Origin of the sequence: Mycobacterium sp. E3305, assembly GCF_001666785.1 — a bacterium.
Lineage (GTDB): Bacteria > Actinomycetota > Actinomycetes > Mycobacteriales > Mycobacteriaceae > Mycobacterium.
Window position 1 is genome coordinate 1 of sequence record NZ_LZJA01000004.1, and the last position, 44,516, is coordinate 44,516.

General features: G+C 69.9%; 46 protein-coding genes and 1 riboswitch. Of the genes, 34 read left to right on the forward strand and 12 right to left on the reverse strand.

Going from position 1 to position 44,516, the window contains the following annotated elements; all coding sequences use genetic code 11:
• Both A5701_RS00360 and A5701_RS00365 read left to right on the forward strand, forming a co-directional pair.
• Positions 1 to 259: acyl-CoA dehydrogenase family protein (locus tag A5701_RS00360; RefSeq protein WP_197504903.1), on the forward strand; the 259-nt coding region annotated here is incomplete at its 5' end.
• Between the two features lie 198 nt (positions 260 to 457).
• Complete coding sequence (locus A5701_RS00365) at positions 458 to 1,672, forward strand: glycosyltransferase (protein WP_067747266.1); 1,215 nt, start codon at positions 458 to 460, stop codon at positions 1,670 to 1,672.
• Here A5701_RS00365 and A5701_RS00370 read toward each other — a convergent pair.
• Positions 1,661 to 2,401: a dienelactone hydrolase family protein gene (locus A5701_RS00370; RefSeq protein ID WP_067747273.1), complete on the reverse strand. Its 741-nt coding sequence runs from the start codon at positions 2,399 to 2,401 to the stop codon at positions 1,661 to 1,663. The two genes, A5701_RS00365 and A5701_RS00370, sit on opposite strands and share 12 nt — an antisense overlap.
• Positions 2,402 to 2,443: 42 nt before the next feature.
• Between A5701_RS00370 and A5701_RS00375 the strand changes: the two genes are divergently transcribed.
• The 9 genes from A5701_RS00375 (at position 2,444) to A5701_RS00415 (ending at position 11,810) form a co-directional block, all read left to right on the forward strand.
• Complete coding sequence (locus A5701_RS00375; protein WP_067747276.1) at positions 2,444 to 3,244, forward strand: thymidylate synthase; 801 nt, start codon at positions 2,444 to 2,446, stop codon at positions 3,242 to 3,244.
• The gene (locus A5701_RS00380) at positions 3,241 to 3,738 is read left to right on the forward strand and encodes a dihydrofolate reductase (RefSeq protein ID WP_067747278.1); all 498 of its coding nucleotides are present in this window, start codon (positions 3,241 to 3,243) and stop codon (positions 3,736 to 3,738) included. The genes A5701_RS00375 and A5701_RS00380 overlap by 4 nt, the downstream gene beginning before the upstream one ends.
• A gap of 86 nt (positions 3,739 to 3,824) precedes the next feature.
• Entirely contained in the window at positions 3,825 to 4,526 is a 702-nt protein-coding gene (locus A5701_RS00385) for a cell division protein DivIVA (RefSeq protein WP_067747280.1), read from the forward strand.
• Between the two features lie 50 nt (positions 4,527 to 4,576).
• Positions 4,577 to 5,821, forward strand: a complete 1,245-nt coding sequence (locus A5701_RS00390) for a winged helix-turn-helix domain-containing protein (RefSeq protein WP_197499043.1) — start codon at positions 4,577 to 4,579, stop codon at positions 5,819 to 5,821.
• Positions 5,821 to 7,194, forward strand: a complete 1,374-nt coding sequence (locus A5701_RS00395; RefSeq protein WP_067747282.1) for an N-6 DNA methylase — start codon at positions 5,821 to 5,823, stop codon at positions 7,192 to 7,194. The genes A5701_RS00390 and A5701_RS00395 overlap by 1 nt, the downstream gene beginning before the upstream one ends.
• Complete coding sequence (locus tag A5701_RS00400) at positions 7,191 to 8,252, forward strand: restriction endonuclease subunit S (protein WP_067747284.1); 1,062 nt, start codon at positions 7,191 to 7,193, stop codon at positions 8,250 to 8,252. Before A5701_RS00395 ends, A5701_RS00400 begins: the two co-directional genes overlap by 4 nt.
• Before the next feature lie 10 nt (positions 8,253 to 8,262).
• A complete protein-coding gene (gene thyX / locus A5701_RS00405; protein WP_067747381.1) occupies positions 8,263 to 9,015 on the forward strand; it encodes an FAD-dependent thymidylate synthase in 753 nt (250 codons plus the stop codon).
• Positions 9,016 to 9,211: 196 nt separating this feature from the next.
• Positions 9,212 to 10,114 (forward strand): 4-hydroxy-tetrahydrodipicolinate synthase, encoded by a 903-nt coding sequence (gene dapA, locus A5701_RS00410; RefSeq protein WP_067747286.1) that lies wholly within the window; start codon positions 9,212 to 9,214, stop codon positions 10,112 to 10,114.
• Positions 10,115 to 10,133: 19 nt separating this feature from the next.
• Complete coding sequence (locus A5701_RS00415; RefSeq protein ID WP_067747289.1) at positions 10,134 to 11,810, forward strand: ribonuclease J; 1,677 nt, start codon at positions 10,134 to 10,136, stop codon at positions 11,808 to 11,810.
• An 87-nt stretch (positions 11,811 to 11,897) separates the two neighbouring features.
• Here the strand turns inward: A5701_RS00415 and A5701_RS00420 are convergent, their stop codons facing one another.
• From A5701_RS00420 to A5701_RS00430, 3 genes are read right to left on the reverse strand one after another with little or no spacing between them, the layout of a single operon-like run.
• Positions 11,898 to 12,761 carry an SAM-dependent methyltransferase gene (locus A5701_RS00420; RefSeq protein ID WP_067747291.1) on the reverse strand — a complete coding sequence of 288 codons (864 nt, stop codon included), beginning with the start codon at positions 12,759 to 12,761 and terminating at the stop codon, positions 11,898 to 11,900.
• Positions 12,762 to 12,765: 4 nt separating this feature from the next.
• Positions 12,766 to 13,587: a mycofactocin-coupled SDR family oxidoreductase gene (locus A5701_RS00425; protein ID WP_067269159.1), complete on the reverse strand. Its 822-nt coding sequence runs from the start codon at positions 13,585 to 13,587 to the stop codon at positions 12,766 to 12,768.
• A complete protein-coding gene (locus A5701_RS00430; protein ID WP_067747293.1) occupies positions 13,584 to 13,898 on the reverse strand; it encodes a putative quinol monooxygenase in 315 nt (104 codons plus the stop codon). Before A5701_RS00430 ends, A5701_RS00425 begins: the two co-directional genes overlap by 4 nt.
• Positions 13,899 to 14,076: 178 nt before the next feature.
• Between A5701_RS00430 and A5701_RS00435 the strand changes: the two genes are divergently transcribed.
• On the forward strand, positions 14,077 to 16,554 hold the full coding sequence (locus A5701_RS00435; protein WP_082954985.1) for a DNA translocase FtsK: 2,478 nt from the start codon (positions 14,077 to 14,079) through the stop codon (positions 16,552 to 16,554).
• Positions 16,555 to 16,624: 70 nt separating this feature from the next.
• On the opposite strand, the gene A5701_RS00440 is transcribed toward A5701_RS00435, so the two are convergent.
• Positions 16,625 to 17,152 carry an amino-acid N-acetyltransferase gene (locus A5701_RS00440; protein WP_067747296.1) on the reverse strand — a complete coding sequence of 176 codons (528 nt, stop codon included), beginning with the start codon at positions 17,150 to 17,152 and terminating at the stop codon, positions 16,625 to 16,627.
• Between the two features lie 38 nt (positions 17,153 to 17,190).
• Here A5701_RS00440 and pgsA point away from each other — a divergent pair, with 38 nt between their 5' ends.
• The 4 genes from pgsA to A5701_RS00460 all read left to right on the forward strand — a co-directional run bounded on the left by pgsA (position 17,191) and on the right by A5701_RS00460 (position 20,033).
• Entirely contained in the window at positions 17,191 to 17,790 is a 600-nt protein-coding gene (pgsA, locus tag A5701_RS00445; RefSeq protein ID WP_067747298.1) for a CDP-diacylglycerol--glycerol-3-phosphate 3-phosphatidyltransferase, read from the forward strand.
• Positions 17,791 to 17,904: 114 nt separating this feature from the next.
• Positions 17,905 to 18,255, forward strand: a complete 351-nt coding sequence (gene clgR / locus A5701_RS00450) for a transcriptional regulator ClgR (protein WP_067747301.1) — start codon at positions 17,905 to 17,907, stop codon at positions 18,253 to 18,255.
• 127 nt (positions 18,256 to 18,382) lie between these two features.
• Positions 18,383 to 19,213, forward strand: a complete 831-nt coding sequence (pspA, locus tag A5701_RS00455) for a phage shock protein PspA (RefSeq protein ID WP_067747303.1) — start codon at positions 18,383 to 18,385, stop codon at positions 19,211 to 19,213.
• A gap of 16 nt (positions 19,214 to 19,229) precedes the next feature.
• A complete protein-coding gene (locus A5701_RS00460) occupies positions 19,230 to 20,033 on the forward strand; it encodes a hypothetical protein (RefSeq protein ID WP_156669849.1) in 804 nt (267 codons plus the stop codon).
• Here A5701_RS00460 and A5701_RS00465 read toward each other — a convergent pair.
• On the reverse strand, positions 20,030 to 20,461 hold the full coding sequence (locus A5701_RS00465) for a limonene-1,2-epoxide hydrolase family protein (RefSeq protein WP_067747309.1): 432 nt from the start codon (positions 20,459 to 20,461) through the stop codon (positions 20,030 to 20,032). The genes A5701_RS00460 and A5701_RS00465 overlap by 4 nt on opposite strands.
• A gap of 53 nt (positions 20,462 to 20,514) precedes the next feature.
• Between A5701_RS00465 and A5701_RS00470 the strand changes: the two genes are divergently transcribed.
• The 3 genes from A5701_RS00470 to A5701_RS00480 are packed head-to-tail and all read left to right on the forward strand — an operon-like array spanning position 20,515 to position 22,215.
• On the forward strand, positions 20,515 to 21,681 hold the full coding sequence (locus A5701_RS00470; RefSeq protein ID WP_067747311.1) for a glycosyltransferase: 1,167 nt from the start codon (positions 20,515 to 20,517) through the stop codon (positions 21,679 to 21,681).
• A gap of 32 nt (positions 21,682 to 21,713) precedes the next feature.
• Positions 21,714 to 21,977: a hypothetical protein gene (locus A5701_RS00475; RefSeq protein WP_067747313.1), complete on the forward strand. Its 264-nt coding sequence runs from the start codon at positions 21,714 to 21,716 to the stop codon at positions 21,975 to 21,977.
• Positions 21,978 to 22,020: 43 nt separating this feature from the next.
• The gene (locus A5701_RS00480; protein WP_067747316.1) at positions 22,021 to 22,215 is read left to right on the forward strand and encodes a DUF3046 domain-containing protein; all 195 of its coding nucleotides are present in this window, start codon (positions 22,021 to 22,023) and stop codon (positions 22,213 to 22,215) included.
• A gap of 108 nt (positions 22,216 to 22,323) precedes the next feature.
• Here the strand turns inward: A5701_RS00480 and A5701_RS00485 are convergent, their stop codons facing one another.
• Positions 22,324 to 23,031, reverse strand: a complete 708-nt coding sequence (locus A5701_RS00485) for a (2Fe-2S)-binding protein (RefSeq protein ID WP_082954986.1) — start codon at positions 23,029 to 23,031, stop codon at positions 22,324 to 22,326.
• A 42-nt stretch (positions 23,032 to 23,073) separates the two neighbouring features.
• Positions 23,074 to 23,199, reverse strand: a riboswitch (cobalamin riboswitch).
• A gap of 167 nt (positions 23,200 to 23,366) precedes the next feature.
• Here A5701_RS00485 and recA point away from each other — a divergent pair.
• Genes recA through A5701_RS00505 form a run of 4 tightly spaced genes read left to right on the forward strand, consistent with a single transcriptional unit; the run spans position 23,367 to position 27,093 of the window.
• Positions 23,367 to 24,419 (forward strand): recombinase RecA, encoded by a 1,053-nt coding sequence (gene recA / locus A5701_RS00490; protein ID WP_067747318.1) that lies wholly within the window; start codon positions 23,367 to 23,369, stop codon positions 24,417 to 24,419.
• Positions 24,385 to 24,906, forward strand: a complete 522-nt coding sequence (gene recX, locus A5701_RS00495; protein WP_067747320.1) for a recombination regulator RecX — start codon at positions 24,385 to 24,387, stop codon at positions 24,904 to 24,906. Before recA ends, recX begins: the two co-directional genes overlap by 35 nt.
• Before the next feature lie 52 nt (positions 24,907 to 24,958).
• Positions 24,959 to 26,491: a tRNA (N6-isopentenyl adenosine(37)-C2)-methylthiotransferase MiaB gene (gene miaB, locus A5701_RS00500; RefSeq protein WP_067747322.1), complete on the forward strand. Its 1,533-nt coding sequence runs from the start codon at positions 24,959 to 24,961 to the stop codon at positions 26,489 to 26,491.
• Complete coding sequence (locus A5701_RS00505) at positions 26,479 to 27,093, forward strand: hypothetical protein (protein ID WP_156669850.1); 615 nt, start codon at positions 26,479 to 26,481, stop codon at positions 27,091 to 27,093. Before miaB ends, A5701_RS00505 begins: the two co-directional genes overlap by 13 nt.
• On the opposite strand, the gene A5701_RS00510 is transcribed toward A5701_RS00505, so the two are convergent.
• The gene (locus tag A5701_RS00510; protein ID WP_067747324.1) at positions 27,090 to 28,451 is read right to left on the reverse strand and encodes a DUF349 domain-containing protein; all 1,362 of its coding nucleotides are present in this window, start codon (positions 28,449 to 28,451) and stop codon (positions 27,090 to 27,092) included. The two genes, A5701_RS00505 and A5701_RS00510, sit on opposite strands and share 4 nt — an antisense overlap.
• Positions 28,452 to 28,685: 234 nt before the next feature.
• On the opposite strand from A5701_RS00510, the gene A5701_RS00515 reads away from it, so the two are divergent.
• The 8 genes from A5701_RS00515 to A5701_RS00550 all read left to right on the forward strand — a co-directional run bounded on the left by A5701_RS00515 (position 28,686) and on the right by A5701_RS00550 (position 38,919).
• Positions 28,686 to 29,588 (forward strand): DMT family transporter, encoded by a 903-nt coding sequence (locus A5701_RS00515; RefSeq protein WP_067747326.1) that lies wholly within the window; start codon positions 28,686 to 28,688, stop codon positions 29,586 to 29,588.
• Between the two features lie 202 nt (positions 29,589 to 29,790).
• Positions 29,791 to 30,759, forward strand: coding sequence for a DMT family transporter (locus A5701_RS00520; RefSeq protein WP_067747329.1), 969 nt, complete (start codon positions 29,791 to 29,793; stop codon positions 30,757 to 30,759).
• Positions 30,760 to 30,792: 33 nt separating this feature from the next.
• The gene (locus A5701_RS00525; protein WP_067747331.1) at positions 30,793 to 31,482 is read left to right on the forward strand and encodes a hypothetical protein; all 690 of its coding nucleotides are present in this window, start codon (positions 30,793 to 30,795) and stop codon (positions 31,480 to 31,482) included.
• Between the two features lies 1 nt (position 31,483).
• Positions 31,484 to 32,422, forward strand: a complete 939-nt coding sequence (gene miaA / locus A5701_RS00530; RefSeq protein ID WP_067747337.1) for a tRNA (adenosine(37)-N6)-dimethylallyltransferase MiaA — start codon at positions 31,484 to 31,486, stop codon at positions 32,420 to 32,422.
• Positions 32,423 to 32,482: 60 nt separating this feature from the next.
• Positions 32,483 to 33,355, forward strand: a complete 873-nt coding sequence (gene dapF, locus A5701_RS00535) for a diaminopimelate epimerase (RefSeq protein ID WP_067747392.1) — start codon at positions 32,483 to 32,485, stop codon at positions 33,353 to 33,355.
• Positions 33,356 to 33,401: 46 nt separating this feature from the next.
• Entirely contained in the window at positions 33,402 to 34,823 is a 1,422-nt protein-coding gene (hflX, locus tag A5701_RS00540) for a GTPase HflX (protein WP_067747339.1), read from the forward strand.
• A gap of 97 nt (positions 34,824 to 34,920) precedes the next feature.
• Entirely contained in the window at positions 34,921 to 36,081 is a 1,161-nt protein-coding gene (locus tag A5701_RS00545) for an acyl-CoA dehydrogenase family protein (protein ID WP_067747341.1), read from the forward strand.
• Positions 36,082 to 36,627: 546 nt separating this feature from the next.
• A complete protein-coding gene (locus tag A5701_RS00550; protein ID WP_067747343.1) occupies positions 36,628 to 38,919 on the forward strand; it encodes an LGFP repeat-containing protein in 2,292 nt (763 codons plus the stop codon).
• Positions 38,920 to 38,929: 10 nt separating this feature from the next.
• Here A5701_RS00550 and lexA read toward each other — a convergent pair whose 3' ends face one another.
• Positions 38,930 to 39,628: a transcriptional repressor LexA gene (gene lexA / locus A5701_RS00555; protein WP_067747345.1), complete on the reverse strand. Its 699-nt coding sequence runs from the start codon at positions 39,626 to 39,628 to the stop codon at positions 38,930 to 38,932.
• Positions 39,629 to 39,917: 289 nt separating this feature from the next.
• Here lexA and A5701_RS00560 point away from each other — a divergent pair, with 289 nt between their 5' ends.
• From A5701_RS00560 to A5701_RS00570, 3 genes are all read left to right on the forward strand, one after another.
• Complete coding sequence (locus A5701_RS00560) at positions 39,918 to 40,412, forward strand: LysM peptidoglycan-binding domain-containing protein (protein ID WP_067747348.1); 495 nt, start codon at positions 39,918 to 39,920, stop codon at positions 40,410 to 40,412.
• Between the two features lie 127 nt (positions 40,413 to 40,539).
• Positions 40,540 to 41,004 carry a transcriptional regulator NrdR gene (nrdR, locus tag A5701_RS00565; protein ID WP_046184812.1) on the forward strand — a complete coding sequence of 155 codons (465 nt, stop codon included), beginning with the start codon at positions 40,540 to 40,542 and terminating at the stop codon, positions 41,002 to 41,004.
• Positions 41,005 to 41,035: 31 nt separating this feature from the next.
• Positions 41,036 to 41,521, forward strand: coding sequence for a peroxynitrite isomerase (locus tag A5701_RS00570; protein ID WP_067747350.1), 486 nt, complete (start codon positions 41,036 to 41,038; stop codon positions 41,519 to 41,521).
• 15 nt (positions 41,522 to 41,536) lie between these two features.
• On the opposite strand, the gene A5701_RS00575 is transcribed toward A5701_RS00570, so the two are convergent.
• The 3 genes from A5701_RS00575 to A5701_RS00585 are packed head-to-tail and all read right to left on the reverse strand — an operon-like array spanning position 41,537 to position 44,314.
• The gene (locus A5701_RS00575) at positions 41,537 to 42,223 is read right to left on the reverse strand and encodes a PhzF family phenazine biosynthesis protein (protein ID WP_067747352.1); all 687 of its coding nucleotides are present in this window, start codon (positions 42,221 to 42,223) and stop codon (positions 41,537 to 41,539) included.
• Between the two features lie 46 nt (positions 42,224 to 42,269).
• Entirely contained in the window at positions 42,270 to 43,301 is a 1,032-nt protein-coding gene (locus A5701_RS00580; protein ID WP_067747377.1) for an alpha/beta fold hydrolase, read from the reverse strand.
• A gap of 41 nt (positions 43,302 to 43,342) precedes the next feature.
• The gene (locus tag A5701_RS00585; protein WP_067747394.1) at positions 43,343 to 44,314 is read right to left on the reverse strand and encodes a proteasome assembly chaperone family protein; all 972 of its coding nucleotides are present in this window, start codon (positions 44,312 to 44,314) and stop codon (positions 43,343 to 43,345) included.
• Between the last annotated feature and the right edge of the window lie 202 nt (positions 44,315 to 44,516).

The window sequence follows — 44,516 nt, forward strand, 5'->3', positions numbered from 1 at the left end:
GGCGTCTTCGTCGGCGCGGGCACACGTGTCGGCGGCGTGGCGGGCCGCCGTCGCCGCGGCGCTTGCCCAGGCGTATTGCAGCGGCGTCGCCGTGCACGCCGCCGAGGAATGCGTCCAGCTGCACGGCGGCATCGGCATGACGTGGGAGTATCCCGCGCACCTTTACCTCAAGCGGGCCAAGAGCGATCAGTTGATCTTCGGCACCGCCTACCGCCACCGCGCCCGGCTGGGCGAGTTGGTGGACCTGCCGCCGAAATAGTTGGGCTCGGATTGATTTTTTCCCCGCGGCCCGTCGGGGGAGCGTGTAATGCGTTTTCCCGCCGCTGTATTCGTGGGAGGGCGCGCTTCTCGTTGGAAGATGGGCGCGCACGGCGGGCCGCCGTTTTGTGAGACAGTGTCGGTCCGCGGTGGCCCGACGACGTGGCCGGCCGCGCCGTGCGGAGGTGAAAACATCGGAATGCGGGTGTTGCTGTCAACTCACGATTCGCGCGGGGCGGTCGAACCGTTGGCGGCACTCGGGGTTCAGTTGCGAGCGAACGGCGCGGAAGTTCGGGTATGCGCGCCGCCGGACCAGGAATTCGCGGACCTGCTGGCCGGAATCGGCTTGGAGCTGAGTCCATTCGGCGATTCATGGCGCGCCAGGGCGGCCGGGCTCACGCCGTCGGAGGACGACCTACGCCGGCACCTGGACGGGCTCGTCGCCGCGCAATTCGACACGGTTGCCGACGCGGCCGACGGCTGTGACCTCCTCGTCGCAACCGGCTTTCCACCGGTGGCGGCGGGAGCGCGGTCGGTGGCCGAGCGCCTGGGCATCCCTTACGTCTACGTGAGCTACCAGCCGACGATCCTGCCGTCACCGCACCACATGCCCCCGACGTACGCAGGCCAGATCCCGCCGGGCGCGATCGACAACCGGGTGTTGTGGCAGATGGACGCGCAGCACATGCACACGCTGTTCGGGACGACGCTCAACAACCACCGCGCGTCGCTGGGCCTGCCGCCGGTGGATGACATCCGCGACCACGCCCTGACCGACCGGCCGTGGCTGGCGGCGGATCCGACCCTGGGCCCGTGGCCGGAGGGCAGCGGGCTGGACGTGGTCCAGACGGGGGCGTGGCTGCTCTGCGATGAACGCCCGTTGCCTGCGGACGTGGCGGCGTTCCTGGACGACGGGCCGCCGCCGGTGTACGTCGGCTTCGGCAGCATGCCCATGCGCGCCGCGAGCGACGTCTCCCGCGCGGTCGTCGAGGCCGTCCGCGCCCTGGGCCACCGGGCGATTCTCTACCGCGGCTGGTCCGGCCTGACCCCGATAGACGACCGGGACGATTGCCTGGCCGTCGGTGAGCTCAACCACCGGGCGCTCTTCGCCCGGGTCGCGGCCGTCGTGCACCACGGCGGTGCGGGCACCACGACCACCGCCGCGCTGGCCGGCGCGCCGCAGGTGTTGGTGCCGCAGGGGGCCGACCAGCCGTACTGGGCCGGCCGGGTGGCGGAGCTGGGCATCGGCATCGCGCACGGCGGCCCGGCCCCCACCGCCCGGTCGCTGACGGCCGCCCTGAAGACCGTCCTGGCGCCGGAGACCGGTGCGCGGGCGGGCGTCGTGGCCACCAAGATCCGTACCGACGGGGCGATGGCGGCGGCGTCGTTGCTGCTCGACGGGTTAGCGCGGTAGCGCGGAACCGAAGACCTCGGTCATGGCCTGCCAGTGCCGCTCGGCCGCGACGGGGTCGTACGGCGCGTTGTCCGGGACCGCGAACCCGTGGCCGGCCGGATACCACTCGATGGTGTGCTGCACGCCGGCTGCGGTCAGCGCCTTGTCCAGCTGTTCGGCGTCGTCATGTGTGAAGGAGGCGTCGTCCTTGGCGCCGCCCACGTACACCGTCGCGCTCATCCGGTCGGCCAGCAGGTGGGGGCTGTCCGCGGCGTCGCTCACCAGGCCACCGCCGTGGAACGACGCCGCGGCGGCGACGCGCTCGGGTACCCGGCCGGCGACGATCAGCGACGCCCGCCCGCCCATGCAGTAGCCGCACACGCCGAAGCGTTCCCCGGACACCTCCGGGCGGGCCGCCAGGTAGTCGAAGAACGCGACGGCGTCGCCGGCGATCTTGTCGGGGGTGAGGCTGCCGATCATGCCGAACAGCCGCCTGCGCTCCCGCTCGTCGCCGAACACGGTGCCCATGTCGAACGGGGCCCAGTCGCCGCTGCGGTAATACACGTCGGGGAGCAGCACGGCGTAACCGAAGCCGGCCAGCTTGGCGGCCATCTCGTCGAAGGTGTCACGCACCCCGCCGGCATCGCAGTACATGATTACGCCCGGCCAGGGACCCGGACCCGCTGGCGTGAACAGGCCGACGGGGCAGCTGCCGTCGGCGGTGGTGATGGAGTCGGTGAATTGCGGCATGGCCTCCGTTTTACTCCCGGCCGCCGCGGCTAAGCTGGCCGCGTGCCGATCCCGACGCCCTATGAGGACCTGCTGCGCCTGGTGCTCGAACGGGGCACGGCCAAATCCGACCGCACCGGCACCGGGACCCGCAGCCTGTTCGGCCAGCAATTGCGCTACGACCTGTCGGCCGGCTTCCCGCTGCTGACCACCAAGAAGGTGCATCTCAAGTCGGTCATCTACGAGTTGCTGTGGTTCTTGCGCGGCGACTCCAACGTCGCCTGGCTGCACGAGCACGGAGTCACCATCTGGGACGAATGGGCAAGCGAGACGGGCGATCTCGGGCCGATATACGGCGTGCAGTGGCGATCCTGGCCCACGCCGACCGGTGAGCACGTCGACCAGATCAGCGCGGCGCTTCAGTTGCTGCGCACGGACCCGAACTCGCGGCGCATCATCGTGTCGGCCTGGAACGTCGGGGAGATCCCGCAGATGGCGCTGCCGCCGTGCCACGCCTTCTTCCAGTTCTACGTGGCGGACGGTCGGCTCAGTTGCCAGCTGTATCAGCGCAGCGCCGACCTGTTTCTCGGTGTGCCGTTCAACATCGCCAGCTACGCGCTGCTCACCCACATGATGGCCGCCCAGGCCGGCCTGGCGGTCGGCGAGTTCGTCTGGACGGGCGGCGACTGCCACATCTACGACAACCACGTCGAGCAGGTGCGCACCCAGCTGAGTCGCGAGCCCCGCCCCTACCCGGAACTGGTACTGGCGCAGCGTGATTCGATCTTCGACTACACCTACGAGGACGTGGTCGTCAAGAATTACGACCCGCATCCGGCGATCAAAGCGCCGGTCGCGGTATGACCGAACTCGGGCTGATCTGGGCTCAGTCGACATCCGGCATCATCGGTCGCGGCGGCGACATCCCCTGGCGGGTGCCTGAGGACTTGATCCGGTTCAAAGAGCTGACCGTGGGGCATACGGTCGTGATGGGCCGGCGCACATGGGAGTCCTTGCCGAGCAAGGTCCGGCCGCTGCCGGGCCGCAAAAATGTCGTACTCTCGCGAAGGAGCGATTTCGTTGCCGACGGCGCGCAGATCGCCGGATCGCTCGAGGCGGCTCTCGCCGAATGCGAGGGTGAGCCGCAGACCTGGGTGATCGGCGGCGAGCAGGTGTATCTGCTCGCGCTGCCGCGCGCCACGCGGTGCGAGGTCACCGAGGTCGAAGTCGACCTGCGGCGCGACGACGACGACGCGCTGGCGCCGGTGCTCGACGACAGCTGGCTGGGTGAGACGGGGGAGTGGCAGGTCAGCCGCACGGGGTTGCGGTACCGCCTGCACAGCTACCGTCGGGCATGAGTGTCGGTCTCCGCGACCGTGACACACTCGGACGCGGGGGTCGGTCTCACCAGGTCACCACACGTTGCCAGAAGGGGGAATTGGCAGTGATAACCGAACCCACGAGAGCGTTCACGCGCATTTTCAGGGGCTACGATCCGTCCGCGGTCGACGCCCACATCGAGATGCTGACCACCAAGCAGCAGTTGTTGCTCGACGATGTCGAGAACCTGAGGAGCCGGCTGAAGGCGGCCGGCGACGAGACGGCCGCGCTGCGCAAGGAGGTCGCCGTCCTCGCCGACACCTCGCCTTCCCCCCACGCGGTGCAGCGCCGCATGGCGCAGATGCTGCGCCGCGCGGTCGACGAGGTCGCCGAGATGCAGGCCGAGGCGCGCAGCGAGGCGGACGCGATGATCGCCGCGGCCGAGGCCGAGGTCCAGGCCGCGCAGCGAAAGCACGAAGAGGAGTTGGCGGAGATGGCCGAGCAACGAAAAGCCATGGAAACCGATTACGAAGAAGCCAAGAAGCAGCTCGACGCCGAATTGGCCGAGATGCGCGCCGAAACGGAAGCGGCGATCGACAAGTCGTGGCGGGACGCGCAACGGGAGGCCGATCACTATCGTGAGCAGGCCCAGCGCGCGGCGGACGAGGCGATCCGGCAACGGATCCATGTCCTCGAGCAGCTGATGGGCGTGTTCCGCGACCTCGAAGCGGTTCCGGCCGCGCTCGAGTCGGCCTACCAGGAGCAGAAGAACGCCCCGGAGCCCAGCGTCGTCGTGCCGTTGGACGGCAAAGTCAGCACGGGTTAGCCCGCCTCGAACGGGCGGACGGACGGGCGGCGCCGCGTCGCCGCCGAGGGTTGTCGCACCCGGCCGGTATTCTCGGCGCCGTGTCGATCCCGACCCGCAGGCTGTCGGCCGCGCAAGCCCGGCGAATCGCCGTTGCCGCCCAAGGTTTTACCGAGCCGCCGCCCGCCGGTCCGATCACTCGCGCTCACCTGAAGCGGTTGATATCCAGAATTCAAGTCCTGCAACTTGATTCGGTCTCGGTCGCGGTGCGCGCCCACTACGCGCCGGTGTTCAGCCGGCTCGGACCCTACGACCGCGACGTGTTGGATCGCGCCGCCTGGGGCCCGCGCCCGGCGCGGCTGCTGGCCGAATACTGGGCGCACGAGGCCGCGCTGGTGGCCGTCGACGACTGGCCGCTGCTGCGCTGGCGAATGCGCCAATACCGCCACGGTCGCTGGGGCACCCACATCGTCAAGGCCAACCCCCAACTCGCCGACGACATCGTCGCCGCCGTCGCCGAACTTGGCCCCAGCACCGCCGGACAGATCGAGGCGCACCTCGCCGCCGAGCCGCGCCGCAAGAAGGGCACCTGGTGGAACCGCAGCGACACCAAATGGGTCGCCGAGGCGCTGTTCGCCGCCGGTGTGCTCACCACGGCCACGCGGGTGGGCTTCGCCCGCCATTATGACCTGGTCGAACGCGTGCTGCCGGCGGCCGTGCTGGCGCGGGAGGTCGACGACGAGGAAGCCGTCCGCGAACTCACGTTGCGGGCCGCCACCGCGTTGGGCGTGGGGACCGAGGCCGACATCCGCGACTACTTCCGGCTATCGGCCCAGCAGGTCAAGCCGGCCGTCGCCGACCTGCTGGCCGCGGGGGAGATCGAGCGGGTCGAGGTCGACGGCTGGCCCGCGCCGGCCTACCTGCGCGCCGGCCGGGCGGTGCCCCGCGCCGACCGCGGCACGGCGCTGTTGTGTCCGTTCGACCCGCTGATCTTCTTTCGGCCTCGGGTGGAGCGGCTGTTCGGGTTTCATTACCGCATCGAGATCTACACGCCGGCCGCCCAGCGCCAGTACGGCTACTACGTGTGGCCGCTGCTGATGGACGGGCAACTGGTCGCCCGGGTCGACCTCAAGGCCGACCGGACCGCCGACACGCTGCGCGTCATGGGCGCCTTCGGCGAACCCGACGCGCCGCGGTCCCGCGCGGTCGAGGCGCTGGCCGGCGAACTGCGGTCGATGGCTTCGTGGCTGAGCCTGAGCGGATTCAGCGTCGCGACCCGGGGGGACCTGGCCGCCGACCTGCGGGCGGTCAGCTGATGCGGGCGACGGACAAACAGCTCAAGGACACGCTTTGGAATGCGGCCAACAAGCTGCGCGGCTCCCTGTCGGCCGGCCAGTACAAGGACGTCATCCTCGGGCTGGTCTACCTCAAGCACGCCGCGGCGGACCAGTGGAAGTTGTTGGTGGCCAACGCGGAATCGCCGAACATCGGGCGGCTCGTCGATGACGCGATGGCGGCGGCGGCGCTGCCGCGGTTTTACGAGGACCTCGACCGGCGCCGGCTCGGGGAGCTGCTGCGCCTGCTCGACGCCGCCCGATTCGGCGAGCCGGGCCGCGCGCGGGACCTGATGGGCGAGGTGTACGAGTACTTTCTGGCCAATTTCGCGCGCGCAGAGGGGCGGCGGGGCGGCGAATTCTTCACCCCGCCCAGCGTGGTCCGGGTGCTCGTCGAGGCGCTGGAACCGTCGGGCGGGCGGGTGTATGACCCGTGCTGCGGTTCGGGCGGCATGTTCGTGCAGACCGAGCGGTTCATCGCCGAACACGACGGCGATCCCGCGCGAGTGAGGATCTGCGGGCAGGAAAGCGTCGAGCAGACCTGGCGGATCGCGAAGATGAACCTCGCCGTGCACGGCGTCGACAACACGGGGCTGGGCGCGCGGTGGGCCGACACGTTCGTCGACGATCTGCACGCGGGCGTGCAAATGGACTACGTGATGGCCAATCCGCCCTTCAACATAAAAGATTGGGCCCGCGACGAGCGCGACCCCCGCTGGCGGTTCGGCGTCCCACCCGCCGGCAACGCCAACTACGCCTGGATTCAGCACATCCTGTCCAAACTGGCCCCCGGCGGCAAGGCCGGCGTGGTGATGGCCAATGGCTCGATGTCCTCGAACACATTGGGAGAGGGCGCCATTCGCGCACGGATCGTCGATGCCGACCTGGTGTCGTGCATGGTCGCCCTGCCCGCGCAACTGTTCCGCAGCACCTCGATACCGGTTTGCCTGTGGTTCTTCGACACGGACAAGGGCGAGCGGTCCGGTCAGGTGTTGTTCATCGACGCGCGCGGCTTCGGCCACCTGGTCGAGCGCGCCGAAAGGGTGTTGACGGACCAGGAGATCGTCCGCATCGGCGACACCTATCACGCGTGGCGTGGGTCGGAATCCGCCGCCGCGAAAGGCGTTACCTATCAGGATGTTCCGGGATTCTGCGCGTCCGTGTCGCTCGACGACATCGCGGCCGCCGGCTATCCGCTCACGCCCGGTCGCTATGTCGGTGCGCCGGCGGCCGAGGACGACGGCGAGCCCGTCGAGGAGAGGATCGCCGGGCTGACGGGTGACCTGCTGGCGGCGCTGGACGAATCGGCACGGCTGGACGGCGTCGTGCGCCAACAACTGGAGCGCCTGCGGTGAAGACCACGCTGGGCGACCACCTGGACTTCGGCACCGGCAGCAGGGCGCCTCGGTCGGCGCCGGGCGGACGCGTTCGCGTCTACGGCGCCAACGGGACCATCGGTTATGCCGCCGAGCACAACGCGGCCGGCCCGCTGATCGTCCTCGGGCGCGTCGGGTCGCAGTGCGGCAGCCTGCGGTACTGCGACTCCGACGCCTGGGTCACCGAGAACGCACTGGTGTGCCGGGCGAAGGACCCACGCGAGACGCGGTACTGGTACTACGCGATGCAAACCTGCCGCCTGGGCGACCACCGGGCCGGATCGGGACAGCCGCTGCTGAGCAAGAGAATCCTGCGCGACGTCGCGGTGCACAGCGTGGCGGCGCCGCAGCGCGGGGCGATCGCCGAAATGCTCGGCGCCCTTGACGACAAGATCTCGGCCAATCACCGGGTGATCGGGGCCGCCGAGAACCTGATGGTGGCCATGGCCGGGTCGGTCCGCGAGCGCGTGCCAGTGTCCAGCCTGGCGAGCCGGTCGACGGCATTCCTCGACGTGGCCGACTTCGACGACGTGGTCGCGCATTTCAGCCTTCCGGCGTTCGACGACGGGGCGAAACCCCGCGTCGTGACCGCCGACTCCGTCAGGAGCGGCAAATTCCTGCTGCCCGGGCCGTGCGTGTTGTTCGCGAAGCTCAATCCGCGGATCCCGCGAATCTGGAACGTGTCCCGCCTGCCGTCGGAAATGGCCTTGGCCAGCAGCGAGTTCGTCGTCCTGCTGCCGGTGGGGGTGGACGCGTCGACCCTGTGGTCGGCCGTGCGGCAACCGGAGGTCTCCGCATGGTTGCAACGCCGGGTCGCCGGCACGTCGGGCAGCCATCAGCGGATCCAACCGCGCGATCTGCTGGAGGTGCGGGTCCCCGACGTCCGGCACCTGCCCGCCGCGCGATTGGAGGCGATCACCGGCCTGGGCGCGCTGTGCCACGCGCGCCGCGCCGAAAGCGCGCGGTTGTCCGAGTTCCGCGACGCGCTGCTGCCGCTGCTGATATCGGGTGAGCTCCCGATTCGGTCACCACGTTAAGGTGAGCGCCGTGGCCGAGACCGCGCCGCTACGCGTGCAACTGATCGCCAAGACCGAGTTCCTGGCGCCGCCGGACGTGCCGTGGACCACCGACGCCGACGGGGGGCCGGCGCTGGTCGAATTCGCCGGCCGGGCCTGCTATCAGAGCTGGTCGAAGCCCAACCCCAAGACCGCGACCAACGCCGGCTACATCAAGCACATCATCGACGTCGGGCATTTCTCCGTGCTCGAGCACGCGAACGTCTCGTTCTACATCACCGGCGTCTCCCGCTCGCTCACACACGAGCTGATCCGGCACCGGCATTTCTCCTTCTCCCAGCTGTCGCAGCGCTACGTCCCCGAGGGTGAGTCGCAAGTCGTGGTGCCCCCGGGCATGGAAGACGACCCCGAACTCCAGCGCATCCTGACCGAGGCCGCCGACGCCAGCCGGGCCACCTACGCCGACCTGCTGGCCAGGCTGGAGGCCAAGTTCGCCGACCAGCCGAACGCCATCCTGCGGCGCAAGCAGGCGCGGCAGGCCGCTCGGGCCGTGCTGCCGAACGCGACCGAAACCCGCATCGTCGTGACCGGCAACTACCGGACCTGGCGCCACTTCATCGCCATGCGCGCCAGCGAGCACGCCGACGTGGAAATCCGGCGGCTGGCGATCGAATGCCTGCGCCAGCTCGCGGACGCCGCGCCCGCGGTGTTCGCCGACTTCGAGATCTCGACCCTGGCCGACGGGACCCAGGTGGCCACCAGCCCGCTGGCGACCGAAGCCTGAGCCTCAGCCGTCACTGCGGCCTCGGGCCGCGGCCACCGCTCCCGTGCCGTTGTCGCTCGGAGGCGGGCACTTCGGCGATACCCGGACCTGCGGGGGAGGGTGGGGCTGGTGAGGCTGCCCGTGCGCCCGCGACCGACCGGAGCGCCGGCCCGCGCCGTTGCTAAAGAGCTTGCCGCCGCCAGGTAACCTAAAGACCGTGAGCACCGTCGGATTCGACGCCCCGGCCCGGTTGGGAACCGTGCTGACGGCGATGGCGACACCGTTCGCTCCCGACGGTTCGCTGGACACCGCCGCCGCCGCCCAATTGGCGAACCACCTGGTAGACGCCGGATGTGACGGCCTGGTGGTCTCCGGAACCACCGGCGAGTCGCCTACCACCACCGACGACGAGAAGCGCGAGCTGTTGCGCGTCGTGCTGGACGCCGTGGGCGACCGCGCCCGGGTCATCGCCGGCGCGGGCACGTATGACACCGCGCACAGCGTCCGGCTGGCCAAGGCCTGCGCGGCCGAGGGCGCCCACGGGCTGCTGGTGGTCACGCCCTACTACTCGAGGCCGCCGCAGAGCGGGTTGATCGCGCACTTCACCGCCGTCGCCGACGCGACCGAGCTGCCGGTGCTGCTCTACGACATTCCGCCGCGGTCGGTGGTGCCGATCGAGGCGGACACGCTCCGCGCGTTGGCATTGCACCCCAACATCGTCGGCGTCAAGGACGCCAAGGCCGATCTGCACGGCGGCGGCCAGATCATGGCCGAGACGGGACTGGCCTACTACTCGGGCGACGACGCGCTGAACCTGCCGTGGCTGGCCATGGGCGCCACCGGATTCATCAGCGTGATCTCGCATCTGGCCGCGGGCCAGCTCCGAGAGATGTTGTCCGCGTTCGCATCCGGCGACATCGCCACCGCCCGCAAGATCAACAGCACCCTCGCCCCGTTGTGTGACGCGATGGGCCGGCTGGGCGGCGTGACGCTGTCCAAGGCGGGTCTGCGCCTGCAGGGCATCGAGGTCGGCGATCCCCGGTTGCCGCAGATGCCGGCCACACCCGAGCAGATCGATGCCCTGGCCGCCGATATGCGCGCGGCCTCGGTGCTGCGGTGAGGCAGAGGGTGGCCGGTAAGTGGATGTAGACCTCGCCCCCCCTGGTCCCTTGACCACTGGTGGGTTGCGGGTCACCGCGCTGGGCGGCATCAGCGAAATCGGCCGCAACATGACGGTTTTCGAGCACCTGGGTCGGCTGCTGATCATCGACTGCGGGGTGATGTTCCCCACCCACGACGAGCCCGGGGTGGACCTGATACTGCCGGACTTGCGCCTGATCGAAGATCGGCTCGACGACATCGAGGCGCTGGTGCTGACCCACGCGCACGAGGATCACATCGGCGGCATCCCGTTCCTGTTGAAGCTGCGCCCCGATATCCCCGTGGTCGGGTCGAAGTTCACCCTCGCGCTGGTGGCGGCGAAATGCCGTGAGCACCGGCTCAAGCCGGTGTTCGTCGAGGTGACCGAGGGGCAGCGCAGCACGCACGGCGTCTTCGAGTGCGAGTACTTCGCCGTCAACCACTCCATCCCCGACGCGCTGGCCATCGCCGTGCACACCGGCGCGGGAACCGTCTTGCACACCGGCGACATCAAGCTCGATCAGCTGCCCCTCGACGGGCGGCCCACCGATCTGCCCGGGATGTCCCGGCTCGGTGACGCCGGAGTGGACCTGTTCCTGTGCGACTCGACCAACTCCGAGATCCCGGGCGTCGGGCCGTCGGAGAGCGAGGTGGGGCCGACGCTGCACCGCCTGATCCGCGGCGCCGAGGGCCGCGTCATCGTGGCGTGCTTCGCCTCCAATGTGGACCGGGTGCAGCAGATCATCGATGCCGCGGTCGCGTTGGGCCGCCGCGTGTCCTTCGTCGGGCGCTCGATGGTGCGCAACATGGGCATCGCCCGCGAGCTCGGGTTCCTGCGGGTGGCCGATTCCGACGTGATCGACATCGGCGCGGCCGAGATGATGCCGCCCGAGCGGGTGGTGCTGATCACCACCGGCACCCAGGGCGAACCCATGTCGGCGCTGTCGCGGATGTCGCGCGGCGAGCATCGCAGCATCACGCTGACGGCGGGCGATTTGATCGTGCTGGCCTCGTCGCTGATCCCCGGCAACGAGGAGGCGGTCTACGGCGTGATCGACGCGCTCGCCAAGATTGGGGCCCGCGTCGTCACCAATGCCCAAGCCCGGGTGCATGTTTCGGGTCACGCGTACGCCGGTGAGCTGCTGTTCCTCTACAACGGCGTGCGGCCGCGCAACGTCATGCCGGTGCACGGCACCTGGCGGATGCTGCGGGCCAACGCCAAGCTGGCGGCCAGCACCGGGGTGCCGGAGGAGTCGATCCTGTTGGCGGAGAACGGCGTCAGCGTCGACCTGGTCGCCGGCACGGCGTCGATCGCCGGGGCGGTGCCGGTGGGCAAGATGTTCGTCGACGGGCTGATCAGCGGCGACGTCGGCGACATCACGCTCGGCGAACGGCTCATCCTGTCGTCGGGTTTCGTCGCGGTGACGGTGGTCGTCCAGCGCGGCACCGGGCGTCCGGTGGCCGCGCCGCACCTGCATTCACGCGGGTTCTCCGAGGACCCCAAGGCGCTGGAACCCGCCGGGCGCCGGGTCGAGGCGGAGCTGGAACTGCTTGCCGCCGACAACATCACCGACCCGGGCCGCATCGCGCAGGCCGTGCGCCGCACCGTCGGCAAGTGGGTGGGCGAGACCTACCGGCGGCAACCGATGATCGTGCCGACGGTCATCGAGGTCTGAGCCCCGCGAAACATCAACCGCTGCGACGCTTAGCGGCGTGTCGTCGCGGACGATTATGTGTCGCGGCGCGGGAGGTGAGGCGGGGGGCTAAAGCTTCTCCGCGTAGGCCGACCATTCCAGTTGCGAGGCCTTGAGTTTGCGACCGGTCGGCTCCACGTAGCGCTGGACGAGTTCGTCGGGGCCGGCCTGCTCCAGCAGTCGCCAACCGTAATCCCCGACGAACGCGCCGACCTCTTCGGGCTGTAAACCGAAGCGCCACAACTGCCGGACGCTGCGATAGAGCGTACGAGTGCCGTACCGATTCTTGCCTTCGATGAAATCGCGCCGGACGTAGGTGAATACCAGACGACTGCCGGGCGCGGCCGCGCGCAACCCCTCCAGCGTCCGCCGGACGGTGGCTTCGGTCAGGTATTGGGTGACGCCCTCGCAGATGAAAAAGGCCCGGTAGTCGGTGCGATAGCCGTGCTCGGCCAGGGCCGTCAGCAGGTCGTCGCGCTCCAGGTCCAACGCCACCTGCCGGACCGACATCGGCGGGCCGCCCAGCACCCGTCGGACCGTCTTCACCTTCCGGGCGACGTTGACGGGCAGGTCGACCTCGAACACGGGGATGCGAATCTGCCGTGTCAGCAGGTAGGCGCGGGTGTCCAGTCCGGCGCCGAGGATGACGACGGCGTCGATGCCGTCGAGCGCCTCGGCCAGCTTGTCGCCGATAAATCGCTTGCGGCAGGCTAGGTTCGCCCACAGCCCGCGGCCCGACCACTCCGATCCGCGCATCATCAGGCGGCGCACCGGCCGGGCGCGTGTCGCCGCCACCAGCAACCGCAGCGGCGCCGGCAGGAACAGCTCCGCCAGGTCGTCGTCCACCAAGCGGCGGCCCGGCGGTTCGTTCTGTTCGACGGCCGCCAGCACCATCGGCCCAAAGGCGGTCTGCGCGGCGGAGTTTCGTGGCATTCGACTACTTGTTCAAGAAGCCGGCGTCGACCGGCAACGTCACGCCGGTGATGTAGCGCGCCTGGTCGCTCACCAGCCACGCCACCGCGTTGGCGACGTCCTCGACGTCCAGTACCTCCACCGGCATCGCGTTGCCCATGGCTCCGGGCGTGTCGGTCGCGGCGGCCATCTTGGCCAGCCATTCCCGGGTGAACTCGTTGTTGATCATCGGGGTCTCGACACCCGAGGGGTGTATCGAGTTGACCCGAATATACTGTGTTGCAAGCAGATTCGCGTATACCCGCATCAGCCCCACCACGCCGTGTTTGGCGGCCGCATAGCCGACGGAACCGGCGTCCGGGCTGCCCACCCCGGCCAGCCCGGCGCTGGAACTGATCAGCACGATCGACCCCCCGGTGCCCTGCTTGACCATGGTCGGGATGGCGGCCTTGATGGTGTTGTAGACGCCGGTGAGGTTGACGTCGATGACGTCGCGCCAGCCGTCGTCACCCGATTGCATCGGTGCGATGCCGGCGTTGGCGACGACGATGTCGAGCCGGCCGAACTCGTCCAGGCCGGCCTGCAGGGCGGCCGACAGCGACGCCCGGTCGCGCACGTCGCCACGAGCGGCCACGATGCGCGAGCCCGTGTCCTCGACCAGCTTGACGGTTTGCGCCAGGTCTTCCTCGGTGGCCAGCGGATAGGGGACGCTGGCGATCTGGTCGCACAGGTCGACCGCGATGATGTCCGCGCCGTCGGAGGCCAGCCGCACCGCGTGCGCGCGACCCTGGCCGCGCGCCGCGCCGGTGATGAAGGCGACCTTGCCCTCGAGTGGCCGGGTCATCAGGACCGCAGCTGACCCTTGTCCGGGTCACCCGCGGGCACGGGCTGCAGCATCTTGATGTCCGGCGCCCCGGCCAGGTGCTCGCCGGCGGCGCCGAACATCTTGCCGATGGCCGGGGCGGTGCTGTGGGTCTTGAGCGCCTCTTCGTCGGCCCACTGCTCGACGAAGACGAAGGTTTCGCCCGATTGGTGCAGTGAGTACAACTGGCAACCCGGTTCGTTGTGCACTTCCTCCACCGCCTGCGTGAGGATGTCGCGGACTGTGTCGACCGATTCCGGTTTGACGGTCATGGTGGCAACGACGACGACGGGCATGCTGAGGCCTCCTGGGGCGTACGGGGTGGGTGACGTGCATGGCTCTGTTACCTGGGTCACCGGTTGTCCACCCTACTCACGCGGCCCCTTGGACCACCCGTCAGATGGGTCACATGGCCAAACCGTTACCAGTGTGGCGGGTGGTGTAGATGATGTCGGTGCGACTACCCTTGCCGACATGGCTAATAAGACCGCGGCCCGCTCCAAAGCTCGAACGAGCAGGTCAAAGGCCACTTCGCGGAGTGGGTCGGGTCGCGCGCGGCCGGCGGCACCCCGCAAGCGGCCGAGCAGGCCCGCGAAACGGCGCAACCAGTCGCTGCTGGTGGCCGCCGGGCTGACCGGCGGGCGCGCCCTGCGCGCCACCTGGCTGATGGCCGCCCGCAGCACCGGCGGCGCGGCCCGGTCGATCGGGCGGGCCCGCGACATCGACCCGGGACACCGCCGCGACGGGATCGCGCTGATGCTGCTCGGCCTTTCCGTCGTGGTCGCCGCGAGCTCGTGGTTCAACGCCGCCCGACCGGTCGGTGCGTGGGTCGACACGCTGTTGCGGACCTTCATCGGTGCGGGCGTGCTGGCGCTCCCGGTCGTCACCGCCGCGGTGGCGGTGACGCTGATGCGCACCCAGCCCAATCCCGATGCGCGCCCCAGGCTCATCCTGGGCGGCACCCTGATCGCGCTGTCGGTGCTCGGACTGCGGCACCTGTGGTCCGGCTCGCCCGAAGACCCCGAGGCGCGCCGCCGCGCGGCGGGATTCATCGGCTTCGCCATCGGCGGCCCGCTGTCGGACGGGTTGACGGCCTTTATCGCCGCGCCCCTGTTGTTCATCGGCTTCATGTTCGGCCTGCTGTTGCTGACCGGAACCACGATTCGCGAGGTGCCCGACGCGGTCCGCGCCATGTTCGGCGCCCGGTTGCTCGGCGACGACGAATACGGCGAGTACGACGACTATGACGACTACGCGGATTCCGCTGTGGCCGAAGACTTTTACGACGAGAGCTCGCTTCCCGAAGACGAGCCGCAAGCCTGGCCGGCGGCCGACCCGGCCCCTGCCCTGCGGGACAACGAGGACGACATCCCCACCACACCGGAGCCGGCCATCGGGAAGAGCCGCCGTCGCGCCAAGAAGCCGCCCGAGATCGTCGACCGGGTCGTCGAGGGCCCCTACACGCTGCCCTCGCTGAACCTGCTGGTGGCGGGGGACCCGCCGAAGAAGCGCAGCGCCGCCAACACGGTCATGGCCGACGCCATCAGCGAGGTGCTCACCCAGTTCAAGGTCGACGCGGCCGTCACCGGCTGCACCCGCGGGCCGACCGTCACCCGGTACGAGGTCGAGCTGGGCCCGGGCGTGAAGGTGGAGAAGATCACCGCGCTGCAGAAGAACATCGCCTACGCGGTGGCCACCGAGAGCGTGCGCATGCTGGCCCCGATCCCCGGCAAATCCGCCGTCGGCATCGAGGTGCCCAACACCGACCGGGAGATGGTGCGGCTGGCCGACGTGCTCACCGCGCCGTCGACCCGCCGCGACCACCACCCGCTGGTGATCGGGCTTGGCAAGGACATCGAGGGCGACTTCATCTCGGCCAACCTGGCCAAGATGCCGCACCTGCTGGTCGCCGGCTCCACCGGTTCGGGTAAGTCGAGCTTCGTCAACTCCATGCTGGTCTCCTTGCTGACCCGGGCCACGCCCGAGGAGGTCAGGATGATCCTGATCGACCCGAAGATGGTGGAGCTGACCCCGTACGAGGGGATTCCGCACCTGATCACCCCGATCATCACGCAGCCGAAGAAGGCCGCGGCCGCCCTGGCCTGGCTGGTCGAGGAGATGGAGCAGCGCTACCAGGACATGCAGGCTTCCCGGGTGCGCCACATCGACGACTTCAACGCAAAGGTGCGGTCGGGGGCCATCACCGCGCCGCTGGGCAGCCAGCGCGAATACCGGCCCTACCCGTACGTCGTCGCGATCGTCGACGAGCTGGCCGACCTGATGATGACCGCGCCCCGCGACGTCGAGGACGCCATCGTGCGGATCACCCAGAAGGCCCGGGCGGCGGGCATCCACCTGGTGCTGGCCACCCAGCGCCCGTCGGTCGACGTGGTCACCGGCCTGATCAAGACCAACGTGCCGTCGCGGCTCGCGTTCGCGACGTCGTCGCTCACCGACAGCCGGGTGATCCTGGACCAGGCCGGCGCCGAGAAGCTGATCGGCATGGGCGACGGCCTGTTCCTGCCGATGGGCGCGAGCAAGCCGCTGCGCCTGCAGGGCGCCTACATCACCGACGAGGAGATCCACGCCGTCGTCACGGCCTGCAAGGACCAGGCCGAGCCCGAATACACCGAGGGCGTCACGACGGCCAAGCCCACCGGCGAGCGCACCGACGTCGACCCGGACATCGGCGACGACATGGACGTGTTCTTGCAGGCGGTCGAGCTCGTGGTGTCCAGCCAGTTCGGCTCCACCTCGATGCTGCAGCGCAAGCTGCGGGTCGGCTTCGCCAAGGCCGGCCGGCTGATGGACCTGATGGAGACGCGCGGCATCGTCGGGCCCAGCGAGGGATCCAAGGCGCGCGACGTGCTGGTCAAGCCCGACGAGCTGGCCGGAACGCTGGCGCTGATCCGGGGCGGCGCCGACGCCGACGGCGGCGACCCCGACGACTAGCCCCCGGCGCCGAACGTGCACCCACGGCGAGATTTCGGCCGATTTCCCGCCTCATGTCACGCTCGGCGAGTCAGAGCACCAGCAGCATGCGGGAGTTGCCCAGGATGTTGGGCTTGACGTAACTCAGGTCGAGGAACTCGGCGACACCGATGTCGTAGGAGCGGCACATCTCCTCGAACACCTCCGCGGTCACCGGCGTGCCCTCGATCTCGGTGAACCCGTGCTTGCCGAAGAACTCCGTCTCGAACGTGAGCACGAACAGCCGCTTGAGCTGCAGCTCGCGCGCGACCTCAAGCAGCCGGTCGACGATCGCGTGGCCGATGCCGTGGCCTGTCATCGCCGGGTCGACCGCGACGGTGCGGATCTCGCCCAGGTCGGACCACATCACGTGCAGCGCACCGCAGCCGACCACGGCGCCCTCGCGTTCGGCCACCCAGAATTCCTGGACGGCCTCGTACAGCGTCACCAGGTTCTTCTCGAGCAGGATCCTGCCGGCGTAGGTGTCGACGAGCTGCTTGATGGCGGGGACGTCGGAGGTTCGCGCGCGTCGCACCAGGCAGTCCTGCGAACTATCGGTCACGGCTAACAGTATCGGCATCGGGGACGGCTGCGCTGGTCAACAGTTATTCTGTTGCGGTGTCGGGGCAGCCGCAAACGGGTCCGTTGACCGGACCGCCGGGCCGCGTCCACATCGCAAACCTCGCCAACACGCTGACGTTGCTGCGGCTGGTGTTGGTCCCGATCTTCCTGCTCGCGCTGTTCGCCAAGGACGGTCACGAGTTCGCCTTTCGGATCGTGGCTTTCGTGATCTTCGCGATCGCCTGCATCACCGATCGGTTGGATGGCCTGCTGGCCCGCAATTACGGCATGGCAACGGAATTCGGGGCCTTCGTCGATCCGATCGCGGACAAGACGCTGGTCGGCTCGGCGCTGATCGGCCTGTCGATGCTGGGTGACCTGCCCTGGTGGGTCACCGTGGTGATCCTGGCCCGCGAGTTCGGGGTGACCGTGCTGCGGCTGGCCGTGATCCGCCGCGGGGTCATCCCGGCCAGCTGGGGCGGCAAGGTCAAGACCGTGGTGCAGGTGGTGGCGATCGGCCTGTTCATCCTGCCGCTGTCGGGGCCGCTGCGGGTGGCGGCGGCGGTGGTGATGGGGGTGGCGATCGTGCTCACGATCGTCACCGGCATCGACTACGTGGTGTCGACCGTGCGGGAAGTGCGCCGGACATCCGACTGATTCTGCGGTCGCCGAACGGGAACCAACGCCCCGCCGCCCGCGTTTCACCTTTTGAGCGCCTGCAGTCGCGGCCTATTCGCGCCGAGCGGGCTGACTGGACGAAGGAGGGCAGGAATGCCGCCATTAGTGCGCGAGGTCATCGGCGACGTGCTGCGTGAGGCCCGCATGACGCAGGGCCGGACGCTGCGCGAGGTCTCCGATTCGGCGCGAGTGAGCCTTGGGTATTTGTCCGAGGTGGAGCGTGGCCGCAAGGAGCCGTCCAGCGAGCTGCTCAACGCGATCTGCGAGGCGTTGCAGGTCCCGCTGTCGTCGGTGCTGACCGACGCCGGCGAGCGGATGGCCGGCCAGGAACGGGCCCGCGAACGCGTGGCCCACGGGGCGCCCGCCGACGGGCTGCGCGGCCCCAGCATCGACGCCGACACCAAGGTCGTCATCCCGCCGGTGGCATCCCTGGCGATCGCCTGAGCCGCACCGTCGGCAACGATGGACCGCTAGGGGTAGGGCGATCGGCGCCGACCCACTAAATTGAGCGACAAGCGTCGGCCCATCCCGGGACCATCCGGCCTATACGAAGCGAAGGTGGAGCTCACTCATGGCCAATCCGTTCGTCAAAGCGTGGAAGTACCTCATGGCGCTGTTCAACGCGAAGATCGACGAGCACGCCGACCCCAAGGTGCAGATCCAGCAGGCGATCGAGGAGGCGCAGCGCACGCACCAGGCGCTGACCCAGCAGGCCGCCCAGGTGATCGGCAACCAGCGCCAACTCGAGATGCGGCTGAACCGGCAACTCGCCGACATCGAAAAGCTGCAGGTCAACGTCCGCCAGGCGCTGACGCTGGCCGACCAGGCCACCGCCGCCGGAGACGCCGCCAAGGCCGCCGAGTACAACAACGCCGCCGAGGCGTTCGCGGCCCAGCTGGTGACCGCCGAGCAAAGCGTCGAGGACCTCAAGACCCTGCACGACCAGGCGCTGAGCGCGGCCGCCCAGGCCAAGAAGGCGGTCGAGCAGAACGCGATGGTGCTGCAGCAGAAGATCGCCGAGCGCACCAAGCTGCTCAGCCAGCTCGAGCAGGCGAAGATGCAGGAACAGGTCAGCGCCTCGCTGCGCTCGATGAGCGAGATCGCCGCGCCCGGCAACGTGCCCAGCCTCGACGAGGTGCGCGACAAGATCGAACGCCGCTACGCCAACGCGATCGGATCGGCCGAGCTCGCGCAGAGCTCCGTGCAGGGCCGCATGCTCGAGGTCGAGCAGGCCGGCGTGCAGATGGCCGGTCACTCCCGGCTGGAGCAGATCCGCGCCTCGATGCGCGGCGAAGCGTTGCCGACCGGTGGGACGCCTGCCCCCGGGGCCACCCCGCAGGCGGCGCCCGCGCCCGCGGAGACGACCGGGAGCGCGGCCACCGAGAAGCCCTTTGGCCAGTAGCCCGGGTGTCGGGGCGGTGAGCGAGACACGGGGCGGGCTCTGGCGCACGGTGCTGGGGCGGGGATTGGCCACCGCCGCCGACCTCTCCGACCTGGTGGCCCAAAAGCTCAGCGCCGCAGCGGATCCCCGCGCTCGGCTGTTGCGGCGGCGGCGCCGCGCGCTGCGGTGGGGCCTGATCTTCGCCGTCGGCTGTGTGTTCTGGGCGGTGGTGACGATGCTGCTCGCGGCGTGGGGCTGGTTCGCGCTGCTCTTGGAGATCACCGGCGCTGTCGCGGTCATCATGGCCGTCCCGGCGACGCTGCTGTTGCTGCGCTACCGGTGGCTGCGTTCCGAGCCGCTGCCCACACCCCGCCCGGCGAACGTGCGACGGCTGCCGCCGCCCGGCTCGGCGGCGCGGCCCGCGATGTACGCGCTGGGCGCCTCCGAGCGCGGATTCCTGTCGCTGCTGAACGTGATCGAGCGGGGATCGATGCTGCCGACCGCCGAAATACGCGACCTGTCCGCGGCGGCCAGCAAGAGTTCGGCGGCCATGGCGGCCACCGCCGCGGAGGTGGTGTCGATGGAGCGGGCGGCCGAGTCCAGCGAATCATCGCGAACGTATCTGGTGCCCACCATCAACGCGTTCACCGCGCAGCTCAGCGCCGGCGTTCGCCAGTACAACGAAATGGTCACCGCCGCAGCGCAATTGGTGTCCTCCGCCAACGGCGACCAGTTGGCGGCCTCGCAGCGCTACCGCGCCGAGCTGACCGGGGCCACCGACCGCCTGGTCGGCTGGGCGCAGGCGTTCGACGAACTCGGCGGTCTGCGCGGAGCGAGCTAGAACGTCGCCTTCAACGACGGCACCACCATCGCCGCCAGGCCGCGAAGGGTGGCCTTGACCATGTCGAAAAAGTCAAAGTAATCGCGCCACAACGTGATTCGTCCGTCGTGGACCTCGAACACGCCGCACACCCAGAACTGAAGCCGCAGCGGGCCGAAGATCAGGGCGTCGGTGCGCTCGGTGAGCACCGCGCCGCCGTCCGCGGCGATCCGGTGGATCTTCACCTCGAAGGCGGCGCGGCCGTCCATCTGGCGAAACAGCTTCATGGCCCTGGCGCGGCCACGAATCGTCGGCAGCCCGACATTTTCGTAGACGAGGTCGTCGTCCAGTGCCGCGTCGGCGGCGTCGTAATCGGCGTCCTGCAGGGCGTTCAGGAAGGTCTCGACCGTGCGGGTGTTCGCAACGGCTGTCCCGGTCGGCTCGGTCATGATCGCCAGCGTAGGCGAGCGTTGCGGCCGCGCGCTGTGGCAGGGTAAGGCCGATGCGTGTCGCCGTGGTCGCCGGGCCGGATCCCGGGCACTCGTTTCCCGCGATTGCGCTGTGCCGACGCTTCGCCCGGGCCGGTGACGAGCCCACGCTGTTCACCGGCGCCGAGTGGCTCGACACCGCCCGCGCCGCAGGCATCGGCGCCGCGCCGCTGGACGGGCTGGCGGCCACCGACGACGACGTCGACGCCGGCGCGCGGATCCATCGGCGCGCGGCGCGGATGGCCGTCCTGAACGTGCCGGCGCTGCGCGAGCTGTCGCCCGACCTGGTGGTCTCCGACGTCATCACCGCCGGCGGCGGCATGGCCGCCGAGCTGTTGGGCATCCCGTGGATCGAGCTGGACCCGCACCCGCTGTATTTGCCGTCGAAGGGGTTGCCGCCGATCGGCAGCGGGCTGGCGCCGGGCACGGGTATCCGCGGCCGGCTCCGCGATGCGACGATGCGGGCGCTCACCGCGCGGTCGTGGCGCGCGGGCCTGCGGCAACGCGCGGCCGTGCGGGTCGAGATCGGGCTGCCGGCCCACGACCCCGGCCCGCTGCGGCGGCTGATCGCCACCCTGCCCGCCCTCGAGGTGCCGCGGCCGGACTGGCCGTCCGAGGCCGTGGTGGTGGGCCCGCTGCACTTCGAACCGACCGATCGGGTGCTGGACATCCCGGCGGGTTCGGGGCCCGTGGTGGTGGTGGCGCCGTCGACCGCGTCGACCGGGACCGAGGGCATGGCCGAGGTCGCGCTGGCTCACCTGCGGCCCGGGGAGACGCTGCCCGCCGGATCGCGGCTGGTGGTCTCCCGGCTGGGCGGTACGGATCTGCAGGTGCCGCCGTGGGCGGTGGTCGGGCTGGGCAGCCAGGCCGAGTTGTTGACGCACGCCGACCTGGCCATCTGCGGCGGCGGGCACGGCATGGTGGCCAAGACGCTGCTGGCGGGGGTGCCGCTGGTGGTGGTGCCCGGCGGCGGCGACCAATGGGAGATCGCCAACCGGGTGGTCCGGCAGGGCAGCGGGCTGCTGGTGCGGCCGCTGACCGCCGGGGCGTTGGTGGCCGCGGTCAACGAGGTGCTGTCGTCGCCCCGATACCGCCAGGCGGCCCGGACCGCCGCCGCTAGCATCGCCGGCGTGGCCGATCCGGTGCGGGTGTGCCACGAGGCGCTCGCTCTGACGGGATGATGGCCAAGGTCGCGCAAAGGAGGGCAACGGCAATGAAATCGATCGCGGCCGGCGGCCTGCTTCTCGCCTTGATGTTCAGCTCGGGTGTCGCCCGCGCCGACAGCGGCGACGAGCAGCAGGCGTGCCAGTTGATGGACGATCCGGCGGCCGCCGAGCAGGGCTATGCGCCGGCCGAGTACGCCTTCATGCAGTTGCGCTCCCGGATGTCGGCGCAGCGCGCGCGGACCACCATGTCCGAGGCCGTTCAGGACTATTGCCCCAATCACCTCAACGACCTGCCGGCCAGCTGGCGCTGACGCGGCCGGTGTCCGATCCGCACCCGGTGGGTATCTTGCTGGCGTGCGGCTAACGGAATTCAACGAGCGGGTGGTCCTGCGATTCGGTGCGGCATACGGTTCTTCGGTCCTGGCCGACCACGTGCTGACCGGTTTCGGCGGCCGCACCGCCGCCCAGGCGATCGAGGACGGGGTCGAGCCCCGTGACGTGTGGCGGGCCCTGTGCGTGGACTTCGACGTGCCGCGCGACCAGTGGTGAGTGGGCAGCCCATTCGTAGGTCGGTTTTGGTGCTGCCGCAGTAGCCCCGCGAGGTGTACCGACAGGTCAACGCGAGGGCTCGCAGGGATGTCTCGGTGGGCGTGGTGCTCAGGTACCCCCGCGCGATGGGGGTAAACGACGCGGCGCCCGAGGCCGGTCCGGCGGCTGCGTCTCGAAGACGCAGTCGCCGCACACGGTTCCACCGGGCAGCCGATAGAAGAGGCAACAACTGCGGCGCCTGAAGGCCAGGCGCGGGCCGGTGACGACGCCCGATCCGGCCAGCACACCGGTGCTCAGCAGCGCACGGGTCGTTTCGGCGATCTGCAGGTCGAGGTCCGGTCGCGCCGCCAGGAGGGCCCGGGCGGCGCCGACCAGCGCCGACGCCAGGTTGCCCGCCAGCAGCGCGGGCGCCAGCTTGACCCGCAGGCCGGCGGCGAGCGGCTGCATGTGCTCGCGCACCACCGCCCGGTACAGGGTGTCCGGTGAGCGGGCGGGGAACCCGGCCGGCGCGGGCAGCCGCAATTGCGCCCCGTCGCCGGCGCGTTGCAGGTCGCCCAGGTCGGGGACGACGCCGTGGGCCAGCGCGCACGCGAGCACGGGCGACCACAGGCGGGTGGCGTGTCCGAGATGAACCAGCGAGGCGCCGATCCGCAGATCCGTCGTGCGATAGCGCCGGGCGGTGGCCTCGACCAAGTCGGCGAACCCGTCGGCGTAGGACCGCCGGACCGGGTGCCACCCGGCCGCGGTCCCGCCCACGGTCAACGCGAAAAACCCTTGATACGAGGCTATTTCGGCCAGCTCAGCGGAGATGTCCATCGATGCGCAACCAGACCCTTACGGGGAAATCCGCCCCAGTTGTCGTGAGGAAGCGCTGACGGCGAGTGTCTGGCTCTCGGGAGGGCATCCCGGTCACAGTGGCGGGACCGCACCGGATTCACACCGGTTTCCTCAGGCTCCATGGGCCCCGTCAGCGCGTTTCGGTAGCAAATGTTGCCACACGCGCGTGGCTTCGGCGTGTCCGCTTGAGTCGAACAGGTGTTCGGCTACTGTGGGGAACGTTCGGCGAGACAACTTGTCGGTGGCCTTCTCTAGTGTCACGGCCAACCGACCGATACCGGTCACCGAACACACCGAACCATAGGAGAGGCACCATGACGCAAGCCCCCGACCGCGAGAAGGCTCTCGAGCTGGCGATGGCCCAGATCGAAAAGAGCTACGGCAAAGGCTCGGTGATGCGTCTCGGCGACGAGATGCGTCAGCCGATCTCGGTCATCCCGACCGGATCCATCGCACTGGACGTGGCCCTGGGCATCGGCGGCCTGCCCCGCGGCCGGGTCGTGGAGATCTACGGCCCGGAATCCTCGGGTAAGACCACCGTCGCCCTGCACGCGGTGGCCAACGCCCAGGCCGCCGGTGGCGTCGCGGCGTTCATCGACGCCGAGCACGCCCTGGATCCGGACTACGCCAAGAAGCTCGGCGTCGACACCGATTCCCTGTTGGTCAGCCAGCCCGACACGGGGGAGCAGGCCCTCGAGATCGCCGACATGCTGATCCGCTCCGGCGCGCTGGACATCCTGGTCATCGACTCGGTGGCGGCCCTGGTGCCGCGCGCCGAACTCGAGGGCGAGATGGGTGACAGCCACGTCGGGCTGCAGGCCCGGCTGATGAGCCAGGCGCTGCGGAAAATGACTGGCGCGCTGAACAATTCGGGCACCACCGCCATCTTCATCAACCAGTTGCGCGAGAAGATCGGGGTGATGTTCGGCAGCCCCGAAACCACCACGGGTGGAAAGGCTTTGAAGTTCTACGCCTCGGTGCGCATGGACGTGCGCCGGATCGAGACCCTCAAGGACGGTACCAACGCGGTGGGCAACCGCACCCGGGTCAAGGTCGTCAAGAACAAGGTGTCACCGCCGTTCAAGCAGGCCGAGTTCGACATCCTCTACGGCAGGGGGATCAGCCGGGAGGGCTCGCTGATCGACATGGGGGTGGAGCAGGGCTTCATCCGCAAGTCGGGTTCCTGGTTCACCTACGAGGGTGAGCAGCTCGGCCAGGGCAAGGAGAATGCCCGCACCTTCTTGATGGAGAACGCCGACGTGGCCAACGAGATCGAGAAGAAGATCAAGGAAAAGCTTGGCATTGGTGCGGTTGTGACCGATGGCTTGTCCGATGACAGCGTCCTGCCCGCCCCCGTCGATTTCTGAGCCCTCTCGCGAGGAGCAGGCGCGGACCCTGTGCCTGCGCCTGCTCACCGTGAGGGCGCGCACCCGCGCCGAGCTGCACGGCCAACTCGCGAAGCGCGGCTATCCCGAGGACATCAGCGCCGCCGTGCTCGACCGACTCGCAACCGTCGGCTTGGTCGATGACGCCGGCTTCGCCGAACAGTGGGTGCGCTCGCGCCGGGCGAAGGCCGGCAAGAGCAAGCGCGCCCTGGCCGCCGAATTGCACACCAAGGGTGTCGACAAGGACGTGATCGCCTCGGCGCTGTCCGGAATCGACGCCGGCGCCGAACGGGACCGGGCCGAGGAGTTGGTGCGGGCCAAGTTGCGTCGCGAGACGCTGGACGGCGACGACGCGCGGGTGACCCGCCGGCTGGTCGGAATGCTGGCGCGCCGGGGCTACAGCCAGAACCTGGCGTGCGAGGTCGTCCTCGCCGAGCTGGCCGCCGAACGGGACCGCCGCCGGGTCTAGTTGCGGTTTCTCGGGTACCGCCGGGTCGCCGTACCATGGCCCCGTGACTTCGATGGTGGTGCAGGACGCCGCGGGCTCGCCCGACGGCGCCGGTGCGCGCACCTATCAGGTCCGCACCTACGGCTGCCAGATGAACGTCCACGATTCGGAGCGGCTGGCGGGCCTGCTGGAAACGGCCGGTTACCGGCGCGCCCCCGACGGCTCGGATTTTGGGGACGCCGACGTCGTGGTCTTCAACACCTGCGCCGTCCGCGAGAACGCCGACAACAAGCTGTACGGCAACCTCAGCCACCTGGCTCCGCGCAAGCGCGGCAACCCCGAGATGCAGATCGCGGTCGGGGGCTGCCTGGCCCAGAAGGACCGGGACGCGTTGCTGCGCAAGGCGCCCTGGGTCGACGTCGTCTTCGGCACGCACAACATCGGGTCGCTGCCCACGCTGCTCGAACGGGCCCGACACAACAAGACCGCCCAGGTGGAAATCGCCGAGTCGCTGCGGGAGTTTCCCTCCTCGCTGCCAAGCGCACGCGAATCGGCTTACGCCGCTTGGGTTTCCGTCTCGGTCGGATGCAACAACAGCTGCACCTTCTGCATCGTGCCCGCGCTGCGGGGCAAGGAGGTCGACCGCAGCCCGGCCGACATCCTGGCCGAGGTGAGAGCCCTGGTGGACGACGGCGTACTCGAAGTCACGCTGCTGGGTCAGAACGTCAACGCCTACGGGGTGTCCTTCGCCGACGCGGCGCTGCCCCGCGATCGCGGCGCCTTCGCGCGGCTGCTGCGGGCCTGCGGCGACATCGACGGGCTGGAACGCGTGCGGTTCACCTCCCCGCATCCGGCCGAGTTCACCGACGACGTCATCGAGGCCATGGCGCAGACGCCGAATGTCTGCCCCGCCCTGCACATGCCGCTGCAGTCCGGCTCCGACCGGGTGCTGCGCGCCATGCGGCGCTCGTACCGCGCCGAGCGCTACCTCGGCATCATCGACCGCGTCCGCGCGGCCATGCCGCACGCCGCCATCACCACCGACCTGATCGTCGGGTTCCCCGGCGAGACCGAAGAGGACTTCGCCGCCACGCTGGACGTGGTGCGGCAGGCCCGGTTCGCGGCCGCGTTCACCTTCCAGTACTCCAAGCGGCCCGGCACCCTGGCCGCCGAACTCGACGGGCAACTCCCGAAAGCCGTTGTGCAGGAACGCTACGAGCGGCTGGTCGAGCTGCAGGAGCAGATCTCGCTGGAGGGCAATCGCGCGCTGATCGGCCAGACGGTGGAGTTGCTGGTCGCCGCCGGGGAGGGGCGCAAGGACACCCGCACGGCGCGGATGACCGGCCGCGCCCGCGACGGCCGCCTGGTGCACTTCGGCTTGGACAGCTCCGGGGCCGACCGGGTGCGTCCCGGGGACGTCGTCACCGCGGTCCTCACCCAGGCCGCGCCGCACCACCTCATCGCCGACGGCGGCATCCTCAGCCATCGCCGAACCCGCGCGGGCGACGCGCACGCCGCCGGGGAGCGCCCGGGCGGCGTCGGCCTCGGCATGCCCGCCGTCGGACCGCCCCCCGACCCCACAGGACCCCTTGGATGTGCCCGATGATGGAAGAACACCCCGACTTCGACGCCCTACGGACCGAAATCGAGGCCGCCGAACGCCGGGTGGCGCGTGGATTCGACCCGGGCCCACGCGGCTTCGTCGTGGCGATCCTGGTTTTCGTGCTTCTGGGATCGTTCATCCTGCCGCACACCGGCGCGGTGCGGGGCTGGGACGTGTTGTTCAGCAGCCACGGCGCCGGCGCGGCGGCGGTGGCGCTGCCCTCGCGGGTGTTCGCCTGGCTGGCGCTGGTGTTCGGCGTCGGGTTCTCCATGCTGGCTTTGGTGACGCGGCGCTGGGCGCTGGCCTGGATCGCGCTGGCGGGTTCGGCGCTCGCCGGGGCGGCCGGGTTGTTGGCCATCTGGTCGCGCCAGACCGTCGCCGCGGGGCACCCGGGCCCCGGGGTGGGGTTGATCGCGGCGTGGATCGTCGTCCTGACGCTGACCTACCAGTGGGCGCGGGTCGTATGGTCGCGAACGATCGTGCAGCTCGCGGCCGAGGAGCAGCGGCGCCGGGTCGCGGCGCAGCAGCAGTCGAAGACGCTGCTGGAGAGCCTCAACGACGAGCCCGACAGCCCGGACCGGGCGCCCCGGGATCCCGACGCCTAGGGCTTACGCGTCAACGCCTCGGCGGCCGCCTGTGCCCACTGCCGCCACTGCTCGGCGTTGGCCCTGGCCTCCTCGGCCTCTTTCGTGCGGCCCGCCGCGGCGGCCTTCTCCGCCTGCTGCTCGTATTGCTCGGCGCGGACGCGGAACTGCTCGGCGCGGGCCTGCGCCTGGGGATCCGACCAATCGGCCTCGCCCGCGTCACGCACCCTCTTCTCGACGGCACGCAGCCGGCGCTCCAGTTCGGCGGACCGCTCCCGCGGCACCTTGCCGATGGCGTCCCACTTCTCGGCGATCGAGCGCAGCGCCGCCCGGGCCGCGTCGTGGTTGCCGGTGTCGATCTTCTCCGCCTCGGCCAGCAGCGCCTCCTTGGCCGTGGCATTGGCCCGCAGTTCGGCGTCCTTCTCGGCCGTCGCCGCGTTGCGCGCCGTGAAGAACACGTCCTGGGCGGCCTTGAACCTCCGCCACAGCGCGTCGTCGACGTCCCGGGCGGCCCGCCCCGCCGCCTTCCACTCGGTGAGCAGCTTGCGGAATTCGGCGCTGGTGGCGGTCCAGTCCGTCGAATCGGACAACGCCTCCGCGCGTTCGCAGAGTCGCTCCTTGGCCTGCCGGACGCCCATGCGTTCGCGGTCCAGCTCGGCGAAGTGGGACCCCCGCCGCCGGTTGAACGCCTCGCGGGCCGCCGAATAGCGCTTCCACAGCGCGTCGTCGACCTTGCGGTCCAGGCCGCTGATGGTCTTCCACTCGTCGAGGATGGCCCGCAGCCGGTCACCGGCGGCCTTCCACTGCGTCGAGTTCGCGGCCAGCTCCTCGGCCTCGGCGGCCAGCGCCTCCTTGCGCGCGGTCTGGGCGGCGCGATGCTCGTCGCGCCGGGAGCGCTCCTCGGCGACGGCGGTCTCGACCTGGTCGATGAGGCTGGCCAACCGGCCGGCGAGCGCGTCGACGTCGCCGAGCACGGCAGCCGTCGGCAACGTTTCGGCCAGCTCCGAGGCGTGGGCCTTGATCTTGCGGGCGTCCCCGGTTCCCGCCGCGAGCCGCTCCTCCATGAGCGTGACCTCGGTGCTCAGGTCGTCGAAGCGGCGACCGAAGTGGGCGAAGGCGGCTTCGCGGTCCCCGGCCTGCCACGAGCCGACGATGCGCTCGCCGGCCGCGGTGATCAGCCAGACCGTGCCGTCATCATCGACGCGCCCGAACTGATGCGGGTTGCTGCGTGGCGGCGCCGGAATCGGGTGGACGACGGGCCGCGGCGCCGCGCTCGCCGGCCGTGGCCCGGGACGCGGTCCCGGGCGTGGCACCGGGCGTGAAACCGGTTGGGGCACGGGCCCGACCGGGTCCGGTCCCTGGGGTTCGTCAGCCGTCATGCGCTCGTCACCTACCCTTCGCGCGGTCGGAACTCCGCGCACCTGCCGCGCGTAGCGGCACCGTCTGCATCACCTGCGGGGCGGCGCTCGTGGCCTTCCCAACAGCTGCTTAACAGTATTCAAGCAGCTTGTCGGCGCGTCCGCCGCCACCTCAGATCTTGCCGTTCGAGATGCATCGGCGCAGGCGCATCAGGTATCACAGTTGTCCGTAACCCCGACTCGGACGGAGAAACCATGGACAAGGCGGACATCGCCGCTTTGCTCGCGCTGGCGTCCGCGCTCTGCGTCGCGATCGGCGACGTGCTGCAGCAGCGGGCGACCCACCGGATCGCCGACCCGTCGATCGGGCAGCTCCAACTCGTCCGCAAGCTGCTCGGCAACAGGCGGTGGCGGTGGGGCGCCGTGCTGCTCGTGGTCAGCATCGTGTTGCAGGCGGCCGCCCTTGACCAGGGGTCGGTGTTGCTGGTGCAGGCGTTGCTCGTCCTCTCGCTGCTGTTCGCGTTGCCCATCAGCGCCCGGCTCGCCGACCGCGCCGTAACGGCCCGGGAGTGGGCCTGGGCCGTGGTGCTGACCGCCGCGGTGACCGTGATCGTCACGGTCGGCAACCCGCGGGCGGGCCACTCGACCGCGCCGCTGCGGACGTGGGCCATCGTGGCGGGGGTGCTGGCCCCGCTGCTCCTCGGGTGCGTGGTGGCCGCGCGCGTCTGGGGCGGTGCCCTGGCCGCCGCGCTGCTCGCCTTCGTCTCCGGTTCCCTCTGGGCCGTCTTCGCGGTGCTGGCCAAGGGAGTGGTGCATCGGCTCGGCGACGGCGGGTGGGCGGTGGTCCGGACACCCGAGCTTTACGCGTGGCTGCTGATCGCGGTGGCGGGATTCGCCTGGGAGCAGTCGGCGTTTCGTGCCGGCGCCCTGACCGCCTCGATGCCGACGCTGGAGGTGTCCCAGCCGGTCGTGGCGGCGGCGCTGGGCGTCGCCGTCCTCGGCGAGACGCTCGACACCGGTCGCGGAGGAATGCTGGCGCTGGCGGCCGCGGCGCTGGTGATGGCGGCGGCCACCGTCGAACTCGCGCGCGGCGACGCCTCCGCGACGCAGGACAGGATTGCGGCCGGGTTGCCGAACGCCGCAGCGCAACCGGCTTAGCGACGCCGCGGTTAACCGGATCGACGCGTTGCCCACAGCGCATCCTTAGGTTAATGCCGTAAGAACAAAGGGTGATTCGTTGAGCGCGCCGCAGCGTGTGCGACGTCATACAGTTGTTGCTGAACTGATCGCAAATATTGCGTGTATTTGCCCGAGCCCCAGGGAAAGCTGGTCGGGGCAATCGTGAGATGAGGGGTCACTCATGTCGAAGGTTGACGTCGCGGCGTTGATTGCGTTGTGCGCGGCGCTGGCATCCGCGGTCGGCGACGTGATCCGTCAGCGCTCTGCGCAGGAGATCACGGACAAGCAGGTCGGCCACCTGGAGCTGTTCCGCATGTCGCTGAAGGACACCCGGTGGTGGCTGGGAGGCCTCGCGGCGATCATCAACTACAGCCTGCAGGCCGGGGCCCTGGCCTGGGGCTCTGTGGTGTTGGTGACCGCGCTGCAGGTGACGGCGTTGCTGTTCGCGTTGCCGATCTACGCGCGGCTGACGAAGCGCCGGGTCACCCGCTGGGAGTGGGTGTGGGCGGTGGTGCTCGCCGGGGCCCTGGCGGTGGTCATCATCGTCGGTGACCCGGCCTCCGGACATCAGCGCGCGTCGGTCGAGACGTGGGCCATCGTCGCCGCGGTGATGGTGCCGTTGCTGGTGGCGTGCGTGGTGGCCGCGCGGATCTGGTCGGGCAGCCCGTTCGCGGCCGCCCTGCTCGCGGTGGTCGCGGGTTCGGCGCTGGCGTTGTTCGCGGTGCTCACCAAAGGGATCGTCGAGGTCGGCGAGGACGGCCCGCTGGCCGTGCTGACCGCGCCCGAGTTCGTCCCGTGGCTGCTGTTGGCGCTGACCGGGATGATCTTCCAGCAGTCGGCGTTCCGCGCCGGTGCGCTGACGGCCTCCATGCCGACGATGACGGTGGCGAAGCCCGTGGTGGCCGGCCTGCTCGGCATCTTCGTGCTGGGCGAAACGCTGAACGCGGACGGGCCCAAGGCCTTCGTGCTGGTAGCGGCGATCGCCGTGGTGATCGTGGCGACCGTCGCCCTGGCCCGCGGGGAGGCGGCCACCATGGTCGCCGAGGTCGGCCGGGACGACGGGAGCATCACGCCGGACGCGTGGTCGTCCTCGGACGGCGAGGCCGACCCTTTTAACACCGGCCCCGTGGTCGTGGCCGCCGAGGCCTGAGCGCGCGCGTCGGCGAACCATTAGTTTGGTGGCGTGCTCAGCGGGATTGCCATCGTTCCCTCGGCGCCGCTGCTCGTGCCCGAGCTGGCCGGCGGGGCCGCCGCGGAGGTGACCGATCTGGTGGCCGCTGTGCTGGCGGCGGCCGCCCTTCTCCCCGCCCGCTGGATCGTCATCGGCACCGGGGCACGCGACGAAGCGTGGGGGCGGGATGCGGCCGGCACGTTCGCGGGTTTCGGTGTGGACGTCCGGGTCGGGCTTTCCCCGCGCGCCGACACCGCGGCGCCCGCCGACCTGCCGGTGGCCGCGCTGCTGGCCGGCTGGGTGCGCGGCCAGGCCCGCCCCGACGCGACCGCCGAGGCCCGCATCTACCGCACCGACCACGACGCTGAGGCCGCCCTGGCCGAGGGCCGGGCGTTGCGCGCCGAGGTCGACCGGTCAGCCGAGCCGATCGGCGTGCTGGTCGTGGCCGATGGCGCGAACACGTTGACCCCGAGCGCGCCCGGGGGATACGACCCGGCCAACGCCGACGCGCAGCTGGCCCTCGACGACGCGCTGGCGACCGGCGACGTCGCCGCCCTGGCGCGGCTGCCCCGGCAGATCCTGGGCCGCGTCGCCTTCCAGGTGCTGGCCGGGCTGGCCGAGCCGGGACCGCGGTCGGCCAAGGAGCTATACCGGGGGGCGCCCTACGGCGTGGGCTACTTCGCCGGCGCCTGGCAGGTCTGAAGTGACCGCCCGACCGCTGGCGATCATCGGCCCCACCGGAACCGGCAAGTCGCAGCTGGCGCTCGATCTCGCCGAACGGCTCGACGCCGCCGAGATCGTGAACGCCGACGCGATGCAGCTCTATCGCGGCATGGACATCGGCACGGCCAAGCTGCCCGTCGGGCAACGCCGCGGCATCCCGCATCACCAGCTCGACGTGCTGGACGTCAAAGTGACCTCGACGGTCGCCCGTTATCAGCGCGCCGCCGCGGCGGACGTCGAGGCGATCGCGGCCCGCGGCGCCGTTCCGATCATCGTGGGCGGCTCCATGCTTTACATCCAATCGCTGCTCGACGACTGGTCGTTCCCCGCGACCGATCCCGCGGTGCGGGCTCGCTGGGAGCAGCGGATGGCCGAGGTCGGTGTCGGCGGGCTGCACACCGAGCTGGCCCGCCGCGACCCCGCCGCCGCGGCGGCCATCCTGCCGACCGACGCCAGGCGCATCGTGCGGGCGCTCGAAGTCGTCGAGCTGACCGGTCGGCCCTTCGCCGCGTCCGCGCCACGCATCGGCACCCCGAGGTGGAACACTGCGATCATCGGATTGGATTGCGAGACAACGACGTTGGACGAGCGGCTGGCCCGCCGCACCGACGCCATGTTCGACCAGGGCCTCGTTGAGGAGGTCAGCGCGCTGCTCGGTGAGGGCCTGCGCGACGGGGTCACCGCGTCGCGCGCCCTGGGCTACGCGCAGGTGATCGAGGCGCTCGACGCCGGAGGCGGCACCGAGCGGCTGCGGGACGCGCGCGAACAGACCTACGTGGGCACTCGACGCTATGTCCGCCGGCAACGCTCCTGGTTCCGCCGCGACCACCGGGTTCACTGGCTGGACTCTGAAAAAGCGGGGGCGGACGGCGCCCGGCTCGTCGACGAAGCGCTGCAAGCGTGGGGCCACGTATCCTGAGCAGGTGATTCGCGCCGACGACGATGCTGCCGGCGCAGCCGGAGCTGAGGAGTGGCGCGCATGATGTTCGCGAAGGGCCACGGCACCGAGAACGATTTCGTGGTGCTCCCGGATGCGGAGGCCGCGCTCGACCTCGCCCCCGCCCGGGTGGCCGCCCTGTGCGACCGGCGTCGGGGACTGGGCGCCGACGGGGTGCTGCGGGTCACCACCGCCGCGGCGGCTCTGGCGGCCGGCGTGCTGGACCGCCTGCCCGACGGCGTGGCGTCGGCCGACTGGTACATGGACTACCGCAACGCCGACGGCTCCATCGCCCAGATGTGCGGCAACGGCATCCGGGTGTTCGCGCATTACCTGCGAGCCAGCGGCATGGAGTCCCGCGACGAATTCGTGATCGGGTCGCCGGCCGGCCCCCGGCCGATCACCGTGCACCACGCCGGCGCGACGCACGCCGACATCAGCGTCGACATGGGCAAGGCCAACACCCTCGGCCCGGGCAGCGCCCTCGTCGGTGGCCGACGGTTTTCCGGCCTGGCGGTCGACGTCGGCAATCCCCACCTGGCATGCGTGGATCCCGATCTGACCGCCGAGGAACTCGCCGGGCTGGACGTGGCGGCGCCGGTGAGCTTCGACCACGCCCAGTTCCCGGAGGGCGTGAACATCGAACTCGTCACGGCGCCGGCCGACGGCGCGGTCCGGATGCGGGTGCACGAGCGAGGCGTCGGCGAGACCCGCTCCTGCGGCACCGGCACGGTCGCGGCCACGGTGGCCGCGCTGGCCGCCGCCGGTGCGGACACCGGCACACTGAAGGTGCGGGTGCCCGGCGGCGACGTCGTCGTCACCATCACCGACGCCACCAGCTACCTGAGGGGACCGTCGGTTCTCGTGGCACAGGGGGAGATCAGCGGGGAATGGTGGGACGCGCAGCGACGTTAATTCAGGTGCACGACGCCGATCCGCCGTGCATCATTCTGTATTGCCTATGACACATCCTGAATTCTCCAAACCCGCTGTGCCGGAGCCAAGCACCGGCGAACTCGCCCTGGAAGAACGGTCGGCGCTGCGCCGCGTCGCCGGGCTGTCGACCGAACTCGCCGACGTATCCGAAGTCGAGTACCGCCAGCTCCGCCTGGAGCGCGTCGTGCTCGTCGGCGTGTGGACCGACGGCACCGCCGCCGACAGCGAGGCCAGCATGGCCGAGCTGGCCGCCCTGGCCGAGACCGCCGGTTCCCAGGTGCTCGAGGGGCTCATCCAGCGCCGCGACAAGCCCGACCCGTCCACCTACATCGGCTCTGGCAAGGCCCAGGAGCTGCGCGAGGTGGTGCTGGCGACCGGCGCTGACACCGTGATCTGCGACGGTGAGCTGTCCCCGGCGCAGCTCACCGCGCTGGAAAAGGCGGTCAAGGTGAAGGTCATCGACCGCACCGCGCTGATCCTGGACATCTTCGCCCAGCACGCCACCAGCCGGGAGGGCAAGGCGCAGGTGTCGCTGGCCCAGATGGAGTACATGCTGCCGCGGCTGCGCGGCTGGGGTGAATCGATGTCCCGGCAGGCCGGTGGCCGCGCCGGCGGCAGCGGGGGAGGCGTGGGCCTGCGCGGTCCCGGTGAGACCAAGATCGAGACCGACCGCCGCCGCATCCGTGAACGTATGGCGAAGCTGCGCCGCGAGATCAAGGACATGAAGCAGGTCCGCGACACCCAGCGCAGCCGCCGCCGGCAGAGCGACGTCCCGTCGGTCGCGATCGTCGGCTACACCAACGCCGGCAAGTCGAGCCTGCTCAACGCGCTGACCGGGGCCGGGGTGCTGGTGCAGGACGCGTTGTTCGCCACGCTGGAGCCCACCACCCGCCGTGCCGAGTTCACCGACGGTCGCCCGCTGGTGCTCACCGACACCGTCGGGTTCGTCCGGCACCTGCCCACCCAACTCGTCGAGGCGTTCCGCTCCACGCTGGAGGAGGTCGTCGACGCCGACCTGCTCGTGCACGTGGTCGACGGCTCCGACGCCAACCCGCTGGCCCAGATCAACGCGGTGCGCGAGGTGATCTCCGACGTCATCGCAGACCATCACGGCGACCCGCCGCCCGAGCTGCTGGTGGTGAACAAGGTCGACGCCGCGAGCGGCCTCACGCTGGCCGGACTCCGTCACGCCCTGCCCGGCGCCGTGTTCGTCTCGGCCAGGACCGGGGAAGGCATCGAGGCCCTGCGGTGCCGGATGGGCGAGCTGGCCGTCCCCGCCGACACGGCCGTGGATGTGGTGATTCCGTACCACCGCGGCGACCTGGTGGCCCGGCTGCACGCCGACGGGCGCGTGCAGCAGGAGGAGCACAGCCCCGACGGCACCCGGATCAAGGCCCGAGTCCCGGTGGCGTTGGCCGGGCGCCTGCAGGAGTTCTCGGCGGGCTGATCCGCCGGCGCGCCGTGGCCACCCCGCCGGCTGCCGACCAACCGTCTGGTTGGTATATGTTGGGCGACAGAGTTTCGAGTCGCCGGAGGTCATCCACATGGGCAGTGCCGTCAAATACCAGCGCACGCTTTTCGAGCCGGAGCACGACCTGTTCCGCGAGTCCTACCGCGCCTTCCTCGATCGCCACGTCGCGCCGCACCACGACGAATGGGAGAAGGCGAAGATCGTCGACCGCGGCGTGTGGCTCGAGGCCGGCAAGCAGGGCTTCCTCGGTATGGCTGTCCCCGAGGAATACGGCGGCGGAGGCAACCCCGACTTCCGGTACAACACGATCATCACCGAGGAGACCACCTTCGGTCGCTACAGCGGCATCGGCTTCGGGCTGCACAACGACATCGTGGCGCCCTACCTGCTGGCCTTGGCCACCGAGGAGCAGAAGCAGCGCTGGCTGCCGAAGTTCTGCACCGGGGAGCTCATCACCGCCATCGCGATGACCGAGCCGGGAACCGGCAGCGACCTGCAGGGCATCAAGACCCGCGCGGTCGCCCACGGTGACCACTACGTGCTCAACGGCGCAAAGACGTTCATCACCAACGGAATCAACTCCGACTTGGTGATCGTGGTCGCGCAGACCGATCCGGACAAAGGCGCGCAAGGCTTTTCGTTGCTCGTTGTCGAACGCGGCATGGAGGGCTTCGAGCGCGGCCGGCACCTGGACAAGATCGGGCTGGCCGCCCAGGACACCGCCGAGCTGTCCTTCACCGATGTCAAGGTTCCCGCCGAAAACCTGCTGGGGCAGGAGGGCATGGGGTTCATCTACCTGATGCAGAACCTGCCGCAGGAGCGGATCTCGATCGCCATCATGGCGGCCGCCGCGATGGAGCAGGTGCTCGAAGACACGCTGCAATACACCAAGGAGCGCAAGGCGTTTGGCAAGCCGATCGGCAGCTTCCAGAACAGCCGCTTCGTGCTCGCCGAGCTGGCGACCGAGGCCACCGTGGTGCGCATGATGGTCGACGAGTTCATCCGCCTGCACCTGGACAAGAAGCTGACGGCCGAACAGGCGGCCATGGCCAAGTGGTACTCCACCGAGAAGCAGGTGCACCTGATCGACCGTTGTCTGCAACTGCACGGCGGCTACGGCTACATGCGCGAATACCCCGTCGCCCGTGCCTATCTGGACGCGCGGGTGCAGACCATCTACGGCGGCACGACCGAGATCATGAAGGAGATCATCGGCCGCAGCCTCGGCGTCTAGATCCGACAACGGCGATCGCCAAAGGAACGGTCAATTCGCCCGCGGTCGGCAAACGCGGTCAATGCCCGCCTGGCCACCGTTTTTTCGGGTAGATCGCCGGCGAGTTAATGGCTTCACGTACCGTCGGCGCATGTGTTTCGGGGACGCCCGCGCAATGGTGCGCCGCGAAAAGCGCGGCAGGGGCGACGAGCCGGGCCGGCGCGCGCAGGCCCGCGCCCTATTGCGCAGGTGTGCGACCGGTTCGGGAGTCGGCACGATAAGTCCGACGTCACGCGGGCGATGGTGCGGTTCGTCGCGATTCGAGCGTGGCTCGGCATCATTTCGACATCGGCGTGGTATCCGTTTTTGTAATATGCGTGATTTGACTTCGTATTTCTCCTTGGCAGGAGCAAAGTTATGCGAGCCCGGCGATAATGCGGATCGGTGCGGGGCTGTTTCCGCGCGGTCGGAGTGCGGCCCCCTCGCCGGCTGTGCAGCCACGGGCATAGCCGCTGATAGGGCCGTAGCCGTCGGCTGGGAGGCTTGGTGAACGGGCAGAGAGGTCACATGCGCAGGCTGGTCGGGAGTGCGCTGGTCACCTTGACGGCCTTCGCGACCGCCGCCGCCTTGTTGGCGCCTTCCGCGGCGGCGTCTCCCATCGGCGACGCCGAGGCGGCCATGATGGCCGCCTGGGAAAAGGCCGGCGGCGACGGTTCACCGCTGGGCCCGCGGAAGGGCGACGTGTATCCCGCCGGAGACGGTTTCGAGCTGGACTTCGACGGCGGCAAGATGTTCTTCACGCCGGCGACCGGCGCCAAGTTCGTCTACGGGCCGATCCTGGACAAATACGAAATGCTGGGCGGCCCCGCCGGCAGCGATCTGGGCTTCCCCGCGATCAATGAGGTGCCCGGCCTCGCCGGTCCGGACAGCCGGGTGGCCACCTTCTCGGCCAGCGACAAGCCGGTGATCTTCTGGACGCCGGACCACGGCGCGTTCGTGGTGCGCGGCGCGATCAACGCCGCGTGGGACAAGCTGGGTAGCTCGGGTGGCGTGCTCGGCGTCCCGGTCGGCGACGAAACCTACAACGGCGAGGTGTCCGCCCAGAAATTCAGCGGCGGCCAGGTTTCGTGGAACAGGCAGACCAAGCAGTTCACCACCGAGCCAGCGGGTTTGGCCGACCAGTTGAAGGGTTTGCAGGTGGCGATCGACCCCACCGCGGCCATCAACATGGCATGGCGCGCCGCCGGTGGTCCGAACGGGCCGCTGGGGGTCAAGAAGGGCGCGCAGTATCCGATCGGTGGCGACGGGATCGTCCAGGACTTCGCCAACGGCAAGGTGTATTTCAGCCCCGCGACCGGCGCGAACGCCGTCGAGACCAACATCCTGTCCAAGTACGAATCGCTGGGCGGCCCGGCCGGTAGCGATCTCGGTTTCCCCACCGCCAACGAAGCTGACGGCGGGATCCCGTCCAGCCGCGTCGTCACCTTCTCCGGCGCCGACAAACCGGTGATCTTCTGGAGTTCGGAGCACGGCGCGTTCGTGGTGCGCGGCGCCATGAAGGCGGCGTGGGACAAGCTCCGGGGGCCGACGGGCAAGCTGGGTGCGCCCGTCGGCGACCAGTCGGTGGACGGCGACGTGGTCTCCCAGCAGTTCGTCGGCGGCAAGATCTCGTGGAACCGGGCGAAGAACACGTTCAGCACCGACCCGGCCAATCTCGCGCCGTTGCTGTCGGGCCTGCAGGTGTCGGGCCAGAATCAGCCGAGCAGCTCGGCGACGCCCGCGCACCCCAAGAAGTTCGCGTTGCAGTGGTGGTGGCTGCTGGCCGGCATCCCGGTGCTGGTGCTGATCGTCTTGGCCGGGCTGTTGGCCCTCGGTTGGCGCCGGCGGCGCGCCGCGCGTGCCGGTGCCGGCTACGAGCCGCACCGCGACCTCGACCTTGGTTACGAGCCGGTGGGCGACCAGCACTGGGGGCCCGACGACGTCGGCGCCGAACACTTCGACGGGCAGTCCGAGACGCCCGAAGCCGAGGCCGCCGGGCGGGTCAGCTGGCGGCGGCGCGGTGCGGACGAGGGTGGCTACGGGGACGAGGAGCAGGACCCCGACGCGGTGGACACCGACTCCTTCGCCGCGGTCTCACCGACGGCCCTGTCGGAGGCGGGCTATCCCGAAACGGAATCCGGCTATGCCCAACCCGAATACGCCGAATCCGAATACGGCGAAGCGGATTACGCCGAATCCGGTTATCCCGAAGCGGATTACGCCGAGGCCGAGTACGTCGAAGCCGAGTACGCCGAAGCCGAGTACACCGACGACGCGCACGAGTCCGCCCACCCGGAGGCCGCTCGCGGGGACGAGGGGTACGTGGATGCCGAGTACCTCGACGTCGCGGTGCCGCACACGCCGCCGGACGTCGAATACGAGGACGCCGCCCCCGAAGCCGCGGCTCCCGAGCCCGAGTATCCGGATGTGGCCGTGCCGCATGTTCCGGCGGATGTCGCCGAGGCCACTGGTGCCGACGCCGCCGCTGCGGACGACACCCCGCCGGAAGCTACCCCGCCGGAAACCGCCGCGCCGGAGGCCGCCGCCGCGGCCGTCGTCGCATCCGGGCAGCGGGGTGGACGGCACGCGGCCGCCGACGACGAGGACAGCGGCGCGGGGGCAGGCACGCCCGGGCGCCCGACCATCCACCTACCGTTGGACGACCCCTACCAGGTGCCCGACGGATACCCGATCAAGGCAAGCGCCCGCTTCGGGCTGTACTACACACCGGGCAGCGAGCTCTACCACGACACCCTCGCCGAAATCTGGCTGGCCAGCGAAGAAGTCGCGCAGGCCAACGGCTTCGTCAAGGCGGACTGACCCCGCCGGGCTAGACCTTGCGGATCACCGTGACGACCTTGCCCAGCACGGTCGCCTCGTTGCCGGGAATCGGGTCGAATGCCGGGTTGTGCGGCATCAGCCATACCTGACCGCCCGCGCGCTTGAACGTCTTCACGGTGGCTTCCCCGTCGAGCATGGCCGCGACGATGTCGCCGTTGTCGGCGACGTTCTGCTGGCGCACCACCACCCAGTCGCCGTCGCAGATCGCCGCCTCGATCATGGAATCGCCGACGACCTTGAGCAGGAACAGCGTGCCCTCGCCGACCAGCTCGCGCGGCAGCGGGAACACGTCCTCGACCGCCTCCTCGGCGAGGATCGGTCCACCGGCGGCGATGCGCCCGAGGACCGGCACGAAGGTCGGTTCCGGCAGGGCGTCGGAGCCGGCGACGTCGGTTGCCGGCGCCGCCACGTCGTCGTCGGCGCCGCGGACGTCGACCGCCCGCGGACGGTTCGGATCCCGACGCAGGTAACCCTTGCGCTCCAGGGTGCGCAGCTGATGGGCCACGGATGACGTCGACGTCAGGCCGACGGCGTCGCCGATCTCCCGGATGCTCGGCGGGTAGCCGCGGCTGGTGACCGACGCGCGAATGACGTTCAAGATGGTGCGCTGACGTTCGGTCAGCGATGAATCCACGGCGTGCAACCGGCCGCCCGTGCCGGCCGATGGGGTGTCGCTGCTGTCGCTCATGGCACTGAATGTAACCCCAGCGCGCCCAAGAATCAAACATGTGTTCGAGTAGCGTGTCGCCCATCCGCCCGTCGGCGAAAAGCCGCGCCGAAGTCGTGAATCACAAAGGTGTAACTCTTCGGCAGATCGGGTATTTCGATCGCATGTCAGCTCTAGCGGCCACTCACTTGTCGGTGGCGTGGTCTAGCGTTCGACTCGTGCGACACGCTTCGCTCACATGTTCGTATTTCGAACACACGAGCGATACAGTCGAACAGCTGAGCGAATCAAGTTGACCGGAGGAACGCAGATGACAACCATGCACACGCTGGCGCCGCGTACCAGCAGCCCTCGGCGTCCGGTCAACGGACCCGTCCCGGGGCTTCGTTACGGCCGCGACGGGCTGGCCCGGTCCCGCCGCCCCGGCCCCTCGAGGCCGGCGGGCGCGCCCACGCGCTACTACGGCACCGGCCTCGCGGTGTCCGCCGCGCCGCACCGCAAGCGCCCCGTCACGGTGACGACCACGATCTGGCTGGCCCTGGCCGCCGGCGCGATCACGCTGTGGCTGGGCTTGGTCGGCAACGTCGGTCAGGTGCTCAACGGTGACTCCGGCAGCTCGGCCGCGCACGTCCCGGACCGCCTGGCCGTCGTGCGCGTGGAGGCGGGGGAGTCGCTGCAAGACGTGGCTCGCCGGGTGGCGCCGGACGCGCCCGCCCGCCAGGTCGCCGACCGCATCCGCGAACTCAACGACATGAACTCGCCGAACCTGGTCGCGGGCCAGACCTTGATCGCCCCGATCGGCTGACGACCGCCCCGCTAACTGCCGAGCGGCGCCCACCAACCCTTCACTGAGCCATTACCCGCGCAGGTGAGCGCGCGGGTACGCTCGAAGTGCTGCGGTATCAGGTTGACGGCACGGCGAAGGAGCGGTCATGCATTGCCCGTTCTGCCGTCATCCCGATTCCCGGGTGATCGACTCGAGGGAAACCGATGAGGGGCAGGCCATTCGGCGCCGCCGATCATGCCCCGAATGCGGGCGCCGTTTCACCACGGTGGAGACCGCGGTGCTGGCCGTGGTCAAACGCAGCGGAGTCACCGAGCCCTTCAGCAGGGAGAAGGTCATCAGCGGTGTCCGCCGGGCCTGCCAGGGCCGCCAGGTGGACGACGACGCGCTGAACCTGCTGGCCCAGCAGGTCGAGGACACGGTGCGGGCCGCGGGCTCGCCGGAGGTGGCCAGCCATGAGGTCGGCCTGGCCATCCTCGGGCCGCTGCGCGACCTCGACGAGGTGGCGTACCTGCGGTTCGCGTCGGTGTATCGGTCCTTCGAATCCGCAGACGATTTCGAACGCGAGATCCAGGCCCTGCGCGAACACCGCCAGGTCACGACACCGAGCTGACGGCCTTCGTCGCCGGGCTAGTCTCGATTTCATGCCCCCCGACTTGCATCCCGATCTCGCGGCCCTGGCACCGCTGCTGGGCACCTGGGCCGGCCAGGGCGCGGGCGAGTACCCGACCATCGAGCCCTTCGACTATCTCGAAGAGGTCGTGTTCTCCCACGTCGGCAAGCCGTTTCTGGCGTACGCGCAAAAGACGAAGGCGTCGGCCGACGGCAAGCCGTTGCACGCCGAGACCGGCTACCTGCGCGTGCCGCGGCCCGGTCACGTCGAACTGGTGCTGGCCCACCCGAGCGGCATCACCGAGATCGAGGTGGGCACGTACGCGGTTTCCGGCGACGTGATCGAGATCGAGCTGTCCACCACCGACGTCGGACGTACCCCGACCGCCAAAGAGGTGACCGCCCTTGGCCGTTCCTTCCGCATCGACGGCGACGAACTGTCGTATTCGGTGCGGATGGGAGCGGTCGGGCAGCCCTTGCAGCACCACCTCGCCGCGGTGCTGCGCCGGCAGCGCTGAGCGCGTGCTCGGCCGTCAGTCGATGTGCCGCACACCGTCATTGACGACGCGCCCGGCCACTCCCACCCAGCCCTCGGCGTTCCACGTCGTCTCGACGATCGATCCCCGGCCCTGGGTGATGTGCAGGTCGCGGCTGAGGTAGTCGGTGATCCGCATCGCCGCCGAGCCGGTCGCCTCGTCCTCCGGCACGCCGAGGTTCGGGAAGAACCCCCGGGTGCGCAGGGTGCCGCTCTCCCGGTCGGTCCAGGCCCACAGGTAGTGCGCCGTGTCGTCGGGAAAATCTCCCGGATCGGCGGCGAGAAGCGCGGCGGCCGAATCGAATTCGTGCAGGGCCACCTCGGGCGCCCAGTCTGAGCGGGCGCTGACGCCGGTGAGGTCTCCGGCATAGCTCACCTGCACGAGACCGGCCGGCACCTGCAGGGTGTGAATCGGCGTGCCGCTCTCCCGCAGCCACCACGACGCGCCGACGGTGGGGTGCCCGGCGAACGCGAGCTGGACCCGGGGGGTGTAGATGGTGGCATGCGCGGTCGTCGAACCCGCGCCCGGAAGATCGACGAAAACCGTTTCGCTGTAGCCCAATTGAGTCGCCAGCCGTTGCCGGTCGGCGGGCCCGACGTGGGCGGCGTTCACCACCCCGAGCGGATTGCCGAAATTGCCGTCCGCATCGGTGAACACCCGCAACACCGTGACGTCGATCCCCATGCAGCGACTGTACGACCCCGGAGGCGGCCGCATCGACCAAGGTGGTTCAGGTGGCGCTGCGTTCGTCGGAGCCCATCGCGTTGAGCACGGCGACGCGGGTCGGCGCGGGGCCGCTGACGGCCTTCTCGCCGCCGCCGCTGCGCAGTAGCCCCCGCAGGGCGGCCTGATCGTATTCGGCGGGAGCGGTGGAATCGATGAAGCGTTCGACGACGTCGATGAAGCGGGCCGGGTCGTCGTGGAAGGGGAAGTGGCCGGAGCCCTCGAAGATTTCGAGGCGGGAGCCCGGCATCGCGGCGTGCGCCATCCACGCGTGCCGGACGGGCACCACCACATCCTTGGTGCCCCACACGATCTGCACCGGGATGGCTTCGGTCAGGTAGCAGCGATCGAGCATGGTGACGATCTGCCCGCGCCAGTCCACCACCGCGCGCAGGGTGCGACTGAAGGCCGCCGAGGCCGTGGGCTCCGGCAGGTCGTCGAGGATCCGCAGGACATTTGGCAGGTCGCGGCCCAGGCCGGTCGATCCGATCGCCAGGCCGGCTATCCGTCCCGCCAGCTGCACGGCCGGCAGCACGAGCGGGAGCCGCAGCAGGGCGAGGGCCTCGCTGCCCATCGGCAGCGACGCGAGCCGGAGCGCGACGTTGACGTCCTTGGTGACGCCGCCGGCGGCGACCAGGATGAGCCGGTCCACCAAATGCGGGAACTGGTAGGCGAATTGCATGGCCACGCCGCCGCCCAGTGAATGTCCGACGACCGTGACCCGCTCGATGTCGAGCACGCTGAGCAGGTCACGCATCCCGTTCGCGTAGGCGGCGACGGAGTAGTCGGCGCGCGGTTTGTCGGATCGCCCGTGGCCGAGCAGGTCCGGGGCGATGACCGTGAACCGCTGAGCGAGCTTGGCCTGCACGGTGTTCCAGGTGGTGGAGTTGTCCCCGATGCCGTGAACCAACAGGATCGCCGGGCCGTCACCGGCGATCCGGTAGGCCCGCTTGTAGCCGTGGATGGTGCGGAACTCCAGCCGGGGCGCCGCGACCTCACGCACCGGGCGGAGAGTGCTCTTGCGCTTCCGCTCGGTCATCTCGCCAACCTTCGGGTCGGGCCCAGGGCCGTGTGGAAAGGTCAGGCCTGGTCGTCGTCGCCGCGCTTCTTCTCCGCCTCCTGGGCGAGGAATCGCTCGAACTCGGCTCCAAGCTCGTCGCCGCTAGGCAGGTCCTCGTCGCGCGTTAGTAACGACCTGTTCTCCTGAGCGTCGATGAAGGCATCGTACTGGCGCTCGAGCGCGGTCACCACTTGAGCAACCTCCGCGCTCGCCTCGACCTGCTCGTCGATCTTGGTCCGGATCACCGCCGCCGCTTCGGTCAACGCCGTCAGCGGTAGCTCGAGCGACGCGATCTTGGCCACTTGCTCGAGCAACGCCTCGGCGGCGGCCGGGTAGTCGGTCTGCGTCAGGTAGTGCGGGACGTGCACGGTGTAGCCGACGACCTCGTGGCCGTGCTGGGCCATCCGGTATTCGAGCAGGTTGGACGCGCTGCCGGGAACCTGGATCTCGGAGATCCACGGGGTGAACTCGGCGATCAACTCGGGGTTGTTCGAGTGCGCGGTCATCGTGATCGGCCGGGTGTGGGGAACCGCCATCGGGACGGTGCCCAGGCCGATGGTCTGGCGCACGTTCAGGCGCTCGGCCAGCAGGCGCACGGCGGTGATGAAGCGCTCCCACTTCAGATCGGGTTCCATCCCGGCGAGCAGCAGAAACGGGGTGCCGATGGTGTCACGCAACGCGTACAAGCTCAGTTCCGGCTCGTCGTAGTTCGTGAAGTGATCGGTCTTGAACGTCATCAGCGGCCGCCGCGACCGGTAATCCAGCAATTCGTCGATGGCGAAGGACGCGACCAGCTCGGTGTCCAGCGCCGCCTTCAGATGCGACGAGGCCAGCCGGATCGCGTGACCGGCGTCCGAGAAACCCTCCAGCGCGTGCACCAGCACCGGGCCCCGGCCGTCCGACGTCGACAACTGCGGCGCAGGCAGCTCTAGCTCGTACATTCCGGCCTGTCCGGGCTGGTAGTGCTGCTCCTGCGGGTCCTGACTAGCCATCGGGATCGCCTCCTCTCGAGGGTCCATCCAGGGTGCCCTACCAGTGTCCCCCGAATCGGGGGGCACCAAAATCAAACGGCGGTGTGAAGTTCGCGTTTAATCCTTCAGCGAACACGCCGGTCGGCGGTGCCCCCGAGTCGGGTGGCCCCCGACGCGTCGGAATCTGCTCGGTGCGCTGGTGTCAGGCATGATGATTCCGATG

Bases quoted from the DNA above. Each gene is read 5' to 3' on its own strand.
- A5701_RS00365 (WP_067747266.1), top strand. From the start codon at position 458: ATGCGGGTGTTGCTGTCAACTCACGATTCGCGCGGGGCGGTCGAACCG.
- A5701_RS00370 (WP_067747273.1), bottom strand. From the start codon at position 2,401: ATGCCGCAATTCACCGACTCCATCACCACCGCCGACGGCAGCTGCCCC.
- A5701_RS00380 (WP_067747278.1), top strand. From the start codon at position 3,241: ATGACCGAACTCGGGCTGATCTGGGCTCAGTCGACATCCGGCATCATC.
- A5701_RS00395 (WP_067747282.1), top strand. From the start codon at position 5,821: ATGCGGGCGACGGACAAACAGCTCAAGGACACGCTTTGGAATGCGGCC.
- A5701_RS00420 (WP_067747291.1), bottom strand. From the start codon at position 12,761: ATGCCACGAAACTCCGCCGCGCAGACCGCCTTTGGGCCGATGGTGCTG.
- A5701_RS00430 (WP_067747293.1), bottom strand. From the start codon at position 13,898: ATGCCCGTCGTCGTCGTTGCCACCATGACCGTCAAACCGGAATCGGTC.
- A5701_RS00435 (WP_082954985.1), top strand. From the start codon at position 14,077: ATGGCTAATAAGACCGCGGCCCGCTCCAAAGCTCGAACGAGCAGGTCA.
- A5701_RS00440 (WP_067747296.1), bottom strand. From the start codon at position 17,152: ATGCCGATACTGTTAGCCGTGACCGATAGTTCGCAGGACTGCCTGGTG.
- clgR (WP_067747301.1), top strand. From the start codon at position 17,905: ATGCCGCCATTAGTGCGCGAGGTCATCGGCGACGTGCTGCGTGAGGCC.
- pspA (WP_067747303.1), top strand. From the start codon at position 18,383: ATGGCCAATCCGTTCGTCAAAGCGTGGAAGTACCTCATGGCGCTGTTC.
- A5701_RS00465 (WP_067747309.1), bottom strand. From the start codon at position 20,461: ATGACCGAGCCGACCGGGACAGCCGTTGCGAACACCCGCACGGTCGAG.
- A5701_RS00470 (WP_067747311.1), top strand. From the start codon at position 20,515: ATGCGTGTCGCCGTGGTCGCCGGGCCGGATCCCGGGCACTCGTTTCCC.
- A5701_RS00475 (WP_067747313.1), top strand. From the start codon at position 21,714: ATGAAATCGATCGCGGCCGGCGGCCTGCTTCTCGCCTTGATGTTCAGC.
- A5701_RS00485 (WP_082954986.1), bottom strand. From the start codon at position 23,031: ATGGACATCTCCGCTGAGCTGGCCGAAATAGCCTCGTATCAAGGGTTT.
- recA (WP_067747318.1), top strand. From the start codon at position 23,367: ATGACGCAAGCCCCCGACCGCGAGAAGGCTCTCGAGCTGGCGATGGCC.
- recX (WP_067747320.1), top strand. From the start codon at position 24,385: ATGACAGCGTCCTGCCCGCCCCCGTCGATTTCTGAGCCCTCTCGCGAG.
- miaB (WP_067747322.1), top strand. From the start codon at position 24,959: ATGGTGGTGCAGGACGCCGCGGGCTCGCCCGACGGCGCCGGTGCGCGC.
- A5701_RS00505 (WP_156669850.1), top strand. From the start codon at position 26,479: ATGTGCCCGATGATGGAAGAACACCCCGACTTCGACGCCCTACGGACC.
- A5701_RS00510 (WP_067747324.1), bottom strand. From the start codon at position 28,451: ATGACGGCTGACGAACCCCAGGGACCGGACCCGGTCGGGCCCGTGCCC.
- A5701_RS00515 (WP_067747326.1), top strand. From the start codon at position 28,686: ATGGACAAGGCGGACATCGCCGCTTTGCTCGCGCTGGCGTCCGCGCTC.
- A5701_RS00520 (WP_067747329.1), top strand. From the start codon at position 29,791: ATGTCGAAGGTTGACGTCGCGGCGTTGATTGCGTTGTGCGCGGCGCTG.
- dapF (WP_067747392.1), top strand. From the start codon at position 32,483: ATGATGTTCGCGAAGGGCCACGGCACCGAGAACGATTTCGTGGTGCTC.
- hflX (WP_067747339.1), top strand. From the start codon at position 33,402: ATGACACATCCTGAATTCTCCAAACCCGCTGTGCCGGAGCCAAGCACC.
- A5701_RS00545 (WP_067747341.1), top strand. From the start codon at position 34,921: ATGGGCAGTGCCGTCAAATACCAGCGCACGCTTTTCGAGCCGGAGCAC.
- A5701_RS00550 (WP_067747343.1), top strand. From the start codon at position 36,628: ATGCGCAGGCTGGTCGGGAGTGCGCTGGTCACCTTGACGGCCTTCGCG.
- lexA (WP_067747345.1), bottom strand. From the start codon at position 39,628: ATGAGCGACAGCAGCGACACCCCATCGGCCGGCACGGGCGGCCGGTTG.
- A5701_RS00560 (WP_067747348.1), top strand. From the start codon at position 39,918: ATGACAACCATGCACACGCTGGCGCCGCGTACCAGCAGCCCTCGGCGT.
- nrdR (WP_046184812.1), top strand. From the start codon at position 40,540: ATGCATTGCCCGTTCTGCCGTCATCCCGATTCCCGGGTGATCGACTCG.
- A5701_RS00570 (WP_067747350.1), top strand. From the start codon at position 41,036: ATGCCCCCCGACTTGCATCCCGATCTCGCGGCCCTGGCACCGCTGCTG.
- A5701_RS00575 (WP_067747352.1), bottom strand. From the start codon at position 42,223: ATGGGGATCGACGTCACGGTGTTGCGGGTGTTCACCGATGCGGACGGC.
- A5701_RS00580 (WP_067747377.1), bottom strand. From the start codon at position 43,301: ATGACCGAGCGGAAGCGCAAGAGCACTCTCCGCCCGGTGCGTGAGGTC.
- A5701_RS00585 (WP_067747394.1), bottom strand. From the start codon at position 44,314: ATGGCTAGTCAGGACCCGCAGGAGCAGCACTACCAGCCCGGACAGGCC.